52 protein-coding genes and 4 pseudogenes (2 of these 56 running past the window's edge) are annotated in these 56,400 nt (G+C 65.7%); 20 read left to right on the forward strand and 36 right to left on the reverse strand.

What is annotated here, in order from left to right; all coding sequences use genetic code 11:
• The 3 genes in view from shn_RS16780 to shn_RS16790 are tightly spaced (at most 27 nt apart) and all read right to left on the reverse strand, a layout consistent with a single transcriptional unit that may run on beyond the window.
• On the reverse strand, nt 1–239 hold the 5' end (the start) of the coding sequence (locus shn_RS16780; RefSeq protein ID WP_064331432.1) for an ABC transporter substrate-binding protein. It extends 820 nt beyond the left edge of the window; 239 of the gene's 1,059 nt are visible here — the first part of the coding sequence; it begins with the start codon at nt 237–239; the stop codon falls past the left edge of the window.
• 27 nt (nt 240–266) lie between these two features.
• The gene (locus shn_RS16785; RefSeq protein WP_064331433.1) at nt 267–1,658 is read right to left on the reverse strand and encodes a sigma 54-interacting transcriptional regulator; all 1,392 of its coding nucleotides are present in this window, start codon (nt 1,656–1,658) and stop codon (nt 267–269) included.
• Nucleotides 1,655–2,845 carry a PAS domain-containing protein gene (locus shn_RS16790; protein ID WP_064331434.1) on the reverse strand — a complete coding sequence of 397 codons (1,191 nt, stop codon included), beginning with the start codon at nt 2,843–2,845 and terminating at the stop codon, nt 1,655–1,657. Before shn_RS16790 ends, shn_RS16785 begins: the two co-directional genes overlap by 4 nt.
• A 353-nt stretch (nt 2,846–3,198) precedes the next feature.
• Here shn_RS16790 and shn_RS16795 point away from each other — a divergent pair, with 353 nt between their 5' ends.
• The 4 genes from shn_RS16795 (at nt 3,199) to shn_RS35065 (ending at nt 10,110) form a co-directional block, all read left to right on the forward strand.
• Nucleotides 3,199–3,576, forward strand: coding sequence for a hypothetical protein (locus tag shn_RS16795; protein WP_064331435.1), 378 nt, complete (start codon nt 3,199–3,201; stop codon nt 3,574–3,576).
• A 193-nt stretch (nt 3,577–3,769) separates the two neighbouring features.
• A complete protein-coding gene (locus tag shn_RS16800; RefSeq protein WP_084438086.1) occupies nt 3,770–5,770 on the forward strand; it encodes an amidase in 2,001 nt (666 codons plus the stop codon).
• A gap of 199 nt (nt 5,771–5,969) precedes the next feature.
• Nucleotides 5,970–7,742 carry a patatin-like phospholipase family protein gene (locus shn_RS16805; RefSeq protein ID WP_064331436.1) on the forward strand — a complete coding sequence of 591 codons (1,773 nt, stop codon included), beginning with the start codon at nt 5,970–5,972 and terminating at the stop codon, nt 7,740–7,742.
• A 67-nt stretch (nt 7,743–7,809) separates the two neighbouring features.
• A complete protein-coding gene (locus shn_RS35065; RefSeq protein WP_206362180.1) occupies nt 7,810–10,110 on the forward strand; it encodes an AAA family ATPase in 2,301 nt (766 codons plus the stop codon).
• On the opposite strand, the gene shn_RS35070 is transcribed toward shn_RS35065, so the two are convergent.
• Nucleotides 10,092–10,691, reverse strand: coding sequence for a hypothetical protein (locus shn_RS35070; RefSeq protein WP_145925953.1), 600 nt, complete (start codon nt 10,689–10,691; stop codon nt 10,092–10,094). The two genes, shn_RS35065 and shn_RS35070, sit on opposite strands and share 19 nt — an antisense overlap.
• On the opposite strand from shn_RS35070, the gene shn_RS35075 reads away from it, so the two are divergent.
• Nucleotides 10,690–11,169 (forward strand): hypothetical protein, encoded by a 480-nt coding sequence (locus shn_RS35075; protein ID WP_084438092.1) that lies wholly within the window; start codon nt 10,690–10,692, stop codon nt 11,167–11,169. The two genes, shn_RS35070 and shn_RS35075, sit on opposite strands and share 2 nt — an antisense overlap.
• 90 nt (nt 11,170–11,259) lie before the next feature.
• Here the strand turns inward: shn_RS35075 and shn_RS16820 are convergent, their stop codons facing one another.
• From shn_RS16820 to shn_RS16830, 3 genes and pseudogenes are all read right to left on the reverse strand, one after another.
• Nucleotides 11,260–12,042 carry an inositol monophosphatase family protein gene (locus tag shn_RS16820; protein ID WP_064331437.1) on the reverse strand — a complete coding sequence of 261 codons (783 nt, stop codon included), beginning with the start codon at nt 12,040–12,042 and terminating at the stop codon, nt 11,260–11,262.
• Nucleotides 12,039–13,004: a sugar phosphate isomerase/epimerase gene (locus shn_RS16825; RefSeq protein WP_168168924.1), complete on the reverse strand. Its 966-nt coding sequence runs from the start codon at nt 13,002–13,004 to the stop codon at nt 12,039–12,041. The genes shn_RS16820 and shn_RS16825 overlap by 4 nt, the downstream gene beginning before the upstream one ends.
• A 93-nt stretch (nt 13,005–13,097) precedes the next feature.
• A pseudogene (locus shn_RS16830) lies at nt 13,098–14,024 on the reverse strand (ABC transporter ATP-binding protein); the annotation flags it as partial.
• Between shn_RS16830 and shn_RS36815 the strand changes: the two are divergent.
• Nucleotides 14,014–14,436: a hypothetical protein gene (locus shn_RS36815; RefSeq protein WP_206362233.1), complete on the forward strand. Its 423-nt coding sequence runs from the start codon at nt 14,014–14,016 to the stop codon at nt 14,434–14,436. The pseudogene shn_RS16830 and the gene shn_RS36815 sit on opposite strands and share 11 nt — an antisense overlap.
• Nucleotides 14,437–14,595: 159 nt before the next feature.
• Here the strand turns inward: shn_RS36815 and shn_RS16840 are convergent, their stop codons facing one another.
• Nucleotides 14,596–16,230, reverse strand: coding sequence for a choline dehydrogenase (locus shn_RS16840; protein WP_371328567.1), 1,635 nt, complete (start codon nt 16,228–16,230; stop codon nt 14,596–14,598).
• A 68-nt stretch (nt 16,231–16,298) separates the two neighbouring features.
• Nucleotides 16,299–16,658: a cytosine permease gene (locus shn_RS16845; RefSeq protein WP_064331441.1), complete on the reverse strand. Its 360-nt coding sequence runs from the start codon at nt 16,656–16,658 to the stop codon at nt 16,299–16,301.
• Nucleotides 16,659–16,984: 326 nt separating this feature from the next.
• On the opposite strand from shn_RS16845, the gene shn_RS16850 reads away from it, so the two are divergent.
• The gene (locus shn_RS16850) at nt 16,985–17,920 is read left to right on the forward strand and encodes a LysR family transcriptional regulator (protein WP_064331442.1); all 936 of its coding nucleotides are present in this window, start codon (nt 16,985–16,987) and stop codon (nt 17,918–17,920) included.
• Between the two features lie 186 nt (nt 17,921–18,106).
• Here the strand turns inward: shn_RS16850 and shn_RS16855 are convergent, their stop codons facing one another.
• Genes shn_RS16855 through shn_RS16885 form a run of 7 tightly spaced genes read right to left on the reverse strand, consistent with a single transcriptional unit; the run spans nt 18,107 to nt 26,263 of the window.
• A complete protein-coding gene (locus shn_RS16855) occupies nt 18,107–19,330 on the reverse strand; it encodes an MFS transporter (RefSeq protein ID WP_084438096.1) in 1,224 nt (407 codons plus the stop codon).
• A gap of 3 nt (nt 19,331–19,333) precedes the next feature.
• A complete protein-coding gene (locus shn_RS16860; RefSeq protein WP_064331444.1) occupies nt 19,334–20,440 on the reverse strand; it encodes a mandelate racemase/muconate lactonizing enzyme family protein in 1,107 nt (368 codons plus the stop codon).
• A gap of 20 nt (nt 20,441–20,460) precedes the next feature.
• A complete protein-coding gene (locus shn_RS16865; RefSeq protein ID WP_084438098.1) occupies nt 20,461–21,354 on the reverse strand; it encodes a carbohydrate ABC transporter permease in 894 nt (297 codons plus the stop codon).
• Nucleotides 21,351–22,247, reverse strand: a complete 897-nt coding sequence (locus shn_RS16870; RefSeq protein WP_064331445.1) for a carbohydrate ABC transporter permease — start codon at nt 22,245–22,247, stop codon at nt 21,351–21,353. The genes shn_RS16865 and shn_RS16870 overlap by 4 nt, the downstream gene beginning before the upstream one ends.
• Nucleotides 22,240–23,298, reverse strand: coding sequence for an ABC transporter ATP-binding protein (locus shn_RS16875; protein WP_064331446.1), 1,059 nt, complete (start codon nt 23,296–23,298; stop codon nt 22,240–22,242). The genes shn_RS16870 and shn_RS16875 overlap by 8 nt, the downstream gene beginning before the upstream one ends.
• On the reverse strand, nt 23,285–24,862 hold the full coding sequence (gene argH, locus shn_RS16880; RefSeq protein ID WP_064331447.1) for an argininosuccinate lyase: 1,578 nt from the start codon (nt 24,860–24,862) through the stop codon (nt 23,285–23,287). The genes shn_RS16875 and argH overlap by 14 nt, the downstream gene beginning before the upstream one ends.
• A gap of 57 nt (nt 24,863–24,919) precedes the next feature.
• A complete protein-coding gene (locus shn_RS16885; RefSeq protein WP_168168925.1) occupies nt 24,920–26,263 on the reverse strand; it encodes an ABC transporter substrate-binding protein in 1,344 nt (447 codons plus the stop codon).
• 149 nt (nt 26,264–26,412) lie between these two features.
• Here shn_RS16885 and shn_RS16890 point away from each other — a divergent pair, with 149 nt between their 5' ends.
• Together shn_RS16890 and shn_RS16895 are read left to right on the forward strand one after the other, a co-directional pair.
• Nucleotides 26,413–27,360: a LysR family transcriptional regulator gene (locus tag shn_RS16890; protein WP_084438102.1), complete on the forward strand. Its 948-nt coding sequence runs from the start codon at nt 26,413–26,415 to the stop codon at nt 27,358–27,360.
• 153 nt (nt 27,361–27,513) lie between these two features.
• Nucleotides 27,514–28,179, forward strand: a complete 666-nt coding sequence (locus tag shn_RS16895) for a DUF2161 domain-containing phosphodiesterase (protein WP_064331450.1) — start codon at nt 27,514–27,516, stop codon at nt 28,177–28,179.
• Between the two features lie 129 nt (nt 28,180–28,308).
• Here shn_RS16895 and shn_RS16900 read toward each other — a convergent pair whose 3' ends face one another.
• The 6 genes from shn_RS16900 to shn_RS16925 all read right to left on the reverse strand — a co-directional run bounded on the left by shn_RS16900 (nt 28,309) and on the right by shn_RS16925 (nt 34,898).
• Nucleotides 28,309–29,370 (reverse strand): ABC transporter ATP-binding protein, encoded by a 1,062-nt coding sequence (locus tag shn_RS16900; protein WP_064331451.1) that lies wholly within the window; start codon nt 29,368–29,370, stop codon nt 28,309–28,311.
• Nucleotides 29,370–30,452, reverse strand: coding sequence for an ABC transporter ATP-binding protein (locus shn_RS16905; protein ID WP_064331452.1), 1,083 nt, complete (start codon nt 30,450–30,452; stop codon nt 29,370–29,372). The genes shn_RS16900 and shn_RS16905 overlap by 1 nt, the downstream gene beginning before the upstream one ends.
• A gap of 9 nt (nt 30,453–30,461) precedes the next feature.
• Nucleotides 30,462–31,301, reverse strand: coding sequence for a carbohydrate ABC transporter permease (locus shn_RS16910; RefSeq protein WP_064331453.1), 840 nt, complete (start codon nt 31,299–31,301; stop codon nt 30,462–30,464).
• Nucleotides 31,301–32,182, reverse strand: coding sequence for a carbohydrate ABC transporter permease (locus tag shn_RS16915; RefSeq protein WP_064331454.1), 882 nt, complete (start codon nt 32,180–32,182; stop codon nt 31,301–31,303). Before shn_RS16915 ends, shn_RS16910 begins: the two co-directional genes overlap by 1 nt.
• A gap of 70 nt (nt 32,183–32,252) precedes the next feature.
• On the reverse strand, nt 32,253–33,809 hold the full coding sequence (locus tag shn_RS16920) for an ABC transporter substrate-binding protein (protein WP_206362181.1): 1,557 nt from the start codon (nt 33,807–33,809) through the stop codon (nt 32,253–32,255).
• Nucleotides 33,810–33,845: 36 nt separating this feature from the next.
• A complete protein-coding gene (locus tag shn_RS16925; protein WP_064331455.1) occupies nt 33,846–34,898 on the reverse strand; it encodes an NAD(P)-dependent alcohol dehydrogenase in 1,053 nt (350 codons plus the stop codon).
• A 227-nt stretch (nt 34,899–35,125) separates the two neighbouring features.
• Here shn_RS16925 and shn_RS16930 point away from each other — a divergent pair, with 227 nt between their 5' ends.
• Nucleotides 35,126–37,003 carry a sigma-54-dependent Fis family transcriptional regulator gene (locus shn_RS16930; protein ID WP_064331456.1) on the forward strand — a complete coding sequence of 626 codons (1,878 nt, stop codon included), beginning with the start codon at nt 35,126–35,128 and terminating at the stop codon, nt 37,001–37,003.
• A gap of 92 nt (nt 37,004–37,095) precedes the next feature.
• Here the strand turns inward: shn_RS16930 and shn_RS37610 are convergent.
• From shn_RS37610 to shn_RS37615, 3 genes and pseudogenes are all read right to left on the reverse strand, one after another.
• A pseudogene (locus shn_RS37610) lies at nt 37,096–37,227 on the reverse strand (short-chain dehydrogenase); the annotation flags it as partial.
• Between the two features lie 4 nt (nt 37,228–37,231).
• Nucleotides 37,232–37,528 (reverse strand): annotated as a pseudogene (locus shn_RS36445) (aldehyde dehydrogenase family protein); the annotation flags it as partial.
• A gap of 199 nt (nt 37,529–37,727) precedes the next feature.
• Entirely contained in the window at nt 37,728–37,874 is a 147-nt protein-coding gene (locus shn_RS37615) for a dihydrodipicolinate synthase family protein (protein ID WP_168168880.1), read from the reverse strand.
• Between the two features lie 401 nt (nt 37,875–38,275).
• On the opposite strand from shn_RS37615, the gene shn_RS16940 reads away from it, so the two are divergent.
• Together shn_RS16940 and shn_RS16945 are read left to right on the forward strand one after the other, a co-directional pair.
• Nucleotides 38,276–38,995 carry a GntR family transcriptional regulator gene (locus shn_RS16940; RefSeq protein ID WP_064331457.1) on the forward strand — a complete coding sequence of 240 codons (720 nt, stop codon included), beginning with the start codon at nt 38,276–38,278 and terminating at the stop codon, nt 38,993–38,995.
• A 2-nt stretch (nt 38,996–38,997) separates the two neighbouring features.
• Complete coding sequence (locus shn_RS16945) at nt 38,998–39,780, forward strand: pyrroline-5-carboxylate reductase (protein WP_064331458.1); 783 nt, start codon at nt 38,998–39,000, stop codon at nt 39,778–39,780.
• A gap of 103 nt (nt 39,781–39,883) precedes the next feature.
• Here the strand turns inward: shn_RS16945 and shn_RS37075 are convergent.
• From shn_RS37075 to shn_RS16990, 9 genes and pseudogenes are all read right to left on the reverse strand, one after another.
• Nucleotides 39,884–40,051: pseudogene (locus shn_RS37075) on the reverse strand (antibiotic biosynthesis monooxygenase); the annotation flags it as partial.
• 238 nt (nt 40,052–40,289) lie between these two features.
• The gene (locus shn_RS16955) at nt 40,290–40,634 is read right to left on the reverse strand and encodes a RidA family protein (protein WP_064331459.1); all 345 of its coding nucleotides are present in this window, start codon (nt 40,632–40,634) and stop codon (nt 40,290–40,292) included.
• A 19-nt stretch (nt 40,635–40,653) separates the two neighbouring features.
• Entirely contained in the window at nt 40,654–42,120 is a 1,467-nt protein-coding gene (locus shn_RS16960; RefSeq protein ID WP_064331460.1) for an NAD(P)/FAD-dependent oxidoreductase, read from the reverse strand.
• The gene (locus shn_RS16965; protein WP_064331461.1) at nt 42,117–42,419 is read right to left on the reverse strand and encodes a (2Fe-2S)-binding protein; all 303 of its coding nucleotides are present in this window, start codon (nt 42,417–42,419) and stop codon (nt 42,117–42,119) included. The genes shn_RS16960 and shn_RS16965 overlap by 4 nt, the downstream gene beginning before the upstream one ends.
• Complete coding sequence (locus shn_RS16970) at nt 42,403–43,524, reverse strand: FAD-binding oxidoreductase (protein ID WP_064331462.1); 1,122 nt, start codon at nt 43,522–43,524, stop codon at nt 42,403–42,405. The genes shn_RS16965 and shn_RS16970 overlap by 17 nt, the downstream gene beginning before the upstream one ends.
• Before the next feature lie 129 nt (nt 43,525–43,653).
• Entirely contained in the window at nt 43,654–44,481 is an 828-nt protein-coding gene (locus tag shn_RS16975) for a lysine/arginine/ornithine ABC transporter substrate-binding protein (RefSeq protein WP_064331463.1), read from the reverse strand.
• A gap of 27 nt (nt 44,482–44,508) precedes the next feature.
• Complete coding sequence (locus shn_RS16980) at nt 44,509–45,291, reverse strand: ABC transporter ATP-binding protein (protein ID WP_064331464.1); 783 nt, start codon at nt 45,289–45,291, stop codon at nt 44,509–44,511.
• Nucleotides 45,288–46,007 carry an ABC transporter permease gene (locus shn_RS16985; protein ID WP_064331465.1) on the reverse strand — a complete coding sequence of 240 codons (720 nt, stop codon included), beginning with the start codon at nt 46,005–46,007 and terminating at the stop codon, nt 45,288–45,290. Before shn_RS16985 ends, shn_RS16980 begins: the two co-directional genes overlap by 4 nt.
• On the reverse strand, nt 46,004–46,699 hold the full coding sequence (locus shn_RS16990; RefSeq protein WP_064331466.1) for an ABC transporter permease: 696 nt from the start codon (nt 46,697–46,699) through the stop codon (nt 46,004–46,006). Before shn_RS16990 ends, shn_RS16985 begins: the two co-directional genes overlap by 4 nt.
• Nucleotides 46,700–46,852: 153 nt before the next feature.
• Between shn_RS16990 and shn_RS16995 the strand changes: the two genes are divergently transcribed.
• On the forward strand, nt 46,853–47,797 hold the full coding sequence (locus tag shn_RS16995) for a LysR substrate-binding domain-containing protein (RefSeq protein ID WP_064332662.1): 945 nt from the start codon (nt 46,853–46,855) through the stop codon (nt 47,795–47,797).
• 115 nt (nt 47,798–47,912) lie between these two features.
• On the opposite strand, the gene shn_RS17000 is transcribed toward shn_RS16995, so the two are convergent.
• Both shn_RS17000 and shn_RS17005 read right to left on the reverse strand, forming a co-directional pair.
• Entirely contained in the window at nt 47,913–48,524 is a 612-nt protein-coding gene (locus shn_RS17000) for an alpha/beta hydrolase (RefSeq protein WP_064331467.1), read from the reverse strand.
• A gap of 141 nt (nt 48,525–48,665) precedes the next feature.
• Nucleotides 48,666–49,598: a ring-cleaving dioxygenase gene (locus shn_RS17005; RefSeq protein WP_064331468.1), complete on the reverse strand. Its 933-nt coding sequence runs from the start codon at nt 49,596–49,598 to the stop codon at nt 48,666–48,668.
• Nucleotides 49,599–49,845: 247 nt separating this feature from the next.
• Here shn_RS17005 and shn_RS17010 point away from each other — a divergent pair, with 247 nt between their 5' ends.
• The 7 genes from shn_RS17010 to shn_RS17040 form a co-directional block, all read left to right on the forward strand.
• Nucleotides 49,846–50,424 carry a hypothetical protein gene (locus tag shn_RS17010; RefSeq protein WP_064331469.1) on the forward strand — a complete coding sequence of 193 codons (579 nt, stop codon included), beginning with the start codon at nt 49,846–49,848 and terminating at the stop codon, nt 50,422–50,424.
• A 225-nt stretch (nt 50,425–50,649) separates the two neighbouring features.
• Nucleotides 50,650–51,363: a helix-turn-helix domain-containing protein gene (locus tag shn_RS17015; protein ID WP_371328568.1), complete on the forward strand. Its 714-nt coding sequence runs from the start codon at nt 50,650–50,652 to the stop codon at nt 51,361–51,363.
• Between the two features lie 198 nt (nt 51,364–51,561).
• Nucleotides 51,562–52,218: a hydrolase gene (locus tag shn_RS17020; protein WP_064331471.1), complete on the forward strand. Its 657-nt coding sequence runs from the start codon at nt 51,562–51,564 to the stop codon at nt 52,216–52,218.
• Between the two features lie 67 nt (nt 52,219–52,285).
• Nucleotides 52,286–52,549 carry a XapX domain-containing protein gene (locus shn_RS17025; protein ID WP_064331472.1) on the forward strand — a complete coding sequence of 88 codons (264 nt, stop codon included), beginning with the start codon at nt 52,286–52,288 and terminating at the stop codon, nt 52,547–52,549.
• Between the two features lie 92 nt (nt 52,550–52,641).
• Nucleotides 52,642–54,519 (forward strand): amidohydrolase, encoded by a 1,878-nt coding sequence (locus tag shn_RS17030; RefSeq protein WP_064332663.1) that lies wholly within the window; start codon nt 52,642–52,644, stop codon nt 54,517–54,519.
• 36 nt (nt 54,520–54,555) lie between these two features.
• Complete coding sequence (locus shn_RS17035) at nt 54,556–55,011, forward strand: DoxX family protein (RefSeq protein WP_064332664.1); 456 nt, start codon at nt 54,556–54,558, stop codon at nt 55,009–55,011.
• Nucleotides 55,011–56,400, forward strand: partial view of an MFS transporter gene (locus shn_RS17040; RefSeq protein WP_064331473.1) — the 5' portion only. It continues 206 nt past the right edge of the window; 1,390 of the gene's 1,596 nt are visible here — the first part of the coding sequence; its start codon is at nt 55,011–55,013; its stop codon lies off the right edge, out of view. The genes shn_RS17035 and shn_RS17040 overlap by 1 nt, the downstream gene beginning before the upstream one ends.

Consider the following 56,400-nt stretch of genomic DNA (forward strand, 5'->3'; position numbering starts at 1 on the left):
CTGATGAGATCGTAGACACCGCCGCCGGCGGCGAGCTTGGCGGCGAAATCGTCGTTCGAGCCGACATAGGAGGCCGTCACCTTGCAGCCCGAGGCCGCCTCGAACTTCGAGATGAAGCCATCGACGGCATAACCTTCCCAGGTGAGGTAGTTGAGTTCAGCGGCCCTGGCGGCCAGCGCCTGCGGCACGAGGCTTGCGGCGGCAAGGGCGAGAATTGCGGATCTGCGCATGATCGACATGTTTGTTCCCCTTCATGTCTTCGTTGGTCATCTTGTCCGCTTCGTCTTTCGGACGAGGGTGGCGATATCGATGCCGAGCGCCTTGGCGGCGCTTCTTTTGCTCCCATGTTCTGCGATGGATTTTTCCAGAACCCAGTGTTCGAACGCCTGCACCAGGTCCTTGAACCGCTCCGGCCGTTCGGCGCTGTCGGCGACGGGTCCCGCGGCGGGTCGCGCCATCGGCGCCGGCACGTCGAAATGATCGGAGAGGGCGACATCGTCGGCAGTCGCCGCCGCGCGTTCGAGGATGTTCGCCAGTTCCCGGATATTGCCGGGATAGGCATGGGCCGAAAGGCGCTCGGTGAAGGCGGCCGAAAGGCGCAGCACGGGCGTGCGCCCGGAATTGAGCCGGCGCAGGAAATGCTCCGTCAACGCAGCGACCAGTTCGGGCTGCTCGCGCAGCGCCGGCAGGTCGAGCGTCACGACCGCGATGCGGTAATAGAGGTCGCTGCGGAAATCGCCGCTTTCCAGGAGCGCCGGGAGATCGGCATTGGTCGCCGTCACGAGGCTGATGCGCGCACGCCGCCGCTGGACGGAGCCGAGCCGGCTGAAGGTCTGGTTTTCGAGGAAGGCGACGAGCTTCATCTGGGCGACGGGCGAGAGATCCGTCACCTGATCGAGGAAGAGCGTGCCACCATCGGCCGCCTCCACGAAGCCGAGCTTGCCGCGCGTCGAGGTGTCGAGCGCCGAGCCGGGCTCGATGCCGAACATTTCCGCATCGAACTGGGCATCGGTGAGCATGCCGCAATTGACATGGACGAAGGGCGGCGCGTCGGAAGCGTCCGCCTTGCCGATCCAGCGGGCGAGCTCGGTCTTGCCCGTGCCGGTCTCCCCGGTGATGAGCACGGCGCTGCCGCGGTCGAGCGCGCTCGCGGCCCGGTGCACCGCCGCCTGCAGGCGCGGCGTTAGGACGCGGCTCGCCCGGTCCCGGGCCACCGGCTCGGCCTCGAAGCGGAAATTGTCCGAGCTTTCGTGGCCGCGCTGGCGTCCGCCCGCCTCGCGCAGGGTCAGGAGCGCACCATAGGCGCCGCCATCGGGCGTGCGCAGGATGCCGAGCGTGCCGGTGACGTTGCGCTGCGAATTGAGCGTGCCGGACACTTCGATGCGCTTCAGTTGCTGGAGGGCGCCGGCAAGCTTCTGGATGAGCGGGCCGGCCGTCTTGGCATGCCGGGCAAGCTGCGAGCCGACGAGATCGCCGCGCGCGATGTTGAGGATGAGTTCGAGCTTGCCGTTGACGTGCTTGATGGTGCCATCCGTCTCCAGCAGCGCGACACCCTCGGGAAAGGCATCGAGGAAGGCGCCGAATTGCGGCTCGTCGATGAAGGCGGGCCGCAGGCGCCGGTGGCCGGGCGCGGTGAGGTCGTTGGCGTAGAACTTCATGCCAGGGCCTCCTGCGCGGGGCTGCGCGCCTTGCGTTTCGCCTTGCGCCGCGCCGTCAGGACATAGCGGCGCATCTCGCCTTCGATACGCGCGGCACGGAAGCGCCAGACGTCGCGGCTGCCATTGGCCGCAACCACGGTGAGGTCGCATCCGCTCTCGCCATCCTCGCCTTCGAGCGCGGCCTGCCGCAGCTTGCCGAGGGCCTGGCGGGTTTCCATGAAATGCTGGATCGGCCTACCAAGGATCTGCTCGGCTGTCCGGCCCCACACGTCCTCGGCCGCCGGATTGGCCGCCAGCAGCAGCCCGTCTTCGGAAATGACGAGGATCGGGTCCGGCGCGGCGCTGAGGATGTCCTGCATCGTGTCGGCCCGGTCGGCGAGCTGCTGCTCGCGGCGTTTGTGCGCGCCGATGTCGCGCGTCGTGCCCCACAGCCGCACGAGGAAGCCATCCTTGATCGCCGCGCGAAAATCGTTCTCGACCAGCATCTCGCTGCCGTCATGCCGCCGGTCGACCGCGGCCGCATGGTCGAGCCGGTAGTTGGAGCGCACGAGGTCGCGGACCATCTGCCGGTTGATCTCGGTGGCGGGGAAGTAGCGGGAGACCGGCTGGACGTTGAAGTCCAGGCCTTCCGGCACCCGGTAGAGCCGCGCCATCGCCTCGTTGCACGCCCGCCAGCAGCTCTGGTTGGAGAATATCCGCTCGACGATCTCGTCCTCGGCAAGCGCGGTGTCGACCGGCTCCAGGAATTCGATGCACCAGCAGGCCTCCGTCGCCGCGCCGATCATCTGCGAGAGGATCTCCACCCGCTCCAGCAATTCCTCGCCGATGCCGAGCGCGGCGGAGGACAGCGGCTGCTTGACGATCGCAAGCCCGCGCGGCAGGTCCGGAACCGCGCTCGCCACCATCGGCACTTCTTCATAATGGGGCGTGCTGAGCCAGACCGGGAAGCTCGCGGCGGGAACATGCTCACCGGCGGCGATGGCGCGCAGCAGTTGCGCCGAACTGCTCGAATAGATCCGTTCGAGCGACAGGCCCGGCAGGTCCCGCCGATCGATCCCCAGTTCACGTGCCTCGTGGTCGTTGACGAGGCAGACGCGCCCCTCCGCATCGATCCAGTCGATCAGGAGGGAGCCCCCGTTGGCGATGGGCGGCAAGGCATCGGTCGTCTCTTTATTCCGTTGCTGCAAGACCCTCGTCCTCCGGCGACTGGCGGCAAACACCGGGGGCATCCCGCCATAACCGGGGCTAAAAGCAACGGTGAATCCGAAAGACGCGAAAAAATCCTCGTCCTGGCGCCTGAAATGCGCAAAACCGCAGCACTTGATGCTGGAATACATACAGGCGATCGCGCCGGAGAGACGATTCCACCAGCTTCATCGGAAAAGACCGTGGATCCGGCCATGCCATGCCGCAAGGCTGCAAGGTCCGGCCTGCCTCCATACACGGCGCCACAACCGTGGGAGCACGGCGGGCCGCCCCGTTTCCAAGGTTTCGCGATAGGACCGGATCGGCTAGAAGGGGCGCGAAGAAGGAGAGACGGATGGCGAACCCACCCGACATGACGAAACATCGCGGCTTCCCCTCCGGCATGCCGGGCACGGGAGTCCAGTTCACCATCAGGCGCGCCAACCCACGGGGCGTGACGCCGATCAAGGCCCTGCCCCGTCGGGCACGGCCGGGCACCGCCGAGCACCGCATCGACGCCGCCTTCCTCCATGCCCTCTGGCACCATTTCGGCGCGGAACCCTTCGAACGCGGCAATCTCGACGCCGCGCGCCTCAACCTTCTCTTCGGCCGCGAGGTCCTGCCCGCCGAAAAGGATTTCGACCCGCTCTCCTATGCGGCCCTGCTCGTCATCAACGAGAAAGTGGCCCGCCAGACCTTTCCGGAATCCTTCGACGACGTCTTCGAAGTCTGACGGCTCAGCAGCCGGGGCAAGTGTCGACGCCGACAATACCCTGAACGTGCCTTGGATGTGGGGCACGACCGGCACCGGCTGCAATGAGGGGAAAGTGCAGGCGATCGAGATTGCCCGGACGAGACGCGAAAGCTAGAAACACCGGGCGGGTATTCCGTCAGTCGGAAACAGAACGCGTGGGGGAAGAGCATCGATGAAGGTCGTCGAAGCGTCGATCGACAAGCTGCGCGAGGCGCTCCGGACGGGTGAGACGACAAGCGTCGGCCTGGTCGCGGCCTATCTCAACCGCATCGCGTATTACGACCGGCACGGCATCGCGCTCAACGCCGTGCCGGTGCTCAATCCCGACATGTTCGCCGAGGCGCGGGCTTCGGACCTCCGGCGGGCGCGCGGCGAAAGCCTCGGCCCGCTCGACGGCATCCCCTACACCGCCAAGGACAGCTACAAGGTGAAGGGGCTGAGCGTCGCTTCCGGCTCGCCCGCCTTCGCCGATCTGGTCGCGACGGAGGACGCCTTCGCGATCGCCCGTCTGCGGGCGGCCGGGGCCGTGCTGATCGGACTGACCAACATGCCGCCTATGGCCAATGGCGGCATGCAGCGCGGCGTCTACGGACGCGCGGAATCCCCCTATAATGCCGATTGGCTGACGGCCGCCTTCGGTTCGGGGTCCTCGAACGGATCCGGCACCGCGACCGCCGCGAGCTTCGCAGCCTTCGGGCTCGGCGAGGAAACCTGGTCGAGCGGACGGGCGCCTGCCGCCAACAACGGGCTCTGCGCCTATACGCCGAGCCGCGGCGTCATCTCCGTGCGCGGCAACTGGCCGCTCGTGCCGACCATGGACGTCGTGGTGCCGCACTGTCGGTCGATGGCGGATATGCTGGAACTGCTCGACATCATCGTCGCCAACGATCCGGAGACCCGCGGCGATCTCTGGCGGCGCCAGACCTGGGTGCGTATCCCGAAAGCCTCCGATGTCCGCCCGCCCTCGTATGTCGCGATCGCCCGGACCGCGAGCCTCGCAGGCAAACGGTTCGGCCTGCCAGCAATGTATATCAATGCCGACGCCGAGGCGGGAACCGGAGATAAGGTCGGGATCGGCGGCGCGACCGGCCAGCGGATCGAAACCCGCGCCTCGATGATCGCACTGTGCGCAGCAGCGCGCGCCGCGCTCGAGGCGGCGGGCGCCGAGGTCGTGGTCACCGACTTCACGGTCGTCAGCAATTATGAGGGAGATCGGCCGGGCGCGCCGACCATCGCGACGCGCGGCCTCGTCAGCCCGGACTATCTTCGCCACGAGATCCTCGATCTCTCCGCCTGGGCCTGGGACGATTTTCTGGCGGCCAATGCCGATCCCGCCCTGCGGCGGCTCGCCGATGTCGACGGCGCGCGCATCTTCCCCGCACCGCAAGGCAGCCTGCCCGACCGCTACCACGGCTTCGACGATCGCATCGCCGACTATCCCGCCCATATGCGCGCACATCCCATCGCCTCCTTTGAGGATATCCCGGGCCTTGCCGAGGGTTTGCGCGGGCTGGAGGAGACCCGGCGCATCGATCTCGAAGCCTGGATGGACCGGTTGGGTCTCGATGCGGTGATCTTCCCGGCCGTTGCCGATATCGGCCCGGCCGATGCCGACGTGAACCCCGCTTCGGCCGATCTTGCCTGGCGCAACGGCACCTGGGTCGCCAACGGCAACCTGGCGATCCGCCATCTCGGCATTCCGACGGTGACCGTTCCGATGGGCATACTGGCCGATATCGGCATGCCCGCGGGGCTGACCTTCGCCGGCCGGGCCTTCGACGACACGGCGCTGCTCGGCTATGCATGCGCCTTCGAAAAGACCGGCGACTACCGTGCACCGCCACCGCGAACGCCCGAGCTTGCGGACCTGCCCGGCCTCGCCGGCGCGGACGTGCCGGACACGGCCGACCTGCGGCTGACCGTCTCGATCACGCCCGATGGCCACGGGCGCCAGCATCTCTCGATAGAAGCGCAAAGCCAGACCCCGCTGCTCTGGCTGACGGTGAACGGCGAGCCCGTCGCGTTCCGCCAGGAAGGCCAGAAGGCGAGCGCCGGCCTCGATCTGGACGAGAACAGCCATGTCCACAGCGAGTGGCGTGCGCCCTACGGCCATATCGTGATCGCATGCGCCAAGGGCGCGGCCGCTTATGCCATCGTCGGCGGCACCGCCTGATCCACAGCTCCTAGCGCAGGGCAAGCCTGCTCCATCTTGCTGCAGAGAGCGGGATTCCGTCATGCCGGATGCTGCCGTCCCGGTCGACGCGAACATAACGATGGCCCTGTACGATGAGCGGGAAGTGGGCTAGCAATCCAGAATTGATCTCTTTCAATCGGAATACACCGGAATCGGGTTGGTATTGAACGGAGGCATCATGCGCGAATGCGACCTGGTCATGAAGGGCGGGATCACGTCGGGGGTGGTCTATCCGCACGCGATCGTGGAAATCGCCCGCGCCTACCGGCTGCGCAGCATCGGCGGCACCTCGGCCGGCGCCATCGCCGCAGCGGTCGCGGCCGCCGCCGAATACCGGCGCGAGCGTTCGCCCGGCAAGGACGACTTCGCCGGCTATGACGGCATCGTCTCCATTGCCGACGAGATCGGCCGCGACATGGCCTCGCTGTTCCAGCCCGCGCCCAGGCTGAAACCCCTGTTCGACATCCTGATGGCCATGGCGGCCGCCGGCGGCGTCAGCAAGCCGCTGGCGATGATGAAGGCGATGCTCGCAGCCTATCGCGGCCGGGCGCTGATCGCGGCGGCCATCGGCCTTGCCATGGTGGCGGCCGGCGTCCTCCGGTCGGACACATCCCTCGCTGTTCTGGGGATTGTCGTGGGGCTTGTCCTGCTTGTGGCCGCCATCGCCCTCGCCCTGTGGCGTTCGATAAAGACCGACCTGCCGGCGCATGATTTCGGCATCTGCCCCGGCCTGACCCAAGAGGGACATGATAAGCCCGCGCTTACCGACTGGCTTGCGGACCGCATCGACCGGGTGGCCGGCAATCTCGGCCCCGGCGACGTTCCGGGAGACCCGCTTACCGTCGGCCAGCTTGCCGACCACGGCATAGAGGTCGCAACCATGACGACCGATCTGTCGTCAGGCCGGCCATACCAGTTGCCGCTGAAAAGCGACCACCATTATTTCTCCAGGCGCGAATTCGAGGCTCTGTTTCCAAAGCGCGTGGTCGACTATCTGGTGCGGGACCGTGCGCCATTGACCGATGTCGGCCCGCAGCTTCCGGCCGATCTCTATCCGCTCGCCAGCGGCCGGGACTTTCCGGTGCTGCTGGTCGCGCGCATGAGTCTGAGCTTCCCGGGGCTGATCAGCGCGGTGCCGCTCTACCGGTTCGACGACCTGCTTCCGGAAGGGCCGGGCCGGTCGAAGGTGCGGCGCTGCCTGTTCTCGGACGGCGGCATCTCCAGCAACTTCCCGATCCATTTCTTCGATTCCTTCCTCCCGTCCCGCCCGACCTTCGGCATCACGCTCTCCCGCTGGGAGGAGGTCCGCCACGGCGACGTGCGCGTCGACCTCCCCAGCCATCCACGCCAGAGCACGCATCTTCCGGTTCGGGCGATCACCGGCATCGGCAATGCCCTGAGCTCGATCCTCAACACGGCCAAGGACTGGCAGGACACGCTGCAATCGCTGCTGCCCGGCTATGCGGACCGCATCGTCGAGATACGCCTCGATGAAAGCAGGGAGGGCGGCATGAACCTTGCCATGGACGAGGCCACGATCCGCCAGCTCGGCGACTATGGCCGGCAGGCAGGACAGGCACTGGTCGAACGCTTCGATTTCGATGAACACCGCTGGCTGCGGGCAGTGTCTCTGATGCCCAAGCTGGAGGGGGCACTGGAGGGCATGGCTACCGCCTATCGCACCGTCCCCGCCGGCGGCGGGCCGAACTACGAGACGCTGCTGACCGAGCATGCGCCGCGCGCCTACAAGAACGCGCAGAAATGGCGCGAGGAGGTGCTGGCACCGTTCGCCGCCGCCTTGGCCGGGATCGGCGACAAGGCAGCCGAGGCCCATGCCGCGGAGGGAACCCGTTCGGTGCGCAAGGGTGCGGTGCCGAACGCCGACAGCAACCTGCGCCTCGTCGCCGGCGCCGACCGCGCACCGGTGCGCAAGACGCAAAGCCCGGCCTGAGCAAGGGAGAGAGCCGTTCATGTTCTTCTTCGGGCACGATAACCGAAGCGAAACGTTCCCCAGAAGCTTGCAGGGACGCGACAGGGAATGGCGCGACGTCACCGCACACTATGCGCTCGACCCGAAGGAGCGCCTGCAGACCGACGTACCACCGGTCTGGAAAAGCCCGCTGGATCGCGACCTCCTCGACGCGCTGACCGCGCTTTCCTACGGCAAGTGCCCTTTCTGCGAGCAGGCCGGCATGCGGCTGCAGCCATACCGCTTCCGCCCGCCGGCCTATGCGACCCCGATGAAGCGGCCGGAAGACAAGGAATGTTATCTCTGGCTTGCCTTCCAGTGGGAAAACCTCTTCCCGATCTGCGAGGGCTGCCTGCCGAGGGACAAGGCCTATTTCCCCGTCGACGGTCCGCGTGCCGCACCACCCGACGTCTCTCTTGCCCCCTTTGGCCTGGTGGGATTGCAGATCGAAGAAAAGCCGCTCCTCTACTTTCCCGGCGAAATCACGAAGCCGGCCCTTGCCTTCGATGTGACCCTGGATGGCATCCTGCACGGCAGGAACCGCCGCGCCGAGCCGACGATCGTCCATTTCAACCTCAACCGTCCCGATCTCCTCCGTCGCCGCGCGGAAGCCCTGGCAGGATGGATCGGCGACATGCGCCGGTCGCCGCGCGCATTTTTCGATCTTGCACGATGGCTCCCAAAGGGCAGCTCCTACAAGGAAATCGAATTCGGCGGCACGCTCTACCTGCTGCTCCGCCGGATCGCGGACAGGCTCGCACGGCGCTTTTATTCATCCGATCCGCTGTCGACAGAGCGCATCAGCTTAACCTTCAGCAGTTGGTCCCTGCGGGAGGATTTTGACGCGGCGGTACGCGAAACCCTTCGCACGTTACGGCGCGAGGATGCGAACAGGGCGCGGGGGCGGCGAGAGCTCACCGACCAGAGGGCCGTTTCCCCGCCGCGTCCTGCGCGCGCGCAACTGCGTGCTGCAACCATCAAGAACTACAAGTCGCTGGAGGCGATCTCCTTCGCCCTGCCGGATCCGCCGCAAAACCCGGCCGCCGGCCACGATCCGGACGAACTGCCGCCGACGCCATGCCTGCTCATCCTCGGCGAAAACTCGACTGGCAAGAGCTCGATCCTCGAGGCGATCGTGCTTGCGGCGATCCTGGAAGACATGCGCGACGAACTCGACCTGGATGGCCGCAGCATGACGCTCAATCCGGAATATATGGGCGAAACCGAAAAGACCGGCACGCGCGGCTGCCGCGTCGAGCTGGAATTCCGCGACGGCGGCGGAACCATCCTCACGATCGGCGCGAAGGATGGCCGCATGCGGACCAGCGCGAGGCTGAAGGGCTCGAGGCCGCCGATCTTCGCCTATGGCGCACACCGGCTTTTCGGCAAGACGCGGCAGAAAAGCTATGTCCGCCGGATCGAGACGCTGTTTCGCAACGATCGCCAGATCTCCAACCCCGAACCATGGCTTGCCGAACTGGCGAAGAGAAAGCCCGAGGCGCTGAACGAGGTGGTCAGCGCATTGCGACACATCATCCGCATCGACGGCGAGTTCCGGGATATCGAGGTGAAACCGGGTAAGGAGAACGAAGCCGGCCGCTGCGTCATCAATGTGCACAAGAAGAAACAGGACGGCAGCGACTATATCGTGCCGCAGCGGCTCGACATCGTCTCGTCCGGCTACCGGGCGGTGCTTGCGCTGGTCTGCGACGTGCTGGAAGGGCTGATGGACGCGGCACCGCACCTTTCCCCGCGTGACGCGCGCCACGGCGAGGCGATCGTGCTCGTCGACGAGATCGAGGCGCACCTGCACCCGCGCTGGAAACTGCAGATCGTCGCGGGCCTGCGCAAGGCGCTGCCGCGCGTCACCTTCATCTTCACGTCCCACGATCCGCTCTGCGTCAGGGGCATGCGCGACGGCGAGGTGATGATGCTGCACCGCTACCAGAACACCGGCGACGGTCCGAGTTCCATGCCCGAGGTGGTCGAGCGCGTCGCCGATTTCGATCACATCGAGACCATGACCGTCGAGCAGCTTCTGACCTCGGAGATGTTCCAGCTCTTCTCGGCCGACGACCGCCGGACGGACCATGCCTTTGCCGAGGTGGCCGACCTGCTCGCCCGCGACAGGAGCACCCTCGACGAAAGGGAGCGTGCCGTGCTTGCCGATTTCAATGCCGCCATTGCCGACGGATTGCCCTATGGCCGCACCGAGGTGACGCGCGTCGTGCAGGAGGCGGTGGCCGACTATCTTGCGCTGCGGCGCACCGCCGACAGCAAGCGCGCGGGCGCGGCGCGTGAGAACGCGAAGGCCGAAGTCAGGAAATTCCTTCAAGGACTGCTGGAATGAGGCGCGTCGACCGCTCGCCCGTGGCTGAACCGTCGATCCTGCGCAAGCCGCGGCCATCGGACGGCAAATCCGAGCTTCAGCTCGCCACCGAACACATGGAGAGGATCGCGGCGGGCGAGAAACTGGGGGCGTTCGACTTCGCCCGCTACAAGGAGGCGTCGGTCAAGACCGTCCTCGAAAAGCTGTTCCACGGCAAATGCGCCTATTGCGAGAGCTTCTATGCAGGGCTCCAGCCGGTGGACGTCGAGCACTACCGGCCAAAGGGCGAGGTCGAGGGCGTTCCAGGCCATCCCGGCTACTGGTGGCTGGCGATGGAGTGGAGCAATCTCCTGCCGAGCTGCATCGACTGCAACCGCCGCCGCAATCAGAAGACGCCGAAGCCGGGCGAGGACCGGCTGGTCGTGTTGCGCGCCGATGGCGATTTCGATCGCTACCGCAGCATCCTGACCGGCAAGCAGAGCGCCTTCCCGCTGATGGAAGGCAGTGCGCATGCCGCCCGGCCGGGCGACGACATGGAGGCCGAGAAACGCCTGCTGCTCGATCCCACGCGGGACGATCCGGACCAGCATCTCGTCTTCCATGTCGATCGCGCATCTGGTGAGCCTCGTCTATCCGAGGCCGCTCGATCCGGCAGAAACCGCCAGACTTCCGGACGCCGTGGCCGACCATGCCGCGATCGCTGGCGCCGCCGTCGCGGCGAAGGTCAGTGCCGTGGGTGCGGTGTCGATCCAGGTCTACGGGCTGAACCGGCTTGGGCTGGTGCAGGCGCGCACGCGCGTGCTGCGCGACCTCGAGTTCCTGCTGGCAATGAGCCTGAACCTGCAGGAGATCGCCGCGGAACTGACGGAACGGGCGGCAGTCCGCTCGGCCGAACTTGCCGCCCTGCACGGTGCGGCAAGGGACCGCCTTGCCGAAGACATCGCCATGGATGAGCGGATCGCCGGCAAGATCCGCCGCTATGCACAGGAGGCGCTGGCCCGCATCCGCGAAATGGCCCTGCCACAGGCTCCCTATTCGCGGTTGGTGCGCGCCTGGATAGAGGCCTATCTGAGGGCGTAGAAAGGCCGAGGATCGGCGGGGGACCGCTCAGACCGGATTGGGTTCAACATCATGACACGCCGGCGGCGGCGCGCTGGGGTTTTTCTGCGCTCAACGCAGGGCTTCCAACGCCGCCTGGTGGATCTTCTCGTTCGCGGCCATCAGCACGGTGCCGTATTGCGGTGCCACCGTCAGCGGCTGCCCGTCCCAGTCGGTCACGATACCTCCCGCGGCTTCAAGGATGGGTATTTGCGGGAGGATGTCGTAGTCGAAGACGTTGCTTTCGACGAGCAGATCGATGCCGCCGAGGGCCAGGAGGCCCGCGGCGTAGCAATCGTGCGAGAAACGGCTGAAGCGGACCTTTGCGGCCAGGGCTGTAAAACGATCGTGGCGCGCGCGGTCGAATTGCTCCGGGGCGGAAGTGTAGAGGATCGCCTCATCAAGCCGGGTCCTGTCGCTGGTGCGGATCGGCGCCCCGTTGAGGGTCGCCGTGGTGCCCGTGCCGAGCCAGCGTTCGCCGGTGATCGGCTGGTTGATCAGGCCGAGAACGGGATCACCCCGGTGGAGCAGCGCGATCTGGGTGCCGAAAGCGAGGGAACCGGAGAGGAAGGATTTCGTGCCGTCGATCGGATCGAGCACCCAGATCCAGTCCGCCTCCGTGCGGCAGGCGCCGAATTCCTCGCCCCTTATGCCGTGTTCGGGAAACGCAGCCTCGATCATCCGGCGCATGGCCATTTCCGCGTCGCGGTCGGCGATGGTGACGGGGCTGGCATCGGCCTTGGCGTCGACGGCCATCCGTTTGCGGAACCAGGGACGGATCGTTTCGGCGGCAGCATCCGCCATGGCATGGGCAAGCGCAAGAAAGGCCGGCGGGCAGGTCGTTTGAGCGGTCATCCTTCGGTCCTTTCGGCTTCCAGGGCGATGCCTTCGAGCATGGTTCGGATCGTTTCCACCTGTCGGTGGGCGGCAGCGGCTTCCCGGCTCAGGCGTGGCCCGAGATCTCCGGTGCCGCGGCCGGTGAAGCTGGCCGTGCGGGCGGGAATGAACGGGTCAGGCCCATCCGACGGACGTCGCAGGGCCGGAGCGAAGTAGCCCTCCTCCTCCTCCAGCCCGAAGGCCAACACCTGCGGACGGTCCTCGCCGAGCAGAAGAAGCTCCAGCAACATCGCCTGGATCGGCAGGTGCCCCTCACCCGAGAGGCAGGCAAGATGTGCCCAGCCGCCGCGATCCGGTTGCACGAGACAATCCTTGACATGCACCTCGGTGATATGCGGCGCCTGGATCGCGAGAGCCGGCATCGGCCGTTCGTAGGCGTTGATCATGTTGCCGAAATCGAACAGCAGGCTGAGGCGCGGATTGCCGACGGCCTCGATGATATGGATGAGTTCCTCCGATTTGAGGTCTTCGTGCTGTTCCAGCGTGTAGCGCAGCCTGCCCTGCGGGTCGAAATCGGCAAGGCGCCGGAGATCGGCGATCGTCCAGGCGATGATCTGCGACACCCGTCCCTCGTAGCGCGGATAGCAGCGGAGAGAGGTCGCACCTGTGGCAAGCGCTATGCGCACGGCATCGGCAAGGCCGTGCGGCGCCGTGGTGCTGGTCTCCACATGCAGCTCCAGGCCGCGGGCCTTCACCTGCGCGGCGAAACCGGCGAGCGCATCGCCATCCATCCGGCCGAGACTGGCCTGTTCCCCGTCATCGACATGGAGCTTGAGGCCGGAAAGGCGCTGTGCCGCGGTGAAGTCTGCGAGATGCAGCGGGGTCATGCCGCCGAAACGCATGTTGAGATGAAAGGCATAGGCATGGGCAAAAAGCGGCGCGGTGCGCGCCCGCGCAGCAAGCCGGAGGCGCTTCGCCAAAGGCAGCGCCGCCACTCTTTTGCGCCAGTCCGGGGGCGGTTGAGTACCCCATGGCATGTCCGTTTCCTCCGTAAGGATTGCGATGCCCGGCCCTCAGGCCGCAAGCACCAGAAGATCGCGGTCCGAGAGGCTGACCTCGACGGGCGCGCCGACAGCCGGCGGGGGACGGCCGGGCCGGTTGAACGTATCGAGGGAGAGAAGCTGGCCGCCGACCATCACGCGAACGCGGATCACGGCGCCGAGGAAATGAACCTCGGCGATGCGGCCGGGAAGCACGATGTCGTGCCCCTCCGCACGGCCGAGCGCCGCCGTTTCGGGCCGAAGTGCCAGGCGGATGCGCTCGCCGGCGCGGGCAGGCAGCGGCCGGTTCAGCACGACGGGCACATCGCCGAGCCGCACGCGGCCGCTGGCCGCATCGACCACGTCGGCATCGACGAGATTGAGCGTGCCGACGAATTCCGCCACGAAGCGCGTGGCCGGGCGATTGTAGATGTCGAAGGGCGTCCCGACCTGATCGGCGATGCCCTGGTGCATGACGACGATGCGATCAGATATGGAGAGCGCCTCTTCCTGATCGTGCGTGACGAAGATGGTGGTGATGCCGAGATCCTGCTGGATGCGGCGGATCTCCTCGCGCAGGCTGACGCGGATCTTCGCGTCGAGCGCCGAGAGCGGTTCGTCGAGCAGCAGCACCTGCGGGCGCGGCGCGAGCGCGCGGGCGAGCGCCACGCGCTGCTGCTGGCCGCCGGAGAGCTGGAAGGGATAGCGGCTGCCGAGCTGCGGCAGGCCGATCAGCTCCAGCATGTCCCCGACGCGTCGGGCGATTGCCGCTTTTTCCTCACCCGCAACCTTGAGGCCGAAGCCGATATTGTCCGCGACCGTCAGGTTGGGAAAGAGCGCATAGGCCTGGAAGACCATGCCGATCTTGCGGCGGTTGGCGGGAAGGCCGGTCACGTCCCGCCCATCGATGCGGATCGCGCCCGATGTCGGCGTCTCGAAGCCGGCCACCATGCGCAGCACCTTCCGCAACCTTTCAGGCCTGATCCATCGCAGCGTGCCGGTGGAGACCCAGCTCGCCCTTGCCGAATTCATCGGCGGCGGGCATTTCGCCAGTCACCTGCGGCGCATGCGCGGCCTTTATGCCGAGCGACGCGAGGCCTTCGGGAAGGCCGGCCGGGCAGCCCTCGCAGGGCTTGCCCGCATCGACTGCTCCGAAAGCGGGCTCAACGCGCTCGCCTGGCTGGAGAACGGACAGGAGGACCGAACAGCCCACCGCGCGGTGCTCGCCGCCGGACTGCAATGTTATCCGCTGTCCGACTATACGATCAGCGCCGCACGGCAAGGTGCGCTCATCCTCGGTTATGCCGGCGTTCCGGTGGAGCGCATGAACCCCTATGTCGGGCGCCTTGCCGAGGCGCTCTTCCGGCTGTGAGAGATCCGCCGCAAAGCCATGACGTGCCGGCGGAGAAGCGGGCCAGAAGCCCGCGAAGGAAGGCCTCCGCGACGAGAGCCCAGTCGCGCGGCTCCTCCGGATCCTCGCGATGCCGCCGCGCCACCAGGTAGCCGATACTCCGCGGCATCTCCGCCCCCCTCAATGCCGGAAGGCACGGAGCGGCGTGCCGCTGCGCTGGGTAACGCCGACGCCGGGCGCCACGCCCACCTCCGCATTGGAAGCGGCGAGCAGCGGCTTGCCGCGCACGATATCGGCGGCACGCTCGGCCAGCATGATGGTCGGCGCGTTGAGGTTGGCATTGGGCTCGGCGGGGAAGACGGAGCTGTCGATGACGCGCAGGCCGTCAAGGCCGCGCACCTTCAGATCGCTGTCGACGACGGCCAGGGCATCCTCGCCCATGCGGCACGAGCCGCAGGGATGGTAGGTGCTCTCCATGGTCTCGCGCACCCAGGCGTCGATCTCGTCATCCCCGCGCACATCCTTGCCGGGTGCGATCTCCTCGCCGCGGAACCGGTCGAAAGCCGGCTGGGCGATGATCTCGCGGGTGAGGCGCAGACAGCGCCGGAAGCCCTCGCGGTCCTCCTCGCGATCGAGATAGTTGAAGAGGATATCCGGCTGCTCATGCGCTTCCGGCGAGCGCAGGCGCACATAGCCGCGGCTCTTCGGCTTGTTCGGCCCGGTCAGCACCATGAAGCCATGGCCGTCGAGCGGCTTTTTCCCGTCATAGCGCATGGCGGCCGGCAGGAAGTGGAACTGGATGTCCGGCCATTGCAGGGAGGCATCGGATCGGATGAAGCCACCGCTCTCGAAATGGTTGGAGACCGAGAGCCCCTTCTTGAACAGCAGCCATTCCGCACCGATCAGGGCGCGGCTCAAAAGCCCCATCCTGCCGTTCAGCGTGATCGGCTCCTTGCAGGCATACTGGATATAGACTTCAGAGTGATCCTGCAGGTTCTCGCCGACGCCCGGCAGGTCATGCAGGACAGCAACGCCCGCCTTCTGCAGCACGGCGGCCGGGCCGATGCCGGAGCGTTGCAGGAGATGCGGCGAGCCGATCGGACCGGAGGAGACCAGCACCTCGCGGTTCGCCTTCGCCACCTTGCGCTCGCCGCCGAGCTCATACTCCACGCCGACCGCACGCTTGCCTTCGAGGAGCACGCGCCGCGTCATGGCATGGGTGACGACGGCAAGGTTCGGCCGGCCCATGGCGGGCTTCAGGTAGGCATTGGCCGTCGACCAGCGCACGCCGTCCTTGACGGTCATGTGCATCGGCCCGAACCCCTCCTGCATATGCCCGTTCGGGTCCTCGGTGGTGATGTAGCCCGCCTCGCGCCCGGCATCGACGAAGGCCTTGTAGAGCGGGTTCCGCATCTTGTTGCCGGCATTGGTGGCAAGCGGGCCGGAATCGCTGCGATAGGCATCGCCCCCGTCCTGCCAGCTTTCGGCGCGCTGGAAATAGGGCAGGCAATTGGCGTAGCGCCAGCCGCGCGCGCCCAGCTCCTCCCACTCGTCGAAATCGCGGGCATGGCCGCGCATATAGACGAGCCCGTTGATCGAGGAGGAGCCGCCGATCACCTTGCCGCGCGGGCAGTGCACCCGCCGGCCGTCGAGGCCGGGCTCCGGCAGGGTCATGTATTTCCAGTTGTACCTGGTGCCGTTCATCGGAATGGACAGCGCCGTCGGCATCTGGATGAAGATCGACCGGTCGCTGCCGCCATATTCGAGCACCAGCACCCTGGTGGCCGGATCCTCCGAAAGGCGATTGGCGAGCACGCAGCCGGCCGATCCGGCGCCGATGATGATATAGTCTTAGGTGTCGGTCATGGCGGTCATCCGGAGGTTTACGGGTAGAGGCCCCAGCCGCGCCGGCGGGCGACGAGCCGGGTCAGGACGTAGTGGACCGCCCCTGCGGCAAGGCATGCGGGGATCGAGGCGGTCAGGTACTTGAAGGCCGGCAGGCTGGCGAGCGTCTGCGGATTGAAGATGGTCACGTAGACGACGAAGCCGACGGCAAGGGCCACAAGCCCGACGGGATTGAACCCGGCCCAGAAGCGGTAGGGACCGTTTTCCTGGGGGCGGTGCAGGCTGTGCATGTCGAGCTTCTGGCCGCGCAGGAAGAAGTAATCGACGATGCCGATGCCCGCGAGCGCGGAATTGAGCGCCGAGGTCCAGACGAGGAAGATGAAGAAGCCGTCATACATCTCGGGATAGAAGACGACGAGACCGAGCGGGATGAGACCGTCGCGTCGCTGACGCCGTAGCGATCGAGATAGTTGCGAACGCTTTCGTCCATGTGTTCCTCCTTTTCAGCCGGCCGCCCGGGCGTGCCGATCCTCCCGCATTGTTTGATCAACGCTGCTGCGTCCTTGCATGATGTCGGCATCGATGGCGTCCCGGTCGGCTCGGGCGTCCGGTCTCACAGGAATTGCCGGCCATCCCCCTCCTCCAAAAGTCGAGGGAGTGTGCCAAAGAAAGAAACATTTAAAAGTATCTATGATTACATGTTCACTTGTGCATTAATCAATGAATGATCAACAAGGTCCGGCACCGCGTCCTCAATCTCTCGCTCGGCGATGCCGAACTCAGGCTGCTGCGCGTCTTCGCCTCCGTCGTGCAGCACGGCGGCTTTTCCGCCGCGCAATCGGCGCTCGGCATGACGCAGGCGACGATCTCCACCCATATGCGCCATCTGGAGGAACGGCTCGGGCTCCGCCTGTGCAGCCGCGGCCGCAGCGGCTTCCAGATGACCGACGAAGGGCGGCTCGTCTATGAGGCGGCGCTCGAGCTTTTCGGCTCGCTGGAGAAGTTCCAGAGCCGGATCGGGGAGGCGCAGGGAGAACTGACGGGCAGCCTCAGTTTCGGCACCGTGGATGCCATGATCACCAACCATGCCCTCGATCTCCAGGGCGCCCTGGCGGCCTTTCACCGCGCAGCTCCGCGCGTGCACCTGGAGATCGACGTCGCCGCGCCGCAGGTGCTGCATCAGGGCCTGCTCAACGGCTCCTACCAGATCGTGCTGATGCCTTCCGTCGGCAGCGTCATGCCGCATTTCCGCAGCCAACCGGTCTTCTCCGAAGTGCAGAAACTCTATTGCGCCGAAGGCCATCCGCTCTTCATTCGCCCCGATGCGGACCTCACCGACGAGGTGCTGGCGTCCCAATCCTTCGCCGGCCGCACCTACATGCTGAACGAGACGATCTGCGGCGTGAACTTCACCTGGGCCGCCGCGACGCCGCATATGGAAGGCACGCTGCTTCTCCTGCTTTCAGGCGCCTATATCGGTTTCCTGCCCGACCATTATGCCGAGGAATGGGTCCGCAACAACCGGCTGCGCGTGCTCGCGCCCGAACGCATGCACTTCGAGGACATGTTCCACATCGCCTATCCGCGCAACAAGCCCTCTCGCGCAGCCGAAACCCTGGCGCAGGCCATCACCGCCAACACGCAGGCCGTTCCGGCATAGGCGTCCGTCCTTTATCGTCACGACCTCCCTGCTCCCCGCCGTCGTGCATGCTGCCCTCGGCGGCGATGCGCAGTTCATTTGCCTGCCCAACGAAAGCCCGCTGTCGGAGCGGCGCTTGCCTGGCAAAGGGAAAGATGCAGCCTACAAAACGCATGAACCAAGGCAATTCGTCGGCTGTCCGGCGGATCATCCTGCAATCGAACGCGGGCGGATCGCGGAGAATGCGACGAAGTGAAAAAAGGCCAGGCCGGCAATAGCCACGATGGCGACACCGTAACCGTCCCTCCAATCGTGCAGGAAGCCGAAGATCACCGGCCCTCCGGCCATTCCGATACCGGAAGCAAGCCGGCAGACACCGAGGACCGCAGAGAGGGCGGAAAGAGTGACAACGACCCGTGCCCGATTGGCGAGCAGGACCTGCTGGCCGCCAAAGGCGATGCCGAGCACAAGCGGATAGACGAAGAGTGCTGCAACATTCGCAGTGACGAGGATTGCCGCGAGCATGCCAAAGGTCAGGACGCCCGCGAGTGCGGCCAGCGACATGACCGGGCCGGCCCCCCAGAGGTCGCAGAGCCAGCCGGACAACAGGCGCCAGACGAATATGATCAGGCCGGCGACAGCCGCGATCCAGACCGCCGTTTCTCCAGCGACGTTATTGTCCTCGAACAGCGCGATCTGCTGGGTCATCAGGCCGTGATAGGCTGCCGAGCCGCAGAAATAGCTGATGACAAGCGCCAGTATGGTGACCCAGCCGAGCCCTGCCATGCCGTATCGGCCTCCCGCGCCGGACGCGGACTTCACCCGGTCGATCACGAGAAGATGCAGGGGAACGGCGATGCCCATCAGGACCAGGCCGAGGGAGGAATAGGTGAAACGCCAGCCGAAATCGTTGATCATCCAGCTCATGATCGGCAGGCCGAGGAAGGCGGCGAGGCCCGAGCCGGCGTCGGCGATGGCCATCGCGGTCGCCGGACGCTTGCGGAAACGGCCGGCGAGCACCGCGAAGATCGCATAGGAACTGGTGCAATGCGTTCCCAGGCCGCCGATAAGGCCGAAGGTAAGCCAGAACTGTCCGATCGTCGATACTTGCGCAGTCAGAAGGAAGGCTAGAGCGAGCAGCATTGCCGCGCCCGCCAGCAGGACGCGGCTGTTATAGCGGCCGAGCAGGTAGCCGAAGATCGGCGCGCTCACCGCATTGACGAGCGCGAAGGCGCCGTAGGCGCCCGAAATCGACGCGCGCGACCAGTGGAATTCCCCCTCCAGCGCCACGAGGAAGAGGGCGAAGGAATTCCAAACCAGTCCCGAGACCATCATGAGCAGGAAGGCCGCCGCCAGCCGCACCTGTTTTGCCAGGCGCACACTCCGGCGGCGCACTTCCCCGTGGAGCGACCTGCTATCGACGGCGGCCATTGCTCAGTTCACGCGGTAGCGCTTGACCATGTCCCAGTCCAGCTCGACCCCGAAGCCCGGTCCCTGCGGGACCTGGATGATGCCGTTCTTCGGGTTGGGCCGGTTGGCGATCAGGCCGGCCCAGATCGGATCGCGCGCCGGTTCGAAACACTCGACGCACAGGCCGTTGGGGATAGCGGCGATCATGTGCATGGCGATCTGCGCTTCCTCGTGATGGCCGACACGGATATCGTGCAGCGCGCAGAGGGCGGCGGCGCGGCGCCATTCGGTGATGCCGCCGGCCTCCGAAGCGTCGAAATTGACGATGTCGACGGCATCCGCAGCAACGAGCCGCCGCACGCCCGCGGCATTCATCTCGCTCTGGCCGGCATCGACCGGGATGGAGGTCGCACGGCGGACCTGCGCCATCATGCGGGCGTCGTCGTACCAGTGGCAGGGTTCCTCGAACCAGGCGATGTCGTATTTCTCGATCAGGCGGGCGAATTTCACAGCTTCGGCCACCGGCCAGCCGCGATTGGCGTCGATCGCGATCCAGAAGTCGTCGCCCCCGCCCTTGCGGGCCGCCTCCACGCGCTTGGCGTCCTCTTCGGCCGAAAGGCCGCCGACCTTCACCTTGCAGCCGGCAAGGCCCCCCTCGCGCAGCCGCTCCATTTCCCTGCCGAGATCGGCCAGCGTCTTGCCCTCCTCGTAGTAGCCGCCGATGCAGATGATCGGAAGCTCCTGGCGGTAGCCGCCGAGCAGCCGGCAGACATTGACGCCCGCGGCCTTGCCGATCAGGTCCCAGAGCGCGCTGTCCATGCAGGCGATCGCCTCCATGACGAGCTTGCGGTCACGGTTCCATTCGGCTGCCTTGAACATCTTCTGCCAGAGCCGCTCGATCGCGAAGATCTCCTCGCCGATCAGCATCGGCGCCAGTTCCTTCTCGATGATATCGACGACCTCGCGCATGTGGTCGCGGTTGTCGCCGTTGTAGATCTCGCTGACGAGGCCGCTCTCCGTCTCCATGCGCGTGATGATGGTGCAGCGCTTGGTGACATTGTACCGGCTGCCACCGAAATTGCGCGCAAGCGGGATCTCGACGGCGATGACCGTCACGTTCTTGATCTTCATGATTTCCTCCGTTCGAGAGATTATTCGCCCTTTGCGCCACCATCGGCGAGGCCGACGACAAGCTTGCGCTGGACGAGCAGGTAGAAAAGGATGACCGGAACCGTCACCAGCACGGCGCCCGCAAGCAGCATGCCCCAGGAATAGATGTTGTCCTGGCCGATCCAGGTCGCGAGCCCCAGCGGCAGGGTCTTGTTCGTTTCGGACGACACGAAGACCAGCGCGAAGAGGAACTCGTTCCAGGCATGGTTGAAGCTGAAGACGCCGACCGAGATGATGCCCGGCAGCGCCAGCGGCACCGTGACGCGCATCATCGCGCCGAGCCGGGTGCACCCGTCGATCATGGCGCTTTCCTCGAGGCTTATGGGGATCGCGTTGAAATACGAGCGCATGAACCACAGAGCCAGGGGAAGCGTGAACGCCGTGTTGGCGATGATCAGCGAGATCAGCGTGTCGGCCATGCCGAGCTTGACCACGTAGATGTAGAGCGGCAACACGATCAGCACTTCCGGCAGCATGTAGCAGACGAGCGTCGCGTTCGAGAACGCGGCGATGCCGAAAAAGCGGAAGCGGCTGAGGCTGTAGGCGCCGAGCCCCCCGATGACGAGCGACAGGAAGGTCGCGCCGAAGGCGACGATCAGGCTGTTGGCGAAATAGGTGAGGAAGTTCGTCTGGACGAAGAGATCGCGGTAGTTCTGCAACGTCCATTCGTTCGGCAGGAAGGTTGGCGGCACTGCATAGAGCTCGCCGCCCGGCTTGAAGGAGCAGATCAGCATCCAGAAGAGCGGAAAGCCGATGACGCTGACGGCGGTGAAGGCAAGAAGGTAGAGCATGACCCGCGAGGCGAGGTAATGCATGTCGGCGATATCCCGGTTGCGCGGCAGCGATGCGGGGGTGCTGGTGGCGATGGCGGTCATTGGCGTGCCTCCGCTCTCTTGATGAAGAAGAAGTAGATGGCGAGCAGGACGCACAGGATGGCCAGCGTGACGATGGCGATCGCCGCAGCGCGGCCGAACTCGAAGTCCGAAAACGCCTTGAGATAGACGAGGATCGGCAGCGTCGTTGTCGCATCCAGCGGGCCGCCGCCCGTCATCAGGTAGATGATCTCGAACTTGTTGAAGGACCAGATGGTGCGCAGCAGCGCCGTCAGCAGGAAAACCGGCATGACATAGGGCAGCGTGATGCGCCAGAACTGCTGGAAATCCGAAGCCCCGTCGATCTTCGCCGCCTCGTATTGCTCCTGCGGAATGGACTGCAGGATGCCGAGAATGGCGATGACGACGAAGGGGAAGAACTTCCAGACGCCGACCATGATGACCGACGTCATCGCAAGCCCCTGGCTGTTCAGCCAGAGCAACGGCTGGTCTGTGATCCCGATGCTCATGAGGGCGGCGTTCACGACGCCGACGATGTCGTGCAGCATGTAACGCCATGTCAGCACGGCCACGACCGTCGGCACGAGATAGGGCGCAAGGACGATGGCGCGGGCGGCGCCGCGGAAGGCGAAGCTCTTGTTGAGCAGCAGCGCAAGACCGAGCCCCAGGAGCATTTCCAGCGCGACGCTGCCGAAAACCCAGACGAACGTGTTCCAGAGCGCTGTATAGAAGGCAGGTTCGGCAAAGACCCAGGCGAAGTTCTCGAACCCGATAAACGGGCCATCGGTGTCCCCCATGCCGACATCCTGCATGGCGGTCACGAAAACCGTGATCGTCGGCACGCCGGCAAGAAGCAGCAGCAGGAAGGCGCTTGGCGCAAGGGCGGCGTAGGCGAGCAGGCGGTCGCCTGCCAGTGCGGCGCGATTGTCAGCCATTGGCCGCCCTCCTCTTTTCCATGGACGCCTCGGCGGCGATCGCCTTGCCGCTTGCCGTATCGAAACGGCGAAGCTCGGAATTGGCGACGGCGAAGGTGACCTCGGTGTTGAGAACGGGGCTGTAGGAAACGCTCGAGGGGATGCGGGCGATGGCCTGGGTTTCCGGCAGGTTTCCGGAAACCACCCCGTAGAGCAGCCGGTCGCCGCCAAGATATTCAACGCGGTGAACGTTGAAGGTGATCTGCGTGACGGGGCCGTTGTCGGCAAAGCTCGCCTTGGGCAGAAAGTTCTCGGGCCGGAAGCCGAGCGTCACGTCGCCGGTCACGACCAGATTCATCGGTGGCGAGCCCATGAAGGTGGCCACGAACGTATCGGCCGGATGGAGATAGATCTCCTCCGGCGTCCCGATCTGCCGGACGGAACCACCTTGCATGACCACAATGCGGTCGCCGAGCCCCATGGCCTCGACCTGGTCATGCGTCACGTAGATCGACGTGACGCCGACCCGGTCCTGAAACTGGCGCAGTTCCTCGCGGGAGGAATGGCGCAGCTTGGCATCGAGGTTCGACAGCGGCTCATCGAGCAGGAAGACGTCCGGATCGCGCACGAGCGAACGGGCAAGGGCCGTGCGCTGGCGCTCGCCGCCGGACATCTGCCGCGGCTTGCGCTTGAGCATGCGGGTAAGGCCGACCAGTTCGGCGGCCCAGCGCACCTTGTCGTCGACAAGCTTCCTGTCCGCTCCGCGCACCCGGAGCGGGAAGGCGATATTCTCGTAGACCGACAGATGCGGATAGAGGGCGTAGTTCTGGAACACCATCGCGATGTTCCGGTCCTTCGGCTGGAAGCGCGTGGCACGCCGCTCGCCGATGAAGATGTCGCCGTAGGTCGGCAGTTCCAGGCCGGCGATCATCCGCAGCAGCGTGCTCTTGCCGCAGCCGGAGGGGCCGAGCAGCACGAGGAACTCACCGTCATTGACGGTCAGGTTGACATCGGAAACCGCAGTGTGATCGGCGAATATCTTGCTGACCTGATTGATTTCAACTCGTGCCATGGTTCTCTCTCACAATCTGTGACGGGGTTTGCAGACCGGCGTCATCCATAATCCGGCGCGCCTGCTCCATGAGGGTGTGATTGGCCTCCGCGATGCGCCGCCGGATATCGGCCATGCCTGCGAGATCGCTGTCGAGCATCGCCCTGCGGCGATCGAGCATCTCGGCCATGCGGACCGGGGCCGGACCGCCGGTAACGGTGCGGCTCTTCAGGTTTTCCGCCGGATCCAGCGCCTTCCTCACCTCCTCCACCGGAATGCCGAGGGGGTGGCCGAACAGAGCCTGAGACGCGGCATCGAGGTCGGCCGATGTGATGTCCATCGCCGTATGATGCGCCTCGATCGCTTCGCGGACAACGCGGCCGACGATGTTGTGCGCCATGCGGAAGGACATTCCGGCCTCCCGCACGATGATGTCCGCAAGCTCCGTCGCCGTGCCGAAGCCGGTCTCGGCGAGATGGCGCATGGTGTCCGGCTTGACGGTCAGCGTCCTGATTGCGCCCTCGAAGACGGTCAGCGCGCGGCACGCCCGCTCCAGGACGTCCAGCATCGGCACGTTGCCGGCGGTGACCCCATCGTTGACATCGGCGAGGGCCGTGTTCTTCGCCGCGGCGAGGACCATGTTCAGCGCGCCGACCGCCATCGCGGCCACCGCCTTGACATGCTCCATCGCCTGCGGGTTCTTCTTCTGCGGCATGATGCTGGAGACGCTCGAATAGGCGTCGTCCAGTTCGAGCATGCCGAACTCCATCGTGTTCCAGGTCTGGATGTCGGTTGCCACCCGGGAAATGCCGGTCATCAGCACGGCAAGGGCGCCGGCCGCCTCCTGCAGGTCGTCGCGGATCGAGACGCCGTCGTAACCGACCTCGACCAGCCGCGAAAAGCCCAGCAGGCGGGCCGTCATCTCGCGATCGATGGGAAAGCCGGTCGTCGACAGCGCGCCCGAGCCGAGCGGGCTGCGGTCGCAGCAGGCAAGGGCGTGCGAGAGGCGCCCGTAGTCGCGCTCCATCAAGTCGGCGGCGGCAAGCAGGTAGTAGCCGAAAGAGATCGGCTGGGCATGCTGCGAATGCGTATAGCCCGGCATCACGGTTTCCACATGCTGCTGGGCCATGTCGATCAAGGTGCGCCGGATGGTGCCGACGACGTCGAGCAGGTCGAGCAGAAGGCCGCGCAGCACCAGCCGCCAGGAGGTCGTGTGCAGATCGTTGCGGCTGCGGCCGGTGTGCAGGCGCCCGCCGGTCTCCGGGCCGAGCGTCTCGACGATGTGGCGTTCGATATAGGAATAGAGGTCTTCCTGCTGGTAGTCGATGGTCAGCGCCTTGACGCCGGTCGCCTGAAGGTCGGCGAGAACGGCGAGGATGCGGGCGATGTCCACCTTGCCGACGATGCCGCATTCGGCGAGCATGACGGCATGCGCCATATGGATTCGCATTTCGGGCTCGAACTGGAAGCGGATTCCGGCGGCGACCGCCGGGCCGAAGTAGGATTCCACCATCGCCGGTGCAGGCGGCGACTTGACGCGTTCGCGCAACGAGACGACCGGCGCCGCCGGTTGTTCCTCTGACATATGCTTCTCCTGAAAATGCGGTCCGCGTGTCCTCCACGCGGACCTTGTCTATGGACGCTATTTCTTCTTCAGGTCGTCCACGATGGCCTGCATGCGCTGCTGGCCCCAGGCAGCAGCCGCCGCCGGATCCTCGCCCTGCAGGACGACACGTTGAACGACCTGGGCGGGGATATCCCGGGCGACGATCGAACCGATATAGGGGTTGACCACGCCGGAGCGGATGACCGCACCGTCCTTGAACTGCGCACCGGCCTCCGATTCGAAATCGAGCGCGTTGGAGGTGTCGAAGGCGATGCGGGAAATCTCCTCGCGGCCGCCGAGGGTTTGTGCCGCCCCCAGCTTGATGACGTCTTCCTGGACGCCCTTGAGCGGCGGAATGAGGTGTGGATGGACGGTAAGCGAGAAGTCCCGCAGTCGCTCGCCCGTGACGATGAACTTCAGGAACCTGCGGGCGGCCTCGACATTCTTCGAGCCGACGGTTTCCGAACTGAGCGCAAAACTGTTCGCGTTCACGAACTTGACCGCCACGCCGCTCGGGCCGACCGGCATGTTGTCCGCGATCGTGTTCTTGAACAGATCGGGCGTGTTGGCGGCCGCATTGGCGATGAGTCGCGGCGCATAGATGTCGAGCCCGATCTTGCCCGTCAGGTAGACGTTGATCATGTCGCCGTAGGAATAGGAGCCGATGCCGCGCGGCGAGAATTTCGCGATGTCGCGCAGGAAGGCCAGCGCCTTGACCGTGCCGGGATTGTCGAAGGTGACGTTGAGGTCCTTGTCGAAATAGGTGCCGCCGGCACCCCAGATCATCTGCGACAGGAATATCCCCGTCATGCGGTTCTTGCCGGCCGGAAACAGGAAGCCGAAATTGCCGTCCTCTCCCGTCAGCGCCTCCGCGCCGGCCAACAGCTCATCCCAGGTCTTCGGCGTCGAAACGCCCTTCGCCTTCAGAAAATCCTCGCGCTGCCACAGCACGCCGTAATTGCCGAGCGTGTAGGGAACGTCGTAGATCTTGCCTTCGACGGGCACAAGCGAACCGGCGACATAGTCGTCGCGGCCGATCTCGTCGACCATGTCGTCGAGGGGGACGAGATAGCCCTTGCGCGCGAATTCAAAGCGCTCCTCCGGCAGCACCTTGAAAATCTCCGGCATGGTCTTGGTGTTGATCGAGGCGAGAACCTTCTGAAGCCGGCCGTCGGTGCTGACGGCCTCCATCTCGATGTGGATGTCGGGATTCTCCGCCTCGAACGCCTTGATCGCGTTGTTGAAGAACTCGATGCTCGGCGGGTCGGTCTCGTTATGCAGAAAACGGACAACCTGTTGCTGCGCCCAGGCGGTGCTGGACATCAGCAGCGCAACGAGGCTGCCTCCAATCGACAGGTACAAACGTGTTCGGGCCATCATGCCAGTCTCCTCCCAATGTTCCCAAATGCACAACCCGCATGGATCGCCGGCCTCCTCTGTGCATGCTGGGCAGGTTATAGCGCCCCCTTGCCATCCGTCCACTACATGATAGCAATATCGGATATTCATTTGCCGTATAGGTCGGAACGATGGAACTCGGTAGCCTCAGGATTTTCATGCGGGCAGCGGAACTCGGGAGCTTCAGCAAGGCGGCCGTTTCCCTGGGCATCGCGCAGCCCTCGGTAAGCCGTACGATCGGCGACCTGGAGAGGGAGTGGGGCAGTCCCCTCTTCTACCGGACCGGCAGGGGCGTGGCGCTTTCGGAACTGGGCGAGGAAGCCCTGAAGAAGGCGCGCTTTCTGCTGCGCGAGGCAGACCAGGCGGCGGAGGATCTCAAGGCGTTCAGTCGCCTTCCGAGCGGCATCGTATCCCTCGGCCTGCCGACGTCGCTTGTCGAACCGACCATTCCCGAGCTCGTCAATCAACTGCGCGCCCATGCGCCCGGCATACGCCTGCAGGTCTACGAGGGTTTCAGCGACCAAGTCGAACGCTGGCTGTCGGAAGGACTGATCGATATCGGCGCCTACAGCAAATATCGCGAAGGGGAGAGGGAACACGGATCGGTCCTTTTGGAATCGCGCCTGGTGCTTGCCGGCCCGAGAGAAGGCTGGACCCTGCCCGAGGAGATCGCCTTCGAACGACTCGCAGACTTCGCCCTGGTCCTGCCTGCTCCGACGAACGGACTGCGGATCATGGTGGATTCCGTCGCCCGACGACTGAAAGTCTCACTCAACGTCATTGCCGACATCGATTCCACCGGGGGCCAGAAAGCCATGGCTGCCCGATGCGGCTGCTATATGGTGAAGGCGCCACATACGATCTCCGAGGAGACGTCGAGAGGTCTGTTCGCCAGCAGCGTCATCCGCAGTCCGTACATCAATCGGCACGTCGTCCTCGTCACCGGGCAGCAGCGCCCCCTGAGCCGCGCGAGCCGCGAAGTCGTCGCGCGGCTGACCGGCATCATACGAGAGCTGTCTGTCCCCAAAGAAACCACCGGCCAGTCATCGGGCCGGGCGGCCGACAACGACCGCAGTTAACGGCCGTCCCAGATCTTCACGCTCATGTCAGCTAGTCGCCAGAGCATGATCTTGCGCCGTTCGCCACGGGGCAGCGACGGACGGGGTGTCCCGCCGGGACGGATCGATGTAGCCTGACGAACGATTCTCCGCTTCGTTTCGCTCCGCAGGCCTATGGAAACCTCACTCTATCTGCCCGTCAAAGGCTTCCTCGAAAAGGCCGGCTACATCGTCAAGGGTGAAGTCGGCGGCTGTGACCTTGTCGGGCTCAGCGATGACGATCCGCCGGTCGTCGTGATCTGCGAGCTGAAGCTGAGCTTCAACCTGGAGCTCATCCTGCAGGCCGTCGATCGGGCCGCAGTCTCGGACGAAGTCTGGATCGCCGCGAGGGTTTCGGCCAGGGGTCGGGGCCGGGAATCCGACAAGCGCTACCGCGACCTCTGCCGTCGGCTCGGCATCGGCATGCTCGGCGTTTCCGATGCCGACGACGTCAGCATCATCGTCGGCTCCGTATCCCCCATGCCGCGAACCAATCCGAAGCGCCGTTCACGGCTGATGCGCGAGCACCAGAAGCGGCGGGGCGACCCGGCACGCGGCGGCAGCACCCGCGCGCCCGTCATGACGGCCTATCGCCAGCAGGCGCTCGGCTGCGCGGCGGCACTGGCCTGCGGACCGCTGCCGGTGCGCGCCGTGCGCGCCGGCGTGCCGGAAGCCGGGAAAATCCTGCTTTCGAACGTCTACGGCTGGTTCGAGCGGCTCGACAGAGGCATCTATGGCCTGACCGACGCGGGACGGGAAGCGCTGCAGCGTTGGCCGCAACCGGATGCACCGGCGCCCTAGAGGCGATCGACACCGGGGGCAGGAACAGGTTGCCGATCTGGCTGGCATATCCAGGCCGCGGCAGCACGCGCCACAACCCGATGAGGGACAATGATGGCCCCGCCCTCCGAAGATTCTCGGCAAGCGCAATCAGAACAGCAACGTTCCGTCCGCATAAAGACGGGTTCGTTCCACGGGCAGCACGATGCGCAGCGGCCCGTTCCGAACGGCAAGGCTGCTCCTGGCCTTGACCTTCAGCCGTTCCGATCCGATGACGGCGTCGATCACGTCGACATTGCCATGATGCTGGACGCCCTGCACGACGGCGGGAATGCCGGTGACACCATCCTTGGCGAAGGCGACATGCTCCGGCCGGATCCCGACCATCAGCTCGGCGCCCGGCGCGAGCCTCCCGACGCGCTCGTCGGAAAGCACGGGAAAGCCCTGCCAGAGCAACCGGTCGCCGTCGCGCTCGACGGACAGGAAGTTCATGCCCGGCGAGCCGATGAAATTGCCGACATAGCGGTTGCAGGGGCTTTCGAACAGTTGCTGCGGCGTGCCGCGCTGGACGACGCGGCCGGCGCTCATCACGAGCACCTCGTCCGCGAAGGTCATTGCCTCGTTCTGGTCATGCGTCACGTAGACGACGGTATGGCGCGTCTTGTCGCTCGCCTGCTTGATGCGGCGGCGCAGGTCGAACTTCATGTGCGGATCGATGACCGTCAGCGGCTCGTCCATCAAAAGCGCCGAGACGTCGTTGCGCACGAGCCCGCGTCCGAGCGAGATCAGCTGCTTCTCGTCGGCCGTCAGCCGGCGCGCCGACTGGCCGAGGCGTGCGGTGAGCCCGAGCAGCTCGGCGATCTCGGCCACCCGCGGGGCGATGCGGGCCTTGTCCCATCCCCGGCACCGCAGGGGGAAGGCCAGGTTCTCGTAGACCGTCTTCGACTGGTAGATGACGGGAAACTGGAAGACCTGGGCGATGTTGCGCTTTGCCGTCGGCATGCGCGTCACGTCCTTGCCGCCGACGATCACGCGGCCGTCGGAGGGATACAGCAGGCCCGATATGACGTTGAGCATCGTCGTCTTGCCGCAGCCGGAAGGGCCGAGCAGCGCATAGGTCCTGCCGTCCTCGAAGAGGATATCCGTCTTCTCCAGCGCATAGACCGCCGAGCCGTAGGAATGCCCGACCTGTTCGAGATGGATCGTCGCCATCAGCCTTCTCCATGTCCTGGTGCATGCAGCAATGCCCCTTCGCCTTCGGCGGCAAAGACGAACAGCCGTTCGGGTGCAAACGAGAGGCCGATCTGCCGGCCGGGCTCGACCCGGTGAACGCCTTCGAGCTGCACGACGGCCTCGCCGAGCATCGTCTCGACATGCAGGAACGTTTCCGATCCGGAGACCTCGCCGAAGGTGACACGGCCGGCAATGCCGCCCCCGTCGACCGGCTCGATCTCGTTGGCCCGGATACCGAAACGGTAGCGGCCCGGCGGCATCGCCGCGAGCAATCCGGGAGCATCGAGGGCAAGCCCGCCCTCGAACAGGACGCGGCCGCCGTCGAGCGTGCCCGCGACGATCGTCATCGGCGGATCGGTGACGATGCGCGCCACCAGCGCCGAGGCCGGGCGGTCGAAGACCGCGGTCGGCACGCCCGCCTGCAGCACGCGGCCCTCGTGCATGACCACGAGCCGGTCGCCCAGCATCATCGCCTCGGCGGGCTCGGTCGTGTTGTAGATCACGGTCGCATCGGCCTGGCTTGCAAGCAGCCCGCGGAACTCCTCGCGGAGCTGTTCGCGCAGCTTGTAGTCGAGATTGACCAGCGGCTCGTCGAGCAGCAGCACGCCGGCCTTTCGCACCAGGGCGCGGGCGAGCGCCACACGCTGCTGCTGGCCGCCGGAGAGCTGCGAAGGTTTTCGTTCCCCGAAGGCGGCAAGGCCCACCACATCGAGGACGCTCCTCACGCGGTGACCGACTTCACTCTCGGCCACCTTGCGCTTGCGCAGGGGAAAGGCGACGTTCTCGAAGACGCTCAGATGCGGATAGTTGATGAACTGCTGGTAGACCATCGCGACGTCCCGTTTCCAGGCGGGGAGAGTGCCGAACGGCTCACCGTCCCGCGTCAGCGTGCCGCGGTCGGTTTCCTGCAGGCCGGCGATGGCGCGCAGCAGCGTCGTCTTGCCCGAAAGCGTGCGGCCGAGCACGGTGGTCAGGCCGCCGCGATCGAAGCGGAGGGAAACGTCGTCGAGATGGATTTCGCCGCCGCGGGAGAGCGAAACGGAATTGAGAACCAGACTCATGAAGCCTTCCTAGCGAATGGCGCCGGCAAGCGTGCCGCGCGAAAGAAGCCGTTCGACGACGATCGCGATCACGATCAGCGGCGCGACGGAGATCAGCGCCGAGGCGGACAGGCTCCACCAGGGCGTAACCGACGAATTGAGCGACACGATCGCCACAGGCAGGAGCTGGGTGTCGGTAAAGGTCAGGGTGAAGGCGAAGAAGAAGTCGTTCCAGCCGAAGATGAGGCAGAACATCGCCGCGACCAGGATGCCGGAGAGCGAGTTCGGCAGCACGACGCGGCGGAAGGCCTCGAAGGGCGTGCAGCCGTCGAGCATCGCCATCTCGTCGATCTGCCGCGGCACGCCGTCGAAGAAATCGACCATGATCCAGACGGCGATCGGCAGCAGCAGGGCGATATAGACGAGGACGAGGCCGAGCCTGGTATCGAGCAGGCCGAGGAACTGCAGCATCAGGAAGAAGGGGATGGCAAGCACGATCGGCGGCATGATGCGCTGGGAGATGAAGAAGAAGACGATGTCGGCATTCTTCACGAAGCCCGTACGATAGCTGAAGCGCGACAGGCCATAGGCCGCCAGCGTGCCGAGCACGATCGAAATCAGGCTCGCGCTGCCCGTCACGATCACGCTGTTGAGATAGGGCCGAACGATATCGATGCCGCCGGCGCCGCCGAACAGGCTTCGCCAGCCCGCAAGCGATGGCTCGTAGCCGATCCAGGGCAGGTAGGTCGGGCCGCTCGTCACGCCGTTCGCCGTCTTGAAGCTGGTCGTCAGCGCCCATGTCAGGGGCGCCATGACGAAGCCGCTCCACACGAGGATGGCGAGGTATTTGAGGATGGAAAGCAGGGGCATCAGGCGCTCCTTCCAACGAGGACGCGGACGAGGAGCTTGGCGATGACCGTCATCAGCACGATCATGACGACGAGGTAGGTGATCGAGAGAGCGGCGGCATAGCCGATCTCGAAATCGCGCAAGCCGCGAATGTAGATGTAGTAGCCGGCCGTCTCGGTGGCCGTGCCCGGCCCGCCCGACGTCAGCACATAGACGGTCTCCATGATCTTCGACGCCTCGATCAGCCGGATGATCAGCGCGCCGATGGAGACGGGCGCAAGCATCGGGAAGGTGACGTTGAGGAAGGTGCGGATCGGACCGGCACCATCGATTGCCGCGGCCAGGAACGGTTCGCGCGGCAGGCTGAGAAGGCCGGCCAGGAGCAACAGGAACATGAAGGGCGTCCATTGCCAGATCTCGACCAGCATGACGGCGGCGACGGCCCAGTTCGCCGAGGTCAGCCAGGGATAGGGGCCAAGGCCGAACAGGCCGAGGAAATCGTTCGCCGGGCCGAGCGATTCATGAAAGATCGTGCGCCAGATCACCGACATGACGACGGGCGTCGTCATCATCGGGATCAGGAACAGGACCCGGAAGAAACGACGGAACAGAACCTCCCGCCAGACCAGCAGGGCGAGCGCGAAGCCGAGCACGTACTGAACCAGAACCGTACCGATGGCCATGCCGGAAAGCCGCAGCATCGCCTCCCAAAAGCGCCGGTCGCCGAAGACGATGACGTAGTTCCTGACGCCCGCCCAGTTCAGCCCCGGCGAGATGGCGTCCCAGCCTGACAGCGACACGCGGATGGTGAAGACAAGCGGGAACAGGATGATCGCCAGGAGCACGAGCAGCCCCGGCAGCAGGAAGGAAGATTTGTAGAACCGAAGTCCTGTCTGGTCCATGACGGGCCGTCCGTTTCGATCGTGGGGAAAAATCCGGCGGAGCGGCATCGCCGCCCCGCCTTGCGCAGCCTCAGCGGCCGCGATCCTCAAGGGCGACGACATTGGCATAGGCCTCGCGCACCCGGTCCGCACCGATCTTGTCGCGGATTTCGGTCCACTGGGCCGCAACGCCGTCGAGCGCTTCCTGTGGGCTCTTCTGGCCGGCCATGGCCTCCGCCACGCCGTTCGCCAGCGACGACATGAACTGGTTCACGCCGGGAACGCGCAGGTCGAAGACGCGGTTGGTGCTGTCATCCATGCCGCTCAGCGTCTGGACGTAGGTTTCCGCCACATTCCGCTCCCAGCCGAGCTTGTCCTGCCAGAATGCCGGGTCGAAATGCGTGCTGCGGTAGGGGTTCACGCCGAAGCGGCCGATCTGCAGGTCGAGCGTGGTGTTCGCCTCGTTGGAGAAGAAGCAGAGATAGTCGAAGGCCATGTCCTGGTTCTTCGATGCCTTCGCCACGGCCGAGGTCCAGCCCCAGGTGATGTAGGGCGGGGCATTCGGCGTCTCGAACGTGTCCCAGCTTTTGGTGGTGCGGTTCCAGACGGTATTGGCGCCCGGCAGCGGCGCGGCCGCCACCTTGTTGCGGATCGGGCTGTCGGCTTCCTGCGCCTGGATGAAGGCATCGTCCCAGGAATAGCTCATCAGCGTCTGCCCGCCGCCGAAGGAGAAGATCTCGTCGCCGAGCCCGAAATTGCCGCCGCCCGGCGGGAACGCCTTCTGCGCGTCGATGAACATCTCCAGGCCCTTGACCCAGCCCGGATTGTTGACCTGCGGCTCCATCGTTTCCAGATCGAAGAAGAAGCCGCCCTTGACGTTCGGGTTCTTCGCATAGGCCGCGACGCGGCTGATGAAGGCCGAGAACATCAGGTCGTCGCGCTTGGTGACCTCGGCGCTGCCGAAATGCGGCTGGCCGTCACCCGCCCAGTCCCAGCCGGAGAAGAACGTGGCGACCGCGTTGTACTCTTCCCAGGTCTGCGGCACGCGCAGGTCCTTCCCGGTCTCCGTCTTGAACTTCGCCTGCATGTCGGCGTTGTCGAAGATGTCGGAGCGGTACTTCATGTAGTGCCGGTCGCCATCGACGGGATACTGCACCATCTCCTCGCCCCAGGTCGCCACGTCCTTGTAGTTGGCCGTGACGTCCTTCAGGCCGCTGACCTCCTTGTAGGCGGCCGGAACGGGTGCCAGGAAATTATGGAAATCACCGATCCAGAGCGAGGGATAGAAGAGCACGTCATAGGCCGCCTGCTGCGTCTGGAACGGGATCATGATGCGCTGGTAGAGATCGCCGAAGGGAACATGCACGACATCGACCTTCGCGCCGGTCAAGGCCTCGAACTGCCTGGCGTGCAGGTCGGTCGGCTCGCCGATCACCGGCACGGCATGGCTGATCACCTTCAGCGTGCGACCGGAATAGTCCTTCTCGTCCATCGCCGCATAGGAGCAGGCACCGGCGACATCCGCGGCCGTGCCGTATTTCGCATAGTCGCCGAACGTGCCGTAGTCGATGTCGGCCGCCGCTGCCCCCTGGGCGATCGAGATCGCAAGGGTGCAGAGGGATGCCGTCAGAAGCTGATGTCTCGTCATTGAGTGGTTTCCTCCCATGGTTGATATTGCGAGATGTCAGGGGATCAGCACGGCACGGCCATGGATCTTGCCGTCGTTGAGGTCGCGCAGCGCCTGGTTGGCATCGGCGAGCCGGTATTCGACGGTGGCCAGGTCGACGAGGCCGCGGTCGGCGAGCGCCATCAGTTCGACCAGTTCCGCCCAGGTGCCGACGAGGTTGCCGATGATGTTCTTCTCGGTGATGACCATGTCGACCGTCGCGATCCTGATGTCCTCGCCGTAGCCCACCACGTAGTAGCTGCCCATCGGCCGCGTCATCTTCAGGCCCCTGCTGGTGGTGCCCTTCTCCCCGACGAAGTCGATGACCGCTTCCGCACCGGCCCCGCCGGTCAGCTCCAGCACCGCCTCGACCTCGTTGCCGTCGGCCTTGACCAGCTTGTCCGCCCCCATCCTGCCGGCCAGCGCCAGCGAGGCCTCGGACCTGTCGACGACGATGATGTCGGCCGCGCACATCGCCCTCAGGCACTGGATGCCGATATGGCCGAGCCCGCCGGCGCCGATCACGACGCAGCTTTCGCCCGGCAGCAGATGACGCGTCGCCTTCTTCACGGCGCGATAGGCCGTCAGGCCCGCATCCGAATAGGGCGCCACGTCCTTCGGCGCGAGCGTCTTCGGCAAAGGCACGATGTTGCGCTCGGACGTGCAGAGGAATTCCGAATAGCCGCCATTGCAGTCGAGGCCGGGGAACTTGCCCGGCCCGTGCATGTCGAAACCGCGCCGGCAGGCAAGGCAGGTGCCGCCGGAGATCTTGGGATGGACGATCACGGGATCGCCGACCTTGATGCCCTCGACCTCCTTGCCGATCGCTTCCACCCAGCCGGCGTTCTCATGGCCCATGATCAGCGGCAGCAGGCTGTCGCCGTTCGGGTCCATGTGCGGGCGCCAGATGCCCTCGATGATATGAAGGTCGGTGCGGCAGACACCGGCACCGCCGATCCGCACGATCACATCCGTCGACTTTTCGATGTTCGGGTCCGCGACCTCCTGCAGCGAGACCCATTGGTCCGCCGTCAGACTGTCGTCGTATCTGGTCAGCACTTGTGCTTTCATTCCGTCGTCTCCTTCCCGGCGGGAATTGCCCCGCAGTCGACGAAAGAGATCGCAAGCACCGTGCCAGACAAAAATAATTTGTAAATTCAATATGATACGGCAATTCCCATCAAGCGGCCATGTTCATCGCCTGAACGACCCCTGCCGCGCAGTGTCCAGTTTCTGTCTATTGCGGGGCGCCTGCGCAAAACGGTATCCTGCCCGCAAATGATGCATGAGGAGGAGACATGCAGCATCTTTCCATCATGGACCGCGCGCGAAATGCGCTCGAGCGTGGTGACAGGTTCCCCGCGGCCACGTTGCCGCCGGTCGTCGTGGACAGTTGGCAACGCTGTCGTGATGCCGGCCTCGATCCGCGCGGCGCCCCGCGCCAGAACGTCCTGGCATTTTCGCAGGTCAACGACCGGCGCGAAGAGAACGCCGCCCTGCGGCGGCTCGCCCTTGCGGAAATGCAGCTTCTCTATTCGCAGATTGCCGGTTCCAACTTCATGATCGCGCTGGGCGATGCGGACGGCATCGTGCTCGACACGATCAGCGACCAGCATTTCGCCGACAGCGCGCCCGGCCGTTCGATCATCCCCGGCAGCATCTGGGACGAAAGCCAGCGCGGAACCAATGCGCTCGGCCTTGCGGCGATGTACCACAAGCCTGTCGCCATCTACGGGCGCGAACACTATTTCAGCTGCCACGGCCATCTGAGCTGCATGGCGGCGCCGATCCTGAATTCGCGAGGAGAAACGCTGGGGCTCCTGGATGCGTCCTGCGCCTATGAGGCGCGGCAGGAGCACACCCACGCCCTGGTACGCATGGCGGCGGCACAGATCGAAAACGGGCTGATCTTCCAGGAGTGCTCCGGGAGCTTCATCTTCGCCTTCCATCCCCGGATGGAATATCTCGACACCATTTCCGCCGGGCTGATCTCGGTCGGGCGCGAGGGCGGCATCATCTCGCTGAACCGGCCCGGCATCAAGCTGCTCGAGGGTCTTCCCGCCAAGATCGGCGGTCATTTCGACGAGCTTTTCGAAGCGGGTTTTGGCTCGGCGATGGACGGCCTTCTGAACGGCGGCGTGATCCGCATCCGCGACCGGGCCGGCAGCAGCCTGTTCATGGTCTGCCGGCAGATCGGCTTGCGCCGTGCGCGAGCGGCGGTCGCGGTGAAGGCGGAACGACCGCGCAAGATGCCGCCGCTGCTGCAGGACAGGAACGCGCCGGCATTCGTTTGCGATGATGCCGCCGTCAGGCGCTCCATCGCCGATATCGGCGATGCCGCGGCGCTGCGCATGCCGGTCCATATCACGGGAGAAACGGGCACCGGCAAGGATCTGATGGCCCGCCATGTCCACCAGTTGAGCGGACGCAAGGGTGAGTTCATCGCCCTCAACTGCGGCGCGGTGCCGGAGAACCTCTTCATCGCGGAGATCTTCGGCCATGAGCGTGGCGCCTTTACCAATGCCCGCGCCGAGGGTGCGCCAGGCCTTGCCCGGGCTGCCGATCGCGGCACGCTCTTCCTCGACGAAGTCGCCGACATTCCGCCCGCCGCCCAGACCTCGCTCCTGCGCTTCCTCGACAGCATGGAGCTGCGCGCCGTCGGCGGCCACAAGACGCACAAGGTCGATATCCAGATCGTCTCGGCGACCAATCTCGACCTGCAGGAAATGGTGGCGAGCCGGGCTTTCCGGGCCGATCTCTACTATCGCCTGAACGCCTTCACCATCCGCCTGCCACCCTTGCGCGCGCGCAGCGATTTCGGCGGTGTCGTGCGCCATCTGATGGAGGAGCTTGCACCGGGCACGCCGATCACCGATGCCGCGATCGCCGAACTCTCCCGCCGGGCCTGGCCGGGCAACATACGGGAACTGAAGAGCGTGCTGCAGCGCGCGCTCGTCCGCCGCCGGATGGAATATATAGACGAGGAGTGCTTCAACGGGATCGAGCCCGCCACGGAGAACGACCAGGAAAGCTGCGCCCTGTGCCGCCCCCATCCGTTAAGCCGCACCAAATGCCGCGAAATCCGTGCCGTCTTCCGTGCGACGAAGGGCAACACCTCGCAGACGGCGCGCCAGCTCGGGCTTTCAAGAACCACCGTCTACAAACATGTCCGGTAGCCGGCCGAGCCTCTGATCCGCCTGGTGCGCCATGGAATCCACGCCCTGCGCGGCGCCATGCAAGCGCCGCCCGCATGGCGCGCCGGTCCCTGTCACGCGACCGCCTGCGCCCCGGTGATTTCGACGAGCGAGCCGCACATGAACGCGGCCTCCTCGGGCCTGCCGATGCGGCCGAAAGGCACGAGCCTGTCGAGATCGGCGATATATCGAGCGCCTTGGCGAAGGTCGTTTCAGATACCATGCCCAGGGTTCGTCGCTGACGAGGCGGGTGATCTGCTTGGTCTCCAGATGGTTGTCGAGGCCCCAGCGGCCGAGCTCCCGGCCTATGCCGGACGACTTGTAGCCGCCCCAGGGCGCCTCGGTGAAGGTGGGTTGCGAGCAGTTGATCCAGACGATCCCGGCGCGGAAGGCGCTGGCGACACGCTCGCAGCGCGCATCGTCCGCCGACATGACGGCCGCGGCGAGGCCGAAGCGGGAATCATTGACAAGGCGGATCGCCTCCGCCTCGGTCTCGTAGTGCCGGATGAGCTTGGCCTGGGTCGAGCGGGTATAGAAGGGCGGCGAGCAGGACCGTGTCGTAGCCGATGTCCTTCGCCATGGCGGTCTGTTCGATGACTTCGCGCGTGGCCGGCGCATTGCTGCCGGCGATCAGAACTTCGCCGGGCCTTGCGAAATCCTTGACGAACTGGAGAACGTCGCGGCGCTCCTGCGTCGACTGGCTGAACTATTCGCCGGTCGAACCGTTCGGCACCCAGCCGGTCACCCGGGCCTCGCGCAGATGCGCGGGCAGCGTTTCGAAGGCCTTGAAATCGACGCGGCCATTGGCATCGAAGGGAGTGGCGAGGGCGGACATGACGCCTGAGAGTTTCATGGGGGTCTCCATTCGAGGATCGGGGCGAACGCGTCAGCGGGAAGGCGATGACGAAGCAGATGAGAGCGACGATGGTCAGCGCCTCGATGAGGCGGCCGTGTTAGCCTTCCGTCGTTTCCGCCAATGCAGCGGTCGAAAGCCCCGCCACCGGGGCGAGCGCGGCCGTCGCCCGCAGAGCTGATGTCATCACATTCGAAAGCATGTGCATTTCCCGTTTTTGAGCGCTGAAAGCGCGGTTCCACCCTTCGGCTTCGGCGGTTCGCATGGCCTTTTTATGCCGGCTCCGTGTCGACCTGTAAATTTATGTCGTCTACATGTCGACAAAATCAAGTGAAAATTTTACGATTGCTGCCTGCCGGTTTTTCTGGCCCAATGGCCTTGAAATGCGGAAAGGGACGTAAGTGTCTGAGGAAATTGAATCGAAACGCGTGCGCGGCATGGGCTCGAAAAGCGTCTACGACACACTGCGCAATGAAATCCTGGCGCTCACCCTGCCCCCCGGCCAATTGCTCGACGAGACGACGCTGGCCGAGCGCTTCGACATGTCGCGCTCGCCGATCCGCGAGGCGCTGATCCGGCTGGCCGGCGAGGAACTGGTGGTGACGCTCTCCAATCGCAGCACCATCGTCGCGCCGATCGAGGTGGCGAGCTTCCCGAAATATGTCGAGGCCCTGGATGTCGCCCAGCGCATGAACACGCGCCTTGCCGCGGCGCTGCGCACGGACGCGGACCTGAAGATCATCGCCAGGCGCCAGAAGGAATTCGAGGCGGCGGTGAAGACCGGCCAGCACCTGAAGATGTCGGAGGCCAACAAGCAGTTCCACATGGCCGTCGCCCATGCCGGCAAGAACGCCTATCTCGCCTCCTTCTACGAGCGCCTTCTCAACCAGGGCCAGCGCATGCTGCACCTGCATTTCGAATATCTGGAGCGCACCGGCGACGGTTATCTGCTGACGGACGAGCACGAATTGATGCTGGAGGCGATCCGCGCCAAGAATGTCGATCTCGCCGACGAGCTGGCCCACGCCCACACCAGGCAGTTCCAGGACAATTTCATCGCCTTCCTGCGCGAGAACTACACGACCGACGTCTCCTTCGGCTCTCTTGCTGCTGCGGAATGACCATGTCCCTGCCCCGCAAAATCGGCTTCATCGGAACCGGCGCCATCACCGACGCGATGGTGCGCGGCCTGCTCGCCGACCCCGCGGCGGTGCCGCATGTCATGGTCTCCCGGCGCAGCGCGGACATTTCGGCGAAACTTGCAGCCGATTTCCCGCACGTGCTCGTCTCCGGCGACAATCAGGCGATCGTCGACGGATGCGACACGGTCGTGCTGGCCATCCGCCCGCAGATCGCCGAAGAGGTCATCCGCCCCCTGAAATTCCGGGATGGCCAAAACGTGATCAGCGTCGTTGCCGCGACCGGCCGTCCCGCCCTCCTCGACTGGATCGGCGCGGATGTGCATCTCTCGCAGGCGATCCCCCTGCCCTTCGTCGCCCGCCGCAAGGGTGTCACGGCCGTCTACCCGCCGGATGCGGGCACGGCCGCCCTCTTCAACGTGCTCGGCAATGCCGTCGAATGCGAGACGAAGGCGGAATACGACCTCCTCGCCGCCGCCAGCGCCCTCATGGCCACCTATTTCGGCATCATGCACCGCACGACGGAGTGGCTCGCGGAGAACGGCCTGCCGGAAGAAAAGGGCCGCGCCTATCTCGCGCCGCTCTTTGCCAGCCTTTCCGAGACCGCGCTCCTTGCCGGCAAGGACGTCGCATTCATAAAGATGAGCCACGAATTCGCCACCAAAGGCGGCCTGAACGAGCAGGTCTTCCGGGATTTCGAGGCGAATGGCGGCAGCCAGGCGGCAATGCTCGCGCTCGACCGCGTTCTTGCCCGCATCCGCGGATAACCCGGCGCACAGGCCGGCCCGGATACGGCTTCAGACGATTGGTGGCAGCCTCCGTTCCGCATGCCTGCCGGAGGGGCCTCAACGGCGCACCGCCAAGACGGCTTCAGGCGCTGAGAAAATCCGCCATCTCGACATGATAGAAGGTCTTGGTGCGCGGGCCGGCGAGGATCGGGGCGATCCGGCGTACGCATTCCCGGTAGTGCGGGGTCTTGCGATGCTCGTCGAGCGCCTCCGGGGACTTGAAGACCTCGTAGATCGTGAAACTGTGGTCCAGCAAAGTGCGAAGCGGTTTTGCGTCCGCAATTGCACAGGAACAAACAGATAGAGCGTTCTCGCGACAGAGAGATCCGGACTCAGAGTTTGATGGGGTCCGCAACGGCAACCAGTCCAGCCGGCCGGCCGTCGGGGGCGAAGTTCGAGCATCGGCCGATGCGGCGGCAACGGGCCGCGGCCGATGCCTGTGCCGCATGGGGCGGAACGGTTGCGCCCGCACCGAAAGATGCAGCCTTCTACCTGTAGGCCGAAACCACGATTTCGATCATCGTGTCGCCACCGAGGTCGGCGACGCCGACCGTTGCGCGCGTCGGCAGGCTCTCCGGCGACAGCCATTCCTTCCAGACCGCGTCCATCTCGGGCTTCTTGCCGAGGTCGGTGACGAAGATGCTGGCCGAGAGCAGTTTTGTCTTGTCCGTGCCCGCCTCGGCCAGGTAGCGGTCGAGTTTCGCGAGGATTTCGCGGGTCTGGCCGGCCATGTCCAGGCTCTCGTCGTCGCAGGTCGTGCCGCCGACATGGACGATGCCGTTGTGCTCGACGACCCGGTGCATGATCGGGGTTTGCAGAAATCGTTGGACCATTTTCGATACCTTTCGTGGTTCAGTGTCCGGAATGACCACCCGTCACGGCGTAGACCGCCTCGGATGTATGGGGGAGCGCGGCGATCTCGCAGAGCGGCACCGGCTTGATCGGCGGGCGAAGGCGATAGGTGCCGACATCGGCCGGATGCCGCTGCTGCGCATCGGCCAGCAGCTCCGTGACGGTCGCGGCACACATGCGGCCCTGGCACGGTCCCATGCCGCAGCGCAGCATCGTCTTCATCTGGTTCGGGCCTGCGACGCCAAGCGCAGCGGCCTCGCGGATGGCGCCGACGGAAACCTCCTCGCACCGGCAGGCGACGACATCGCCCGCGGCAGGCGCCCGGAACGACAGGGCCGGCTGGTAGGCAAGGTCGATGAAGGCCCGGCCGCGCAGCGCCCGTTTCCGCAGCCGAACGAACCGTCTCGACGCCTCGGACGATCCGGCGCCCAGAACCTCCAGCCCCGCGGCGATGCCGGCGATCCCGCCGTCGAATTCCGCGACGACGGCGCCTGCGATACCGTTGCCGTCCCCCGCGATGAAAATCGCGGGCCTGGTGCTGCGCCCTTCCCCGTCGACGACCGGCGCGAAACATTTCTGCCGGTCGTTCCAGGCCAACGCGCAGCCCGCGGCATTCGCCAGATTCGCGTGGGGAATGACGCCCTGATGGAGAAAGACGCTTCTTGCGGGCAGCGACACCGTCTTGCCGCCGGCCATGAAGGTCACGCCCTCCACCCGATCCTTGCCGGTGATCTCCAGGGCGGTGACAGCGCGAAACACCCGGACCGCCCGCCTGACCCGGAGCATCAGGCCGAGCCCTTTCCAGGCATAGGGCGAGGCGAGGAAGGAGAAGACGTGCGGGGCGGCGCGAAGCCAGTTGCGGCGCGGCGTGGTTTCGAGGATCGCGTCGATCGTGCCGCCTGCGGCAAGCACCTGGTCTGCGTAGAGATAAAGCAGCGGGCCGCTGCCGGCGAGGACCACCGGTCCTTCCGGCAGGAGGGCGGAAGCCTTGAGGGCGATCTGCGCGGCCCCGACGGACATGACGCCCGGCAGCGTCCATCCCCGCACCGGCATGGGCCGTTCCGTCGCGCCCGTCGCAAGGATCACGCGCCGTGCGAGGACAATCCGGCTGCGGCCCGCCACGGAGACCCGCAATTCGGCCAGCGCCGCCGCGCCCTCCCCCTGTTGCTCCAGGCTCCAGACCGCGGCGGAGGGAACATGGCTGGCAGCAGTCGCGCAGAACGCCGCCCAGAGACCGGCGCCACGTCCGTAGTCGCTGCCGAGATAGGGGCGCCCGGCGCGCGTGTTTCTTTCGATAGCACGGTAGATCTGCCCGCCCGCCTCGGCATTCTCGTCGAACACGACCACCGCAAGGCCGAGCCTTGCGCATTCGGTCGCGGCCGCCATGCCGGCGGGGCCGGCGCCAACGATCGCGATGTCGTAGCGGGCGGAAAGGTCGTCGGCGTTGCGGATAATCGTCAGCGTCATCGGCCGCCTCCCTGTGTCGTCCGCGCTCCACGTTGCGAGGAGATCGTCATTCCATCGCGCACGGGAACCATGCAGGCCTGACGGTTCTGCACGCCGTCGATGGTCACCAGGCATTCGAAGCAGATGCCCATCAGGCAATAGGGCCCGCGCGGCTGGTCGGTGACGACGCTGCGCCGCACCGTGGTCATGCCCGCGCCAAGCAGTGCCGCCGCGACGCTTGCCGTGGCATCGACCTCAAGTTCCCGGCCGTCGACGACGATGGTCACCAAGTCCTTCGGGTTTTCAATCTTGCGGAACATGGAACCTCCCGCCGGGAAAGAGGCCGCCGGCCAGCGTGGTGTCCCGGGACACGATCGCATCGGCAACAAGCTCGGCGTGGTTGGGGGCCAGCGTCACGCCGGAATGGCACATGACGAGGCACGCCCCGGGATGGGTGGACGAGCATTCGTAGATCGGCAGCCCGTCGGGCGTCTTGACCCGGAAGCCGGACCAACTGCGCAGGACATCCACCGCCGCCAGTTGCGGAAAGGTCCGGACCGCCCTGCTGGCAAGCACGCTGCTGATATCCTGATCGGTGGCGATCGAGCTGGTATCCGCCTCCTGGCTGTCGCCGATCATCACCCCGCCCTCGTCGGTCTGCCGCAGGGTGGTCGACGTATAGGGAAAGAAGGGCGCGCATTTCTCGGTCACGAGGATCTGCCCCTTGCTCTGAAGGGTCGGGGCCGAAAGGCCGACCATCGGCGCAAGTCGCGTATTGCCGTTTCCGGCCGCAAGCACCACCCGGCCTGCAAGAACCTCGCCCCAGGCCCCCTTCAGGAGAAATCCGCCGGCCTTGGGCACGATCTCGGTCACGTCGCTGTGCGGCCGGTAGGCGGCCCCGAGATTCAGCATGCCGACATGCAATGCCCGGAAGAGGCGCAGGGAATTCACGTCCCCGTCGAGCGGCGAATAGATGGCGCCGACGACGTCCCTGCCGATCGCGGGCACCATGCGCGCGGTCTCGGCATGGTCGAGCACGGCATGGTCGGGCGCATCCTCGCCGAGCGCTTCGGCAACGCAGCCGACCTCCTCCGTCCACATCGCCATCTCGCTGCCGGCGAGCGCGAAGGTGAAGCCGCCCCTCTGCCGAAGGCCGACATCGATCCCCGACGTCTCCAGGAGGTCGGCCGCGAAGGACGGCCACCGGCGGGCGGCGGCGATCGTCCAGCGGGCATAGTGGGGAGCGCCCACGCCCTTGCCCTGGACCCAGACCAGCGCGAAATTCGCCCGCGAGGCGCGGTGCGACAGGTCCTCGCCGTCAAGAACGAGCGGCGCCAGGCCCTTGCGCGCCAGCCCCCATGCGACGGCCGCGCCGACAAGGCCGCCTCCGACGACGACAATTTCCTGATCCGGTAGGGTCCACATGCCAGCAGTCTGTGATGTTGGAAGGAAGGGAAGCGCCCACCCGCAACGCGGATAGGCGCAAGAGTCTGTTTCACCGCAATTCCGGACGCAAAGCCGGGTCGCACATGTGCCGGAATTGCTCTGACGCCGTCAGTCCTGCGGGCTGACGTCGAGCTTGAACCACTTTTCCGACAGGGTCGTGACCGTGCCGTCCGCACGGGCGGCCGTGATCGCCGCGTCGAAATCCGCCTTCAGCGCGGTGTCTTCCTTGCGCAGGCCGATGCCGATCATGCCGAACACCTTGCCGGAGAACAGCGGGCCGGCGAGCTTCGTGCCGGCCATGTCTTCCTTCTCCATCGCCGCGGCGAGCACCGTCGCATTGGCGACGACGGCATCGAGCCGGCCGCTGACGAGGTCGAAATTGTGCTCCTCCGTCGTCTTGTATTCGCGGACGTCCGCCGCATCCTTGAAATACTGCTCCATGAAGGAGGAGGCGGTCGTCGAGCCCTGCACCCCGACGGTCTTGCCGCCAACCAGCTTGGCGATCTCCTCGAGAACGGGCCTGGCCGCCTCCGAATCGACCGAAAGCGGCTTGCCGGCCATCGGCAGCCCGGCGAGATCGCTGTCGTCGAGCACGGCGAAGGAATTGATCGCCGCCGCATAGGGCGTCGAAAACGCGATGACTTCCTCGCGCTTGGGCGTGATGCTCATGCCCGCCATGATCGCATCATACTTGCCCGCCGTCAGCGACGGGATGATCCCGTCCCAGTTCTGGGCGACGATCTCGCATTCCCTGTTCATCCGCTTGCACAGGTCGTTGGCCAGATCGATCTCGAAACCTTCCAGCGTGCCGTTGGGGCCGGAGAAGTTCCAGGGCGCATAGGCGCCCTCGGTCGCGATGCGGATCTTGTCCGCCGCATGGGCGGATTGCAGCGACGCGGCGAGTGCCACCGCCGACAGGATAAGGGTCAATTTCATGGGTTCACCTCTGGTTATTCTCCGGTCTCAATGGGCATGCGTCGAAATGAACTGCCGGAAACGTTCACTGCGAGGATGGGAGAAGACGTCCGCTGGCGTGCCGTCTTCCTCGATGTAACCCTTGTGGAGGAAGACGACCCGGCTGGAGACGTCGCGGGCAAAGCCCATCTCATGGGTGACGACGAGCATCGTGCGGCCTTCAGCGGCGAGGTCCCGCATGACTTTGAGGACCTCGGCGACCAGCTCGGGATCGAGTGCCGATGTCGGCTCGTCGAACAGCATGATCTTCGGGTGCATCGCGAGCGCCCGGGCGATGGCCGCCCGCTGCTGCTGCCCGCCGGAAAGATGCGCCGGATAGGCATGGCGCTTGTCGGCGATGCCGACCCGCTCCAGAAGCGCCTCGGCCTCGGCGATGCATGCCTTGCGGTCCCGGCCCTGGACATGGACCGGGGCCTCGATGAGGTTTTCGAGGATCGTCAGGTGGGACCAGAGATTGAAGGACTGGAACACCATCGTCGCCTGGGAGCGAAGCCTTTGAAGCTGGCGCCGGTCGACCACGCGCGCCGGCTGGTCGGGGCGCTGATCCAGCCTGTAGGCCTCGCCGAAGATCGAGACCGTGCCGGCATTCGGCACTTCCAGCATGTTGACGCAGCGCAGGAGCGTCGACTTGCCGGATCCGGATGCGCCGAGGATGGAGATCACCTCCCCGGGCTGCGCCGTGAGGGAAACGTCGTGAAGGACCTTGAGCGGGCCGTAGCATTTCTCCAGGCGCGCGATTTCCACGGCCGGGATGCGGATCTGGTCTGTCATGCCTGTTCTCCGGTCGCGACGACATGGGGGCGCTGGTCGCGGGAAAGCCGGTGCTCGAAGAACCGGAGCAACCGCGTGATGGAAAAATTCAGAAGAAGGTAGATCGCGCCGGCGCAGATGAAGATCTCGACGGGCCGGTAGCTGGCCGAGATCAGCTTGGCGGCAATTCCGGTGACTTCCATCATCGTGATGGTGGAGGCGAGTGCGGTCGACTTCACGACGAGGATCAGTTCGTTCGAATAGGCAGGCAGCATCAGGCGGAGGGCCTGCGGCGCGATGATCCGGCGCAGGAGCGTGAGGCGGCCCATGCCATAGGCCTTCGCCGCCTCGATCTGCCCGAGCGGGACGGCGATGACGCCGCCGCGAATGATCTCGGCGCTGTAGGCGGCCGTGTTGAGACAGAGCGCCAGCGACGCACACCAGTAGGGCTCGCGCAGGAACGGCCAGGCGAAACTCCTGCGCAGCTCCGGAAACTGGCTGAGCCCGTAATAGATGATGTAGAGCTGGACGAGCAGCGGCGTGCCGCGGAAGACGAAGATATAACCCCGGGCGAGACCGTCGAGCACCCGGTTGCCGGAGAGGCGAAGGCCCGCAAGCAGCATGGCAAGAACCGCGCCCGAGGTGACCGAGAGCACCGTCAACTGCAGCGTGAGGGGAATGCCGCGGCACAGGGCAAGGAAATTGTCGACGAGGAACGGGATGTCGAAGAGGTTCATGACGCCCTCCGGATGCCGCGCATCGCGCGCGCTTCGGCGGCCCGGAAGGCGGCGCCGGAAACGAGGCTGATCACCAGGTAGAGCACGCCGGCCGTCAGGAAGAAGGTGAACGGCTTGCGGGTCGAGCCGGCGCCGATCTGCGCCTGGCGCATCAGCTCGACAAGCCCGACGACGGAAATGAGGGCCGATTCCTTCAGGACCAGCTGCCAGACATTGCCAAGCCCGGGGATCGCAAAACGGGCCGCCTGCGGCAGGATGATGCGCCGGAAGCGGAGAAACGTTCCCATCCCGTAGGCCTTGGCCGCCTCGATCTCGCCGCGCGACAGCGCGAGCACCGCACCGCGAAAGACCTCCGCCTGATAGGCGCCGGACACGACGCCGATCGCCATGGCGCCGGTCAGGAACACCGGCGCGCTCACGAACCCTTGCGCGCCGAACAGGTGGCCAAGCTGCGTGATGACGGCGCTGCCGCCGAAATAGAACAGGTAGATGACCAGAAGATCAGGCACGCCGCGCAGCACGGTCGTATATCCATCGGCAAGATGGCGCAGCGACGGGATCTGCGAGAGCGAGGCGGCCGCCGAGAGCATGCCGAAAAGCGAGCCGAGCCCGAAACCGGCAAGCGCCACGGCAAGCGTGACGGCCGTGGCGCGGAGCATGTCGACGCCCCAGCCACCATCGGCAAAACCCATCAAGTCGAAGTAAGCGCCCACGCGTCCACCTGGTCCGTTCCCTTGCGCCGATGACGTGCCGGCGCGTTATGGGCTTGACTTTGGCAGGCGGCACTCCATACCGTCAAATTCGAAATTCAAGGTAGAGAATAACCAAATATTATGGAGGCCCGCATGAATCTGCGGCAGGTCGAAGCGTTCCGCCTGGTCATGCTCACCGGCAAGATGACCGCGGCGGCCGAGCTGATGGCGATTACCCAGCCGGCGGTGAGCCGGCTGATCCGGGACTTCGAGATCGACCTGAAGCTTCGGCTGTTCGAGCGGCGCGGCAACCAGCTCGTTCCGACCCCGGAGGCCACCACGCTGCTCAGGGAGGTGGAGCGCGCCTATGTCGGGCTCAACCGCATCAAGGCCTTTGCCGAGGAGATCGGCCGGCAGAATGCCGGCATGCTGCGCATCGCCGTGATGCCCGCGCTCGCCAACGGCATCATGCCGCGCTACCTCGCGCGCTTCCTGCGCGACCGCCCGAACATCCACGTCTCCCTGAGCGGCATTCCCTCGACCATGGTCATCGAGGCCGTCGCCTCCGGCCAGGCCGATCTCGGCTTTGCCGACGGCCCGCTCGACCGCCCCGGCTTCCTGACGGAATCCCGCCCGGTCGCGGCCGTGGTCGCCATGCCGGAGGGCCACAGGCTCGCCGCCCGATCCCGGATCGGGCCGGCCGATCTGGAAGGCGAGCACATGATCACGCTGGAACCGGGCACGCTGTTTGCAATGCGGGTCGAGGTCGCGCTGGCGGGCATTCCGAGGGCTTCAACGATCGAGACACGCCTCTCCCACACCGCGCTGACGCTGGTGTCGGAAGGCGTCGGCATCACGATCATCGACCCGTCCTCCGCCACGGATTACCAGGGCAGAGGCGTCGTGGTCCGCCCCTTCTCCGACTTCGTCGATGCCGGTTTCCTGGCGATCCGCCGCAGCGATGCAACGGACAACCAGCTTGCGGAGCGTTTCATCGCAGGATTCTGGGAGTACCACGGAACGCTGCTCGAACAGTTGAACGTCGCACCGGGACATCCGGACCGGCAGGCAAGCGCTCTGGGCCCGCCCCTATCTTGAAGGCCCGGTTCGACCAGGCCCCCGCCCGGCCCGGAGGCGGGAATAATCCTTAGTGCTCGCGCGAAGACCGGTGGAAGGTCGCGGATCGCTTTGCCGGTCCACCGGGCGGAGCGGCCTATATCGTCCGGGTCAGGACGGCCGCGATGGCGTCGATCTCCTGCTGCCGCACCTCGTGACCCCCGTCATGCAGCACGAGGTCGACTTTCGCGCCTTGCGCTTCGAGATAGGCGACAAGCCCTTCGGTGAGCGGCAGCGGGCAGATCGGATCGCGCCGCCCGGCGGTGATCAGGACCTCCCGGCCCTGGAGCGCCGGGTTGGACGCCGGCGTCCAGGGGATCAGCGGATGCATCAGCACCGCGCGGTCGAAAAGGTCCGGCGCCTCGAAAAGCACCGAGGCAAGGATGTTCGCGCCGTTGGAATAGCCGAGGCCGTAGATCGGCGCACCCGGATTGGCCTGCTTGTGGGCATGGATGAAATCCGTCATCCTGCGCGTGCGCACGGCGAGGTCCGCCATATCATAGACCCCTTCCGCCTTGCGGCGGAAAAAGCGGTTCGCTCCATGTTCGGACACGTCGCCGCGGGGCGAGACGATGCCGGCGGCTGGCAGGATCTGGCCGATAAGGCCGGTGAACTGATGCTCGTCGCCGCCCGTGCCGTGGAAGGCGAAAACGAGCGGCGCGCCGGGTGCCGGCGCTTTGGAGACGTGGTGGTAGGCGTCACGGGACATGTGAATCTCCTTTAGGGCAAATCCGCAGGAGCGCTTCGGGCGGCAGGCGGAGATGCATGAACGAAGCAGGAAACCGCCGGACAGTGCCGGCGGCAGGCGGCCGGGAGCAATCCCGGCGAGCCGGATTTCATCGGGAATCCTTTAGTCGACGATGGGCGGCAGGATCTCCTCGATCCGCTCGCGCAGATGGGCGTGCTGGCGCGGAAGCTTCAGCGCCGCGCCGAGATGGGCGGTATCCTCGTCGCGGTTGAAGCCGGGCTCGTTCGTCGCCACCTCGAACAGCACGCCGCCGGGCGTGCGGAAGTAGATGGCGAAGAAATAGTCGCGGTCGATGACCGGGGTGACATGGTAGCCGGTATCCATCAGCGCCTTGCGCACCTCGGCCTGCGCCGCGCGGTCCTCGACCGCGAAGGCGACATGGTGGACGGATCCGGCCCCCTGCCGCGCCGCCGGCGCGCCGGGCAGCACTTCGAGATCGACGAAATCGGCGCCGTTGCCCCCCTTGACGGCATAGCGGGTCAGGCCGCCGCGGCGGTCGACTTCCTCATAACCCATGAACTTCAGCAGTTCGCCCGTGGCACCGTCGTCGCGCAGCCGCATGGTCACGCCATGGAACCCGTGCACGCCGTCGTCGCCCGGCACCGGCCCGCCGGCAAAGGGCAGGCGCCTGTCGCCGTCGACCTCGGCAAGGGCAAAGCCGTCACCATCAGGGCCGAGGAAGCGCAGGCGCTTCTCGCCGAAGGCTTCATCCGCGGCAAGGCCGGCAAGCCCCTTTTCGGCAAACCGTTCCTTCCAGTAGCCGAGCGACCCCTTCGGCACGGAGAACACGGTTTCGGAGACTTCCCCCGCCCCGCGATTACCCTTGGCGATGTGCGGGAAGGGAAAGTAGGTCATGACCGTGCCGGCCGAGCCGGTCTCGTCGCCGTAATAGAGATGATAGACGTCCGGCGCATCGAAATTGACGGTCTTCTTGACGCGGCGCAGGCCGAGCGTCTTGGTGAAGAAGTCGTTGTTTTCCTGGGCATCGGCGGCCATGGAGGTGACGTGATGCAAGCCTTTGATCTGGGTAAGCATGGTGTTGTCCTCGCTCGTGGATGTCTTAGTTGCACAGAGATAGGCCCAACATCGCTCCATCAGAATAGACATAATCAGGCATTTATTATTGATGATATCGCAATTATCGACCATTCTGGCCGAGCGTTGCGTGTTGCGGCAGGCTGAACTAAGGTCGCACAATAATCCGGTTTCTCCCCGGTGATATCGTCCCACCGGCGTGATTGAGAGTGTGCCGTTGACGTTTCCAGGTAAAGAACTCAGCTGTGTGGGCCTCTGCTTCGGAACACCCGAAGCCCCGAGCCTCACCACCGTCCCCATCAGGTCCGCGACCTTCTCCGTCACGAGCATCTGCAAGGATCTCAACGCGGGAGAGGCGCGCGACATCCGCCTTCCCGCCTGCAGCGCCTATTTCCTCATGCTCTATCTGGACGATGTGGAGCATGCCGACATCCGGCAGGACGGAACGTGCGCGCCGGTCCGCCGCTACGAGCGCGGCTCGATCTGCCTCGTCGATCTCGACGAGGGCGCCGCCATTCGCCAGCACAGCCGGCTGGACGTGCTGGCCTTCGTGCTGCCGAAGACACTCTTCGACGAGGCGGCCTCGTTGTCGTCGGGAATGAAGATACGCCGGCTGGCCTGCCGGCGGGGCAGGCCGGACAGCGTGCTGAACAATCTCGGGACGGCCCTGCTCGCCCTGCTCGGCGGTGGCCGGCAGGCCTCGCCGCCGGCGCTGCTGCGCCATATGGCGGTCGCCGTCTGCGCCCATCTCCTGCATCACTACGGCGAAACGCATGACGATGCCGCAGCCGGCGCGCCGGCCGGGCGCCACCGGCGCCTCCACTGAGGAGACCCCTTTGCTTCAGCGGGAGGAACACGCACGCTGGTTCCGTCCATCAGTCAATCACGGGAGGACACGATAAACGAAGAAGATTCGATCGGCACGACCTCCCTGCACCGGTCGGTCCTGCATGCGACGCCCCTCGTCATCACACGGCTGAGCTGCGACCGGGACGAACCTGCCCCCGGCCCGGCGAATGCGCGCGAGGAAGCCTTCCATGTCATCACGCAATTGCGCGACTTCCGGCTGCACAGGCTGTGGCGGGGAGAGGCGCTGGTCTTCGAGGGCGGCCATCCCAAGGGGGCGCTCGCGATCACCGACCTGCGCGAGGAATGGCGTTGCCACCATCTCTCGCCCTTCGACAATGTGCGCTTCCAGATCCCCTTCTGGCATGTGCGCGCCTTCGCCGCGGAACTCGGCCGGCCGGAACTGTCCGGCTTCAAATGCCCGCCGGGCACGGTCGATGCCGTCGTGCTCGGCCTGGCCCAGGCGCTGCTGCCGGCGCTGGAGCGGCCGCGAGAGGCCAGCCGCCTGTTCGTCGACCAGGTGAGCCTTGCCATCCTCACCCATCTGACGCAGACCTATGGCGGCATCTATTTCCCCGCCGAACGCAAGGGCACGCTGGCGCCCTGGCAGGAAAAACGCGCCCTGGAATTCCTCGCCACCCGCCTCGACGGCCGGTTCTCGATTGCGGAGCTGGCGGAAAGCTGCGCGCTGTCGCCGAGCTACTTCATCAAGGCCTTCAAGGCGAGCTTCGGGCGCACGCCCGCGCGCTGGCTCACCGAATACCGCGTTGCCCATGCCAAGGACCTGCTGCGCACGAATATCCCCATCGCCGAGATCGCCATCAACTGCGGTTTCGCCGACCAGAGCCACCTGACGAAGACCTTCTCCGCGGTGACCGGCGAGACACCGGCGCGGTTTCGCCGCGACAACCGGCCCTGATATCCCTGTTTTAGTGATTGCCCCTCGGCCCGCGGACAGCCGCAGGCTTTGCGCCGGCGTGCAGATGCGAATGCATGCAACCCAGAAACCTGGCGAAATGTTCAAAAGACAAACATAGGCGACAAGAACGGCGCAAAGCGCGGAGGCATAGTCCGGGGCCGGAAACCCTGCAACCGGCATCCAGAAAGGGAAGAGCCCATGTCCCCGAACGCCACGCCCACCCCCGGCGGCCTTCTGATATCCCCCACGGACCACGCGCTGATCATGATCGACTTCCAGTCGCAGATGTCCTTTGCGACCAAATCGATCGATGCGGTGAGCCTGCGCAACAATGCGGCGCTCGTCGCCCATGGCGCGAAGGGATTCGGCGTGCCGACCATCCTGACGACGGTGGCGGAAAAGACCTTTTCGGGCCCGATGTTCAGCGAGATCACCGAGGCCTTTGCCGGCCAGCCGTTGCTCGACCGCACCTCCATGAACACCTGGGAGGACGCCGCGGTGATCGCCGAGGTCAACCGTATCGGCAAGACGCGCCTGGTCATGTGCGGCCTGTGGACCTCGGTCTGCATCGTCGGTCCGGCCCTTTCGGCACTCGACCAGGGGTTCGAGGTCTATGTCATTGCCGATGCCTGCGGCGACATCTCCGCCGAGGCGCATGACCGCGCCATGGATCGCATGGTGCAGGCGGGCGTGCGCCCGATGACCGCGCTGCAATACCTGCTGGAGCTGCAGCGCGACTGGGCCCGGGCCGAAACCTACGACATGACGACCGGCATCGCGAAAAAATTCGGCGGCGCCTACGGCCTCGGCATCACCTACGCCAAGACCATGTTCGGCGCCTCCGAAGGGCATTGAGCCGCGTGCCCCGCCCTTCCGCACCCATCTGCGCAAGGGCTCCGATCCGTTATGGAAGGAAGCCGCGATGAAACTCTACCTGCTCTCGCTCGGTGCCGGCCTGCTCGTCGGCGTGATCTACAGCCTCATCAACGTGCGCTCTCCCGCCCCGCCGGTGGTGGCGCTGGTCGGCCTCTTCGGCATGCTTGCCGGGGAACAGATCGTGCCGCTCGCCAGATCGCTCTGGAACCGGGAGGCGGCAGGTCATTCCTGGCTGCACCATCACGTCAAGCCGCATGTCTTCGGCGAATTGCCGAAGGGCGGCGAACCCTCGGACAGGAAACAGACATGATGCCGACACGCCGCAACTTTCTGGGTGCGACGGCCGCTGCCCTCACCCTGGGCAGCGGCGTTGCCGCGCATGCCCAACAGGAGCCCCGCCCGATGACCGCCGACCTCATCCTCCGCAACGGCCGCTTCACGACCCTCGACCGCAGCAAGCCGAAGGCGAGCGCCGTCGCGATTGCCGACGGCACGTTCCGCGCCGTCGGCGAGGAGCAGGAGGTCATGGCGTTCGCCGGGCCCAAGACACGGATCATCGACCTCAAGGGCCGCGGCGTGCTGCCAGGCCTTTGCGACAACCATACCCACGTCGTGCGCGGAGGCCTGAACTTCAACATGGAGCTGCGCTGGGACGGCGTGCGCTCGCTCGCCGATGCGATGGACATGCTGAAGCGGCAGGTGGCGAATACGCCGCCACCGCAATGGGTGCGCGTCGTCGGCGGCTTCACCGAGCACCAGTTCGCCGAAAAGCGCCTGCCGACGCTCGACGAGATCAATGCCGCCGCGCCCGATACGCCCGTCTTCCTGCTGCACCTCTACGACCGGGCGCTGCTGAACGGCGCCGCGCTCAGAGCCGTCGGCTACACCAGGGACACGCCGAACCCGCCGGGCGGCGAGATCACCCGCGATGCGAACGGCAACCCGACCGGCCTGCTTCTGGCAAAACCCAATGCCGGCATCCTCTACTCGACGCTCGCCAAGGGGCCGAAGCTGCCCTTCGACTACCAGGTCAACTCCACCCGGCATTTCATGCGCGAATTGAACCGGCTCGGCATCACCTCCGTCATCGATGCCGGCGGCGGCTTCCAGAACTATCCGGACGACTATGCCGTCATCCAGAAGCTCGCCGACGAGAACCAGATGACCGTGCGGCTGGCCTACAACCTCTTCACCCAGAAGCCGAAGGAGGAGAAGGAAGACTTCCTCAACTGGACGAAATCGGTCAAATACAAGCAGGGCAACGACTATTTCCGCCACAACGGCGCGGGCGAAATGCTCGTCTTCTCCGCCGCCGATTTCGAGGATTTCCGCGAACCCCGGCCGGACATGCCGCCGGAAATGGAAGGCGACCTCGAGGCGGTCGTGCGCATCCTGGCGGAGAACCGCTGGCCCTGGCGCCTGCACGCCACCTATGACGAGACGATCACCCGCGCGCTCGACGTGTTCGAAAAGGTCGACCGCGACATTCCGCTCCAGGGCCTCAACTGGTTCTTCGACCATGCCGAGACGATTTCGGAACGCTCGATCGACCGCGTGGCGGCGCTCGGCGGCGGCATCGCCGTGCAGCACCGCATGGCCTATCAGGGCGAATATTTCGTCGAGCGCTACGGCCATGCGGCCGCGGAAGCGACACCGCCGATCGCCCGCATGCTGGAAAAGGGCGTCAAGGTCTCCGCCGGCACAGACGCGACCCGCGTCGCCTCCTACAATCCCTGGGTCTCGCTCGCCTGGATGATCACCGGAAAGACCGTGGGCGGCACGGCGCTCTATCCGCGCCGCAACTGCCTCGACCGCGAAACGGCGCTCAGGATGTGGACGGAAAACGTCACCTGGTTCTCCAACGAGGAAGGCAGCAAGGGCCGCATCGAAGCCGGCCAGTTCGCCGATCTCATCATCCCCGACAAGGATTTTTTCGCCTGCGCGGAAGACGAGATTTCCTTCCTGACATCCGACCTCACGATGGTCGGCGGGAAGATCGTCCATGGTGCGGGCGATTTCGCATCGCTCGACGAGAACCCCGTGCCGCCCGCCATGCCCGACTGGTCGCCGGCCAGGACGTTTGGCGGCTATGCGGCCTGGGCGGAGCCAGAGGGCGCGGGCAAGCGCTCGCTGCGCCGGGCGGCGATCTCGACCTGCGGCTGCGCCAGTTCCTGCGGCGTGCACGGCCACGACCACGCGGCCGCCTGGGCGGCGAAACTGCCGGTCGGCGATCTCAGGGGCTTCTTCGGCGCGCTCGGCTGCGCCTGCTGGGCGGTGTGAGGTCCGGAATTGCAGAACAACAAAGAGATGAACGTCATGCCTGGAACCATGGAACAGCGCGCGGCCAGGGTCTGCGCCCCCTTCGTCATCAACCATCCGGTGCGCTGGATCGCGCTGCTCGGCCTCTGCGCCGCCTATATCCAGGGCAGCGTGATGAAGCTCTTCGACTTCAACGGCGCCATCGCCGAGATGGAGCATTTCGGCCTCACCCCCGCCGCCCCCATCGCCGCGGCCGTCATCTTCTTCGAGCTCGTCTGCTCGGCCATGGTGCTCTCCGGCTTCTGGCGCTGGATCGGCGCGCTGGCGCTCGCCGGCTTCACGCTGATGGCGACCTTCATCGCGTTGCGCTTCTGGGAAATGCCGCCAGGCATGCCGCGCATGATGGCGACCAATTCCTTCTTCGAGCATCTCGGCCTTGCCGGTGCCTTCGTGCTCGTCGCCTGGTATGATCTCTACCGCTGGAAGAATGGCGCGAAGGAGGACTGGAGCTGATGGCCGGAGCCGCCGACACCGCCCGCGCGGGCGCCTTCGCCCCGCTGCGCCAGAAGGTCTTCGCCATCCTCTGGGCGGCGACGGTCATCGGCAATATCGGCACCTTCGTGCGCGATGTCGCCAGCTCCTGGCTGGTGACGGACCTTTCGGCGGCGCCGGCGGCGGTGGCGCTCATCCAGGCCGCGTCCACCTTCCCGATCTTCCTGCTGGCGATCCCGGCGGGCGTGCTCTCGGATATCCTCGATCGCCGGAAATTCCTGATCGCCATCCAGCTCATTCTCGCCTCGGCGAGCCTCTGCCTGCTGGCCCTGTCGGCAACGGGCCTGCAAACCGTCACCTCGCTCGTCGCCTTCACCTTCGTCGGCGGCATCGGCGCGGCGCTGATGGCCCCCACCTGGCAGGCGATCGTGCCGGAACTGGTGACCAGGGCCGACGTCAAGGGCGCCATTGCCCTCAACTCGCTCGGCATCAACATCTCGCGGGCCATCGGCCCGGCGCTCGGCGGCGCCCTGCTCGCCTCCTTCGGTGCGGCCGTCACCTATGGCGTCGACGTCATCAGCTATGTCTTCGTCGTTTCCGCCCTCCTGTGGTGGCGACGAAAAGCGGCGGACGAGGACGCGCTCTCCGAGCGCTTCTTCGGCGCCTTCCGCGCCGGCCTGCGCTATGCCCGGTCGAGCCGGGAGCTGCATGTCGTCCTGGTGCGGGCGGCCGTGTTCTTCGCCTTCTCCAGCACGGTCTGGGCGCTGCTGCCGCTGGTGGCGCGCAACCTTCTCGGCGGCACGGCGGGCTTCTACGGCATCCTGCTCGGCGCGGTCGGGGCCGGCGCGATCGGCGGGGCCTTCCTGATGCCGCTGCTGCGCACCCGGCTCGACGTGGACGGGCTGATGCTGCTGGCGGCTCTCGCCGTGGCCCTGGTGATGGCCGCGCTCTCCCTCGCCCCGCCGCAATGGGTGGCGGTCCTGCTGCTGCTCGTCCTCGGCGCAGGCTGGATCACGGCGCTCACCACGCTCAACGGCACGGCCCAGTCCGTGCTGCCCAACTGGGTGCGCGGCCGCTCGCTCGCCATCTATCTCACCGTGTTCAACGGGGCGATGACCGCCGGCAGCCTCGCCTGGGGCACCATCGCCGAAGCCCTCGGCATCGCCACGACCCTGCTCGTCGCAGCCATCGGGCTCGTCGTCGCCGGCCTCCTCTTCCATCGGCTGCGCCTGCCCAAGGGCGAGGCCGACCTCGTGCCCTCCAACCATTGGCCCGAACCACTGACCGCCGACCCCGTCGACCATGACCGCGGCCCCGTGCTGATCACCGTGGAATACCGCATCGAGGATGCCGACCGTGCGGCTTTCCTCGACGCGCTGCATCGCTTCTCCGCCGAACGGCGGCGCGACG

The sequence above is a fragment of the Shinella sp. HZN7 genome (assembly GCF_001652565.1).
In the GTDB taxonomy this organism is placed as follows: domain Bacteria; phylum Pseudomonadota; class Alphaproteobacteria; order Rhizobiales; family Rhizobiaceae; genus Shinella; species Shinella granuli.

Excerpts from the sequence above, each read along its gene's own strand:
- shn_RS16855 (WP_084438096.1), bottom strand. The coding sequence starts at position 19,330 with ATGGCCGCCGTCGATAGCAGGTCGCTCCACGGGGAAGTGCGCCGCCGG.
- shn_RS17030 (WP_064332663.1), top strand. The coding sequence starts at position 52,642 with ATGACCGCCGACCTCATCCTCCGCAACGGCCGCTTCACGACCCTCGAC.
- shn_RS16960 (WP_064331460.1), bottom strand. The coding sequence starts at position 42,120 with ATGACGCTGACGATTATCCGCAACGCCGACGACCTTTCCGCCCGCTAC.
- shn_RS16970 (WP_064331462.1), bottom strand. The coding sequence starts at position 43,524 with ATGTGGACCCTACCGGATCAGGAAATTGTCGTCGTCGGAGGCGGCCTT.
- shn_RS16850 (WP_064331442.1), top strand. The coding sequence starts at position 16,985 with ATGATCAACAAGGTCCGGCACCGCGTCCTCAATCTCTCGCTCGGCGAT.
- shn_RS16915 (WP_064331454.1), bottom strand. The coding sequence starts at position 32,182 with ATGGACCAGACAGGACTTCGGTTCTACAAATCTTCCTTCCTGCTGCCG.
- shn_RS16930 (WP_064331456.1), top strand. The coding sequence starts at position 35,126 with ATGCAGCATCTTTCCATCATGGACCGCGCGCGAAATGCGCTCGAGCGT.
- shn_RS16910 (WP_064331453.1), bottom strand. The coding sequence starts at position 31,301 with ATGCCCCTGCTTTCCATCCTCAAATACCTCGCCATCCTCGTGTGGAGC.
- shn_RS16875 (WP_064331446.1), bottom strand. The coding sequence starts at position 23,298 with ATGGCACGAGTTGAAATCAATCAGGTCAGCAAGATATTCGCCGATCAC.
- shn_RS16785 (WP_064331433.1), bottom strand. The coding sequence starts at position 1,658 with ATGAAGTTCTACGCCAACGACCTCACCGCGCCCGGCCACCGGCGCCTG.
- shn_RS17005 (WP_064331468.1), bottom strand. The coding sequence starts at position 49,598 with ATGCTTACCCAGATCAAAGGCTTGCATCACGTCACCTCCATGGCCGCC.
- shn_RS16800 (WP_084438086.1), top strand. The coding sequence starts at position 3,770 with ATGAAGGTCGTCGAAGCGTCGATCGACAAGCTGCGCGAGGCGCTCCGG.
- shn_RS35075 (WP_084438092.1), top strand. The coding sequence starts at position 10,690 with ATGTCGATCGCGCATCTGGTGAGCCTCGTCTATCCGAGGCCGCTCGAT.
- shn_RS16925 (WP_064331455.1), bottom strand. The coding sequence starts at position 34,898 with ATGAAAGCACAAGTGCTGACCAGATACGACGACAGTCTGACGGCGGAC.
- shn_RS16905 (WP_064331452.1), bottom strand. The coding sequence starts at position 30,452 with ATGAGTCTGGTTCTCAATTCCGTTTCGCTCTCCCGCGGCGGCGAAATC.
- shn_RS16885 (WP_168168925.1), bottom strand. The coding sequence starts at position 26,263 with ATGATGGCCCGAACACGTTTGTACCTGTCGATTGGAGGCAGCCTCGTT.
- shn_RS16870 (WP_064331445.1), bottom strand. The coding sequence starts at position 22,247 with ATGGCTGACAATCGCGCCGCACTGGCAGGCGACCGCCTGCTCGCCTAC.
- shn_RS16820 (WP_064331437.1), bottom strand. The coding sequence starts at position 12,042 with ATGACCGCTCAAACGACCTGCCCGCCGGCCTTTCTTGCGCTTGCCCAT.
- shn_RS16895 (WP_064331450.1), top strand. The coding sequence starts at position 27,514 with ATGGAAACCTCACTCTATCTGCCCGTCAAAGGCTTCCTCGAAAAGGCC.
- shn_RS35070 (WP_145925953.1), bottom strand. The coding sequence starts at position 10,691 with ATGGAAGACGAGATGCTGGTCCGGATCGTCCCGCGTGGGATCGAGCAG.
- shn_RS16865 (WP_084438098.1), bottom strand. The coding sequence starts at position 21,354 with ATGACCGCCATCGCCACCAGCACCCCCGCATCGCTGCCGCGCAACCGG.
- shn_RS16990 (WP_064331466.1), bottom strand. The coding sequence starts at position 46,699 with ATGGGTTTTGCCGATGGTGGCTGGGGCGTCGACATGCTCCGCGCCACG.
- shn_RS17020 (WP_064331471.1), top strand. The coding sequence starts at position 51,562 with ATGTCCCCGAACGCCACGCCCACCCCCGGCGGCCTTCTGATATCCCCC.
- shn_RS16845 (WP_064331441.1), bottom strand. The coding sequence starts at position 16,658 with ATGTATGACGGCTTCTTCATCTTCCTCGTCTGGACCTCGGCGCTCAAT.
- shn_RS16860 (WP_064331444.1), bottom strand. The coding sequence starts at position 20,440 with ATGAAGATCAAGAACGTGACGGTCATCGCCGTCGAGATCCCGCTTGCG.
- shn_RS16975 (WP_064331463.1), bottom strand. The coding sequence starts at position 44,481 with ATGAAATTGACCCTTATCCTGTCGGCGGTGGCACTCGCCGCGTCGCTG.
- shn_RS16965 (WP_064331461.1), bottom strand. The coding sequence starts at position 42,419 with ATGTTCCGCAAGATTGAAAACCCGAAGGACTTGGTGACCATCGTCGTC.
- shn_RS17035 (WP_064332664.1), top strand. The coding sequence starts at position 54,556 with ATGCCTGGAACCATGGAACAGCGCGCGGCCAGGGTCTGCGCCCCCTTC.
- shn_RS16995 (WP_064332662.1), top strand. The coding sequence starts at position 46,853 with ATGAATCTGCGGCAGGTCGAAGCGTTCCGCCTGGTCATGCTCACCGGC.
- shn_RS16805 (WP_064331436.1), top strand. The coding sequence starts at position 5,970 with ATGCGCGAATGCGACCTGGTCATGAAGGGCGGGATCACGTCGGGGGTG.
- shn_RS16795 (WP_064331435.1), top strand. The coding sequence starts at position 3,199 with ATGGCGAACCCACCCGACATGACGAAACATCGCGGCTTCCCCTCCGGC.
- shn_RS16980 (WP_064331464.1), bottom strand. The coding sequence starts at position 45,291 with ATGACAGACCAGATCCGCATCCCGGCCGTGGAAATCGCGCGCCTGGAG.
- shn_RS16900 (WP_064331451.1), bottom strand. The coding sequence starts at position 29,370 with ATGGCGACGATCCATCTCGAACAGGTCGGGCATTCCTACGGCTCGGCG.
- shn_RS17000 (WP_064331467.1), bottom strand. The coding sequence starts at position 48,524 with ATGTCCCGTGACGCCTACCACCACGTCTCCAAAGCGCCGGCACCCGGC.
- shn_RS16890 (WP_084438102.1), top strand. The coding sequence starts at position 26,413 with ATGGAACTCGGTAGCCTCAGGATTTTCATGCGGGCAGCGGAACTCGGG.
- argH (WP_064331447.1), bottom strand. The coding sequence starts at position 24,862 with ATGTCAGAGGAACAACCGGCGGCGCCGGTCGTCTCGTTGCGCGAACGC.
- shn_RS17025 (WP_064331472.1), top strand. The coding sequence starts at position 52,286 with ATGAAACTCTACCTGCTCTCGCTCGGTGCCGGCCTGCTCGTCGGCGTG.
- shn_RS16985 (WP_064331465.1), bottom strand. The coding sequence starts at position 46,007 with ATGAACCTCTTCGACATCCCGTTCCTCGTCGACAATTTCCTTGCCCTG.
- shn_RS36815 (WP_206362233.1), top strand. The coding sequence starts at position 14,014 with ATGCGCAGCACCTTCCGCAACCTTTCAGGCCTGATCCATCGCAGCGTG.
- shn_RS16945 (WP_064331458.1), top strand. The coding sequence starts at position 38,998 with ATGTCCCTGCCCCGCAAAATCGGCTTCATCGGAACCGGCGCCATCACC.
- shn_RS16920 (WP_206362181.1), bottom strand. The coding sequence starts at position 33,809 with ATGACGAGACATCAGCTTCTGACGGCATCCCTCTGCACCCTTGCGATC.
- shn_RS37615 (WP_168168880.1), bottom strand. The coding sequence starts at position 37,874 with ATGAAACTCTCAGGCGTCATGTCCGCCCTCGCCACTCCCTTCGATGCC.
- shn_RS16955 (WP_064331459.1), bottom strand. The coding sequence starts at position 40,634 with ATGGTCCAACGATTTCTGCAAACCCCGATCATGCACCGGGTCGTCGAG.